At 37.7% G+C, this 57,671-nt stretch carries 54 protein-coding genes, 1 rRNA gene and 1 pseudogene (1 of these 56 running past the window's edge); 44 read left to right on the top strand and 12 right to left on the bottom strand.

Annotated features, from left to right (window positions below; all coding sequences use genetic code 11):
- The 11 genes from AC1FXZ_RS08945 to AC1FXZ_RS08895 all read left to right on the top strand — a co-directional run.
- On the top strand, positions 1-696 hold the final stretch of the coding sequence (locus tag AC1FXZ_RS08945) for an ABC transporter substrate-binding protein (protein ID WP_480052698.1). It extends 903 nt beyond the left edge of the window; 696 of the gene's 1,599 nt are visible here — the last part of the coding sequence; its start codon lies beyond the left edge, outside the window; it ends in the stop codon at positions 694-696.
- A 209-nt stretch (positions 697-905) separates the two neighbouring features.
- Entirely contained in the window at positions 906-1,850 is a 945-nt protein-coding gene (locus AC1FXZ_RS08940; protein ID WP_480052696.1) for an ABC transporter permease, read from the top strand.
- A gap of 12 nt (positions 1,851-1,862) precedes the next feature.
- The gene (locus AC1FXZ_RS08935; RefSeq protein ID WP_480052694.1) at positions 1,863-2,759 is read left to right on the top strand and encodes an ABC transporter permease; all 897 of its coding nucleotides are present in this window, start codon (positions 1,863-1,865) and stop codon (positions 2,757-2,759) included.
- Between the two features lie 11 nt (positions 2,760-2,770).
- Positions 2,771-4,867: an ABC transporter ATP-binding protein gene (locus tag AC1FXZ_RS08930; protein WP_480052692.1), complete on the top strand. Its 2,097-nt coding sequence runs from the start codon at positions 2,771-2,773 to the stop codon at positions 4,865-4,867.
- Positions 4,868-5,184: 317 nt separating this feature from the next.
- Positions 5,185-5,565 carry a GntR family transcriptional regulator gene (locus AC1FXZ_RS08925; protein ID WP_480052690.1) on the top strand — a complete coding sequence of 127 codons (381 nt, stop codon included), beginning with the start codon at positions 5,185-5,187 and terminating at the stop codon, positions 5,563-5,565.
- Positions 5,562-6,464 carry an ABC transporter ATP-binding protein gene (locus tag AC1FXZ_RS08920; protein ID WP_480052688.1) on the top strand — a complete coding sequence of 301 codons (903 nt, stop codon included), beginning with the start codon at positions 5,562-5,564 and terminating at the stop codon, positions 6,462-6,464. Before AC1FXZ_RS08925 ends, AC1FXZ_RS08920 begins: the two co-directional genes overlap by 4 nt.
- Positions 6,445-7,194 (top strand): hypothetical protein, encoded by a 750-nt coding sequence (locus tag AC1FXZ_RS08915; protein WP_480052686.1) that lies wholly within the window; start codon positions 6,445-6,447, stop codon positions 7,192-7,194. The genes AC1FXZ_RS08920 and AC1FXZ_RS08915 overlap by 20 nt, the downstream gene beginning before the upstream one ends.
- Positions 7,191-7,877: a hypothetical protein gene (locus AC1FXZ_RS08910; protein WP_480052684.1), complete on the top strand. Its 687-nt coding sequence runs from the start codon at positions 7,191-7,193 to the stop codon at positions 7,875-7,877. The genes AC1FXZ_RS08915 and AC1FXZ_RS08910 overlap by 4 nt, the downstream gene beginning before the upstream one ends.
- Before the next feature lie 201 nt (positions 7,878-8,078).
- Entirely contained in the window at positions 8,079-9,161 is a 1,083-nt protein-coding gene (locus AC1FXZ_RS08905; RefSeq protein ID WP_480052682.1) for an acyltransferase family protein, read from the top strand.
- Positions 9,162-9,297: 136 nt separating this feature from the next.
- A complete protein-coding gene (locus tag AC1FXZ_RS08900) occupies positions 9,298-9,585 on the top strand; it encodes a hypothetical protein (protein ID WP_480052680.1) in 288 nt (95 codons plus the stop codon).
- 152 nt (positions 9,586-9,737) lie between these two features.
- On the top strand, positions 9,738-10,523 hold the full coding sequence (locus tag AC1FXZ_RS08895) for an arylamine N-acetyltransferase family protein (RefSeq protein ID WP_480052678.1): 786 nt from the start codon (positions 9,738-9,740) through the stop codon (positions 10,521-10,523).
- 88 nt (positions 10,524-10,611) lie between these two features.
- Here AC1FXZ_RS08895 and AC1FXZ_RS08890 read toward each other — a convergent pair whose 3' ends face one another.
- A complete protein-coding gene (locus AC1FXZ_RS08890) occupies positions 10,612-10,968 on the bottom strand; it encodes a DUF779 domain-containing protein (RefSeq protein ID WP_480052676.1) in 357 nt (118 codons plus the stop codon).
- A gap of 5 nt (positions 10,969-10,973) precedes the next feature.
- Positions 10,974-12,491, bottom strand: a complete 1,518-nt coding sequence (gene exaC, locus AC1FXZ_RS08885) for an acetaldehyde dehydrogenase ExaC (RefSeq protein ID WP_480052674.1) — start codon at positions 12,489-12,491, stop codon at positions 10,974-10,976.
- A gap of 293 nt (positions 12,492-12,784) precedes the next feature.
- Here exaC and AC1FXZ_RS08880 point away from each other — a divergent pair, with 293 nt between their 5' ends.
- The 4 genes from AC1FXZ_RS08880 (at position 12,785) to AC1FXZ_RS08865 (ending at position 16,854) form a co-directional block, all read left to right on the top strand.
- Positions 12,785-13,348 (top strand): DNA-3-methyladenine glycosylase I, encoded by a 564-nt coding sequence (locus tag AC1FXZ_RS08880; protein WP_480053081.1) that lies wholly within the window; start codon positions 12,785-12,787, stop codon positions 13,346-13,348.
- A gap of 589 nt (positions 13,349-13,937) precedes the next feature.
- The gene (gene dctP / locus AC1FXZ_RS08875; RefSeq protein WP_480052672.1) at positions 13,938-14,996 is read left to right on the top strand and encodes a TRAP transporter substrate-binding protein DctP; all 1,059 of its coding nucleotides are present in this window, start codon (positions 13,938-13,940) and stop codon (positions 14,994-14,996) included.
- Positions 14,997-15,094: 98 nt separating this feature from the next.
- The gene (locus AC1FXZ_RS08870; protein WP_480052670.1) at positions 15,095-15,577 is read left to right on the top strand and encodes a TRAP transporter small permease; all 483 of its coding nucleotides are present in this window, start codon (positions 15,095-15,097) and stop codon (positions 15,575-15,577) included.
- Positions 15,577-16,854, top strand: coding sequence for a TRAP transporter large permease (locus tag AC1FXZ_RS08865; RefSeq protein ID WP_480052668.1), 1,278 nt, complete (start codon positions 15,577-15,579; stop codon positions 16,852-16,854). Before AC1FXZ_RS08870 ends, AC1FXZ_RS08865 begins: the two co-directional genes overlap by 1 nt.
- A 186-nt stretch (positions 16,855-17,040) precedes the next feature.
- On the opposite strand, the pseudogene AC1FXZ_RS08860 reads toward AC1FXZ_RS08865, so the two are convergent.
- Positions 17,041-17,619: pseudogene (locus AC1FXZ_RS08860) on the bottom strand (peptide-methionine (S)-S-oxide reductase MsrA); the annotation flags it as partial.
- A gap of 71 nt (positions 17,620-17,690) precedes the next feature.
- Positions 17,691-18,674 (bottom strand): peptide-methionine (R)-S-oxide reductase MsrB, encoded by a 984-nt coding sequence (gene msrB, locus AC1FXZ_RS08855; RefSeq protein ID WP_480052666.1) that lies wholly within the window; start codon positions 18,672-18,674, stop codon positions 17,691-17,693.
- Between the two features lie 174 nt (positions 18,675-18,848).
- Between msrB and AC1FXZ_RS08850 the strand changes: the two genes are divergently transcribed.
- Entirely contained in the window at positions 18,849-19,103 is a 255-nt protein-coding gene (locus AC1FXZ_RS08850; RefSeq protein WP_480052664.1) for an alpha/beta hydrolase family protein, read from the top strand.
- Between the two features lie 29 nt (positions 19,104-19,132).
- Positions 19,133-19,591: a DUF3887 domain-containing protein gene (locus AC1FXZ_RS08845; RefSeq protein WP_480052662.1), complete on the top strand. Its 459-nt coding sequence runs from the start codon at positions 19,133-19,135 to the stop codon at positions 19,589-19,591.
- Positions 19,592-19,741: 150 nt separating this feature from the next.
- Here AC1FXZ_RS08845 and AC1FXZ_RS08840 read toward each other — a convergent pair whose 3' ends face one another.
- Positions 19,742-20,143 carry an ABC transporter permease gene (locus AC1FXZ_RS08840; protein WP_480052660.1) on the bottom strand — a complete coding sequence of 134 codons (402 nt, stop codon included), beginning with the start codon at positions 20,141-20,143 and terminating at the stop codon, positions 19,742-19,744.
- 323 nt (positions 20,144-20,466) lie between these two features.
- Here AC1FXZ_RS08840 and AC1FXZ_RS08835 point away from each other — a divergent pair, with 323 nt between their 5' ends.
- The 3 genes from AC1FXZ_RS08835 (at position 20,467) to AC1FXZ_RS08825 (ending at position 22,279) form a co-directional block, all read left to right on the top strand.
- Positions 20,467-20,919, top strand: a complete 453-nt coding sequence (locus tag AC1FXZ_RS08835; RefSeq protein WP_480052658.1) for a LytTR family DNA-binding domain-containing protein — start codon at positions 20,467-20,469, stop codon at positions 20,917-20,919.
- Positions 20,916-21,320, top strand: coding sequence for a DUF3021 domain-containing protein (locus AC1FXZ_RS08830; RefSeq protein ID WP_480052656.1), 405 nt, complete (start codon positions 20,916-20,918; stop codon positions 21,318-21,320). Before AC1FXZ_RS08835 ends, AC1FXZ_RS08830 begins: the two co-directional genes overlap by 4 nt.
- Positions 21,321-21,553: 233 nt before the next feature.
- A complete protein-coding gene (locus AC1FXZ_RS08825; RefSeq protein ID WP_480052654.1) occupies positions 21,554-22,279 on the top strand; it encodes a polysaccharide deacetylase family protein in 726 nt (241 codons plus the stop codon).
- A 111-nt stretch (positions 22,280-22,390) separates the two neighbouring features.
- Here the strand turns inward: AC1FXZ_RS08825 and AC1FXZ_RS08820 are convergent, their stop codons facing one another.
- Positions 22,391-23,005: a cell wall hydrolase gene (locus tag AC1FXZ_RS08820; protein ID WP_480052652.1), complete on the bottom strand. Its 615-nt coding sequence runs from the start codon at positions 23,003-23,005 to the stop codon at positions 22,391-22,393.
- Positions 23,006-23,252: 247 nt separating this feature from the next.
- On the opposite strand from AC1FXZ_RS08820, the gene AC1FXZ_RS08815 reads away from it, so the two are divergent.
- The 20 genes from AC1FXZ_RS08815 (at position 23,253) to AC1FXZ_RS08720 (ending at position 44,908) form a co-directional block, all read left to right on the top strand.
- Complete coding sequence (locus tag AC1FXZ_RS08815) at positions 23,253-23,993, top strand: GntR family transcriptional regulator (RefSeq protein ID WP_480052650.1); 741 nt, start codon at positions 23,253-23,255, stop codon at positions 23,991-23,993.
- Between the two features lie 478 nt (positions 23,994-24,471).
- Positions 24,472-25,686: a NupC/NupG family nucleoside CNT transporter gene (locus tag AC1FXZ_RS08810; RefSeq protein WP_480052648.1), complete on the top strand. Its 1,215-nt coding sequence runs from the start codon at positions 24,472-24,474 to the stop codon at positions 25,684-25,686.
- Positions 25,687-25,933: 247 nt separating this feature from the next.
- Positions 25,934-26,101, top strand: coding sequence for a XapX domain-containing protein (locus AC1FXZ_RS08805; protein WP_480052646.1), 168 nt, complete (start codon positions 25,934-25,936; stop codon positions 26,099-26,101).
- Between the two features lie 552 nt (positions 26,102-26,653).
- Complete coding sequence (locus AC1FXZ_RS08800) at positions 26,654-27,832, top strand: acyl-CoA dehydrogenase family protein (RefSeq protein ID WP_480052644.1); 1,179 nt, start codon at positions 26,654-26,656, stop codon at positions 27,830-27,832.
- 42 nt (positions 27,833-27,874) lie between these two features.
- Positions 27,875-28,939 (top strand): AbrB family transcriptional regulator, encoded by a 1,065-nt coding sequence (locus tag AC1FXZ_RS08795; RefSeq protein WP_480052642.1) that lies wholly within the window; start codon positions 27,875-27,877, stop codon positions 28,937-28,939.
- 71 nt (positions 28,940-29,010) lie between these two features.
- Positions 29,011-29,400, top strand: coding sequence for a Zn-ribbon domain-containing OB-fold protein (locus AC1FXZ_RS08790; RefSeq protein WP_480052640.1), 390 nt, complete (start codon positions 29,011-29,013; stop codon positions 29,398-29,400).
- Positions 29,401-29,413: 13 nt separating this feature from the next.
- Positions 29,414-30,559, top strand: coding sequence for a thiolase family protein (locus tag AC1FXZ_RS08785; RefSeq protein WP_480052638.1), 1,146 nt, complete (start codon positions 29,414-29,416; stop codon positions 30,557-30,559).
- A 32-nt stretch (positions 30,560-30,591) separates the two neighbouring features.
- Positions 30,592-31,353, top strand: coding sequence for an SDR family NAD(P)-dependent oxidoreductase (locus AC1FXZ_RS08780; RefSeq protein ID WP_480052636.1), 762 nt, complete (start codon positions 30,592-30,594; stop codon positions 31,351-31,353).
- A 19-nt stretch (positions 31,354-31,372) separates the two neighbouring features.
- Positions 31,373-32,128: an SDR family NAD(P)-dependent oxidoreductase gene (locus tag AC1FXZ_RS08775; RefSeq protein WP_480052634.1), complete on the top strand. Its 756-nt coding sequence runs from the start codon at positions 31,373-31,375 to the stop codon at positions 32,126-32,128.
- Between the two features lie 62 nt (positions 32,129-32,190).
- Positions 32,191-33,576, top strand: coding sequence for a sigma 54-interacting transcriptional regulator (locus tag AC1FXZ_RS08770; protein WP_480052632.1), 1,386 nt, complete (start codon positions 32,191-32,193; stop codon positions 33,574-33,576).
- Positions 33,577-33,624: 48 nt separating this feature from the next.
- Positions 33,625-34,854 carry a CaiB/BaiF CoA transferase family protein gene (locus AC1FXZ_RS08765; RefSeq protein ID WP_480052630.1) on the top strand — a complete coding sequence of 410 codons (1,230 nt, stop codon included), beginning with the start codon at positions 33,625-33,627 and terminating at the stop codon, positions 34,852-34,854.
- Positions 34,851-36,071, top strand: a complete 1,221-nt coding sequence (locus AC1FXZ_RS08760) for a CaiB/BaiF CoA transferase family protein (RefSeq protein WP_480052628.1) — start codon at positions 34,851-34,853, stop codon at positions 36,069-36,071. The genes AC1FXZ_RS08765 and AC1FXZ_RS08760 overlap by 4 nt, the downstream gene beginning before the upstream one ends.
- A 22-nt stretch (positions 36,072-36,093) precedes the next feature.
- Positions 36,094-36,870: an enoyl-CoA hydratase/isomerase family protein gene (locus tag AC1FXZ_RS08755; RefSeq protein ID WP_480052626.1), complete on the top strand. Its 777-nt coding sequence runs from the start codon at positions 36,094-36,096 to the stop codon at positions 36,868-36,870.
- Between the two features lie 34 nt (positions 36,871-36,904).
- Positions 36,905-37,294, top strand: coding sequence for a PaaI family thioesterase (locus AC1FXZ_RS08750; RefSeq protein ID WP_480052624.1), 390 nt, complete (start codon positions 36,905-36,907; stop codon positions 37,292-37,294).
- Between the two features lie 96 nt (positions 37,295-37,390).
- The gene (locus AC1FXZ_RS08745; protein ID WP_480052622.1) at positions 37,391-38,392 is read left to right on the top strand and encodes a Bug family tripartite tricarboxylate transporter substrate binding protein; all 1,002 of its coding nucleotides are present in this window, start codon (positions 37,391-37,393) and stop codon (positions 38,390-38,392) included.
- An 85-nt stretch (positions 38,393-38,477) separates the two neighbouring features.
- Positions 38,478-39,845, top strand: coding sequence for an MmgE/PrpD family protein (locus AC1FXZ_RS08740; protein WP_480052620.1), 1,368 nt, complete (start codon positions 38,478-38,480; stop codon positions 39,843-39,845).
- Between the two features lie 61 nt (positions 39,846-39,906).
- Positions 39,907-40,353: a tripartite tricarboxylate transporter TctB family protein gene (locus AC1FXZ_RS08735; RefSeq protein ID WP_480052618.1), complete on the top strand. Its 447-nt coding sequence runs from the start codon at positions 39,907-39,909 to the stop codon at positions 40,351-40,353.
- A gap of 24 nt (positions 40,354-40,377) precedes the next feature.
- On the top strand, positions 40,378-41,862 hold the full coding sequence (locus AC1FXZ_RS08730; RefSeq protein ID WP_480052616.1) for a tripartite tricarboxylate transporter permease: 1,485 nt from the start codon (positions 40,378-40,380) through the stop codon (positions 41,860-41,862).
- Positions 41,863-41,940: 78 nt separating this feature from the next.
- Entirely contained in the window at positions 41,941-43,080 is a 1,140-nt protein-coding gene (locus tag AC1FXZ_RS08725; protein WP_480052614.1) for a PrpF domain-containing protein, read from the top strand.
- A gap of 466 nt (positions 43,081-43,546) precedes the next feature.
- Entirely contained in the window at positions 43,547-44,908 is a 1,362-nt protein-coding gene (locus tag AC1FXZ_RS08720) for a sodium-dependent transporter (protein WP_480052612.1), read from the top strand.
- A gap of 101 nt (positions 44,909-45,009) precedes the next feature.
- On the opposite strand, the gene AC1FXZ_RS08715 is transcribed toward AC1FXZ_RS08720, so the two are convergent.
- On the bottom strand, positions 45,010-45,579 hold the full coding sequence (locus tag AC1FXZ_RS08715; RefSeq protein ID WP_480052610.1) for a TetR/AcrR family transcriptional regulator: 570 nt from the start codon (positions 45,577-45,579) through the stop codon (positions 45,010-45,012).
- A gap of 156 nt (positions 45,580-45,735) precedes the next feature.
- Between AC1FXZ_RS08715 and AC1FXZ_RS08710 the strand changes: the two genes are divergently transcribed.
- Together AC1FXZ_RS08710 and AC1FXZ_RS08705 are read left to right on the top strand one after the other, a co-directional pair.
- Positions 45,736-47,796, top strand: coding sequence for an efflux RND transporter permease subunit (locus AC1FXZ_RS08710; RefSeq protein ID WP_480052608.1), 2,061 nt, complete (start codon positions 45,736-45,738; stop codon positions 47,794-47,796).
- On the top strand, positions 47,796-49,580 hold the full coding sequence (locus tag AC1FXZ_RS08705) for a YhgE/Pip domain-containing protein (protein ID WP_480052606.1): 1,785 nt from the start codon (positions 47,796-47,798) through the stop codon (positions 49,578-49,580). The genes AC1FXZ_RS08710 and AC1FXZ_RS08705 overlap by 1 nt, the downstream gene beginning before the upstream one ends.
- Positions 49,581-49,739: 159 nt before the next feature.
- Here the strand turns inward: AC1FXZ_RS08705 and kynA are convergent, their stop codons facing one another.
- The 3 genes from kynA to kynU are packed head-to-tail and all read right to left on the bottom strand — an operon-like array spanning position 49,740 to position 52,542.
- Entirely contained in the window at positions 49,740-50,594 is an 855-nt protein-coding gene (gene kynA / locus AC1FXZ_RS08700) for a tryptophan 2,3-dioxygenase (protein ID WP_480052604.1), read from the bottom strand.
- 17 nt (positions 50,595-50,611) lie between these two features.
- Entirely contained in the window at positions 50,612-51,241 is a 630-nt protein-coding gene (gene kynB, locus AC1FXZ_RS08695; RefSeq protein WP_480053079.1) for an arylformamidase, read from the bottom strand.
- 14 nt (positions 51,242-51,255) lie between these two features.
- Positions 51,256-52,542 (bottom strand): kynureninase, encoded by a 1,287-nt coding sequence (gene kynU, locus AC1FXZ_RS08690; RefSeq protein WP_480052602.1) that lies wholly within the window; start codon positions 52,540-52,542, stop codon positions 51,256-51,258.
- Between the two features lie 159 nt (positions 52,543-52,701).
- On the opposite strand from kynU, the gene AC1FXZ_RS08685 reads away from it, so the two are divergent.
- Positions 52,702-53,316 (top strand): TetR/AcrR family transcriptional regulator, encoded by a 615-nt coding sequence (locus tag AC1FXZ_RS08685; protein WP_480052600.1) that lies wholly within the window; start codon positions 52,702-52,704, stop codon positions 53,314-53,316.
- 158 nt (positions 53,317-53,474) lie between these two features.
- On the opposite strand, the gene AC1FXZ_RS08680 is transcribed toward AC1FXZ_RS08685, so the two are convergent.
- A complete protein-coding gene (locus tag AC1FXZ_RS08680; RefSeq protein WP_480052598.1) occupies positions 53,475-54,698 on the bottom strand; it encodes an amidohydrolase family protein in 1,224 nt (407 codons plus the stop codon).
- 3 nt (positions 54,699-54,701) lie between these two features.
- Positions 54,702-55,799, bottom strand: coding sequence for a hypothetical protein (locus AC1FXZ_RS08675; RefSeq protein WP_480052596.1), 1,098 nt, complete (start codon positions 55,797-55,799; stop codon positions 54,702-54,704).
- Between the two features lie 724 nt (positions 55,800-56,523).
- On the opposite strand from AC1FXZ_RS08675, the gene AC1FXZ_RS08670 reads away from it, so the two are divergent.
- A 16S ribosomal RNA gene (locus AC1FXZ_RS08670) occupies positions 56,524-57,671 on the top strand; the annotation flags it as partial.

Genomic DNA, 57,671 nt, shown 5'->3' with positions numbered 1-57,671 from the left:
TCTCCTTTAGCTAATAGTGATGTAAGAAAAGCAATTGGTTATGCCATAGATAAAGAAGCAATTGTAGATACTGTGTATTATGGTTATGCAGAAGCCGTCCAACAATGGTCTGTTCCAAAAGCGGCAAATTACAATCCAGATGTTAAAGGTACTCCATACAATCCAGAGAGAGCAAAAGAATTACTTGTGCATGCTGGTTATGATGATGGTTTTGATATGACGATTACATTTATTAATGATCAAGAACTTACTCAAATGTATACAGCAATTCAAGCTTATCTTAGTGAAGTAGGGATTAAAGTAGAGCTAAATGGTGTCCAACGACAAGAATGGCAAGAGATGACAGGAAGTGAAGGAGAGTGGGAAGGACTAATTAATAGTGTCTTCAGAATTAGTAATGACGTTACATTCGATTTCAATAGAAATTTGGCTAGCACAAGTTCTCATTATCGTTTAACCAACTTAAATGAAGAGGTAGAGGAAATATTAAGTCAATCAAAAAATATATCAACTTCAGAAGAAATGCTTGAGCTTTCTCAGGATTTACAAAAGCAGATATTTGATGAAGAACAAGCTAGTATTCCTTTAATAGTTGGTAATATGTTACTAGCACAGAATGGGAATGTTCAAGAACATGGATTTTTGAAAAGTCAATTGACTCATTGGACTCCAGAAACTGTTTGGTTGCAACAATAGAAAACTTTTAGTAGGAACAGCTCTAGTAGATTCAGCATTAGGATTGTTCAATTTTAGGCATTAGCTTTTATTGGTTTTAAAATTCTGACTATTGTTATTACTCTGTCTATAAATGTTTAATTGTGAAATTCATTTAGAAAACTTCTTACGTAACAAGGTGTATAAGATGATCTTGGATTCATGAGGAGTAGAAAAGGAGAATCAATGATATGGCTCAATATATTATACACAGGCTTATGCAAATGATTGTTGTTTTACTTGTCCTTAGTTTATTTTGTTTTTTCCTTTTACACTCTTTACCTGGAAATCCAGTTCTAACCATACTTGGAGATGAGGCTACACAGGAAGAAATAACTCAATTAACACAAGAATTAGGGTTAGATCGACCGTTGCCTGTGCAATACTTTTCCTGGCTTGGGGGAGTAGTGCAAGGGGATTTAGGAAGGTCGATCATATATCGGGAAGATGTGGCAGATATGATAATCAATCGGTTGCCCCCTACTCTTCATATTGGAATACTTGCATTCATCATTAGCGTTATCGTAGGTGTTCCGATGGGAATCATGGCGGCAGTGAAACGTGGAGGATGGATGGATGGTTTTATTACAACGACTGCAAACTTTGCGATGGCTATTCCAAACTTTTGGCTTGGTATATTAGGGATTTATTTTTTTAGTTTGCAACTAGGGTGGCTCCCAGTACAAGGATATGTCTCTCTCTCAGAAGATTTTTGGGCTAGTACCAAGTCTATAATCATGCCATCCTTAGTCCTTGGTTTATCATCTATGGCTATTTTAGCACGTCAAGCAAGGTCATCGATGTTAGAAATCGTTCGCCAAGACTATATTCGTACAGCACGTTCAAAAGGAATTAAACAAAAGGTAATCATTTTCAAGCATGCTCTTAGAAATGCCATTATTCCAGTTGTGACACTTGCAGGATTAATGCTTCCTAATATTGTTGGAGGTTCTGTCATAATTGAACAAGTATTTAACATTAATGGCCTTGGACGACTTTTGCTACAAGCAGTGTTTAATCAAGACATTGTTGTGGTGCAAGGATGTTTGATATTGATAACGGTTACAGTTGCGCTGGCTAACTTGTTGGTTGATATTTCCTACAACTATATCGATCCACGTATACGCTATAAATAAGGAGTGAGATAAATGTCAATGGAAACAGCTCGTACAAATTCAACCAATGAAGCCCCACCAAAAACAAATGAATTAAGACGATTTCTAAAAGTTTTTCTCGGACGGAAAATTGTGATCGTTTTCGGATCTGTTTTAATTGCTATGGTATTTGTCGCTATATTTGCTGATTTTGTAGCACCTTATGATCCATACAAGCAAGATCTTAGAAATGCATTGCAACAACCTTCTGCAGCACATTGGCTAGGAACAGATGAATTAGGCAGAGATGTATTAAGCCGAATTATTTTTGGTGCGAGAATATCACTGCTTGTTGGTATTGTATCAGTCACTCTTGCAGTAATTGCAGGTGTGATGCTTGGTATCATTTCGGGTTATTTTGGGGGGCTCATTGATACGGTTATCTCTAGAATAATTGATGCATTGCTCGCTTTTCCTGGGATCATTCTTGCTTTGTCTATTGGAGCAGTCCTTGGTGCGGGAATGTGGACTGTAATAGTAGCATTGGCCATTGCGTTGACACCTGCTTTTGCAAGGCTAATGCGAGGGCAAGTATTGTCAGTTAAAGAAGCAGATTATATTAAAGCTTCTGAAGTCATTGGAGCCAATAACTTGAGAATTATGATGAAACATGTACTGCCTAATTGTCTTTCACCAATCATTGTCCTTGTTACATTAAATTTAGGAGTAGCAATCTTAGCCGAAGCGTCTTTAAGCTTTTTAGGAATTGGAATTACACCCCCTCAGGCAGCGTGGGGGGCAATGGTGAGTGACGGTCAACGTTATTTAGTGAACAACCCGGTCCTTTCATTTGCTCCAGGTGGGTGTGTGCTTCTTATTGTGCTGGCATTCAATATTGTAGGTGATGCATTGAGGGATGCTTTAGATCCGCGTTTAAGAGGTTCGATCTAAGCAAAACAATTTTGCTAGATTTTACTCTATTTAAGAAACAAAGAACAGTTAAGGAGGTTATTTGGAAAATGAAGCATCTCTTAGAAGTCAATCAATTAAAAACAGAATTTAATGTTGACGGAAATCGAATACAAGCTGTAGACGGTGTTAGCTATTATATAGATGAAGGTGAAATTGTTTGTTTTGTTGGCGAAAGTGGTTGTGGAAAGTCAATCACGCAAATGTCCGGGCTGCAATTGATCCCTTCTCCTCCGGGGAGAGTTGTTGGAGGAGAAGTTCTCTATAAAGGGGCAGACTTGCTCAAACTTAAGCCGGAAAGTGAAGAAATACGAAAAATCCGTGGTGGTGAGATTGGTTTTATCTTTCAAGAGCCGATGACTTCACTCAATCCGGTGTTAACGATCGGAGAGCAAATTATGGAGTCAATTATGCTCCATCTTAAAGTAAGTCGAACGGAAGCGCGTAAAGAAGCGATTGAAGTTATTAGTAAAGTAGGGATTCCAGATGCCGAGTCTCGTGTAAATGACTACCCACACCAATTTAGCGGCGGTATGAGACAACGACTTATGATTGCTATGGTATTATCTGTAAATCCTAAAATATTAATTGCTGATGAAGCGACAACGGCACTAGATGTAACAACTCAAGCGCAAATCCTTGAAATGCTTCGTGACATTGTAAAAAGTATGAACATGTCCTTAATTCTCGTAACTCATAATTTAGGTGTAGTTGCAAGGTATGCTGAGAGAATATATGTAATGTATGCAGGATCTGTTGTTGAAACAGGAACAGCCAAAGAAGTGTTAAAGAATCCAAGCCATCCTTATACAGTTGGGCTGATTAATGCGGTACCTAGGCTTGATGATCCAAAAGAAAAGAGGTTGGTCCCGGTTGAGGGATTGCCGCCCAATTTAATTAATAAAAAAGATCAATGCCAGTTCTTGCCAAGGTGTATTTTTCGGACCCAAAATTGTTACAATTCACCAGCCCCTCCAATGAAGAAGGTGGAAAATGGACATAAGGCGGCTTGCTATGTTGATTTGGACTCGGTTAAGAATATTAACTCACAGCAAGTGGGAAAAGAAACGGCTTCTGCTACTCAAGTTAAAGAATGCAAAGAAGTCAAGTCTAATGATAAAGGTAGGTTATTAGAAGTTAACAATCTAAAAATGTATTTCCCTGTTCGCAAGGGGATGCTTAAACGAAAGGTTGCAGATATTAAGGCGGTTGATAACGTCAGTTTTTATCTAAAAAAAGGCGAAACATTAGGTTTAGTTGGGGAGAGTGGTTGTGGAAAATCAACCATTGCTAGATCTGTTTTACGCCTTTACGACCCTACTTCAGGAGAAATTAAATTTAATGGGAAAGATATAGCTACTCTTCCTAAGAAAAAATTACGTCCCACAAGAAGAGAGATTTCTATGATTTTCCAAGACCCTTTTAGTTCATTGGATCCGAGGCAAACAGCGGAATCAATCGTCGGAGAGCCATTAATTGTACACGATCTTGTAAGAAATAAATCAGATTATAGAGAAAGAGTGGAAGAACTATTCCGAATGGTTGGATTGGACCCTAGTCTAAAAACTCGTGTGCCACATGAGTTTAGTGGAGGGCAAAGGCAACGGGTTGGAATTGCTCGCGCACTAGCAAGTGAGCCCTCATTAATTGTTTGTGACGAAGCCATTTCAGCACTTGATGTTTCGATACAAGCACAAATTATTAATTTACTAGAGGATCTCAAAGCAAAGCTTGATCTAAGTTATCTGTTTATCGCCCATGACTTGTCGGTTGTTCGACATATTAGTGATCGGGTAGCTGTTATGTATTTAGGAAGGATCGTTGAAACAGCTGATTGGAAAACGCTTTATGATAATCCGAAACATCCCTACACTAAAGCTCTTTTAGAAGCTGTGCCGATTCCAGACCCAGAAGTGGAGGAAGAGAGGAAACTGATGACGATTAAAGGTGAAATTCCTAGTCCGCAAAATAGACCTGCAGGCTGCAGTTTCCATAATCGATGTCCTATTGCAACGAAAGAATGTGAAGAAATAGATCCTGAATTGTATGAAGTTGAAGCGGGACACGGTGTCGCCTGTATAAAAGTGTAGATAGGCAAAATATATAGGAACTCGGTGCAGTTGTTGTACAAACGCTTGAACTGTTGCTAGTAAACTAGTTAAATTTACTTAAATATCCCGAGATATGCATATACCTCATTTTCATGTGACATTTACTTGCCTGAAACGGCCGATGTAGAAGTTATGATAAAAAAATATGGACGAAACCAAATAGCGCCATGCTCCGAAAAAGGAGTGTGGCGCCTATTTGTTTGCATGATCAGTAAGAAAATACCTTGTATATTTTTCCATAATATTATATACTGCATTACATCACTAATGCACTACTCCTGAGAGGAGGGGGACATTTGATTTTGAATTCAGACAGCTCAAAACCGATTTATGTGCAAGTTTCTGAATGGATTGAGGCTGAAATTTTACGGGAGAACCTTGTGAGCGATCAAAAGGTGTATTCACAATACCAGCTTGCCGATATGTTTAATATCAATCCAGCGACAGCCGGAAAAGGGCTGAATCTACTGGCTGAAGAGAACATTCTTTACAAAAAGCGAGGGCTTGGAATGTTTGTGGAAAAAGATGCGAAAGAGAAGATCAAACTAAGGAGAAAAAATCAAACATTGAAGAAGTTAGTCTCGGAATTGGTCCGAGAAGCTGATTACCTTGAGGTCAGTGAAGAGGAATTACTCAATATGGTCAAAGCGATGAAACGTAAGGGGGAGGAACAATGAGTGTCATCAAGTGTAAAGACATTACAAAAGTGTACCGAGATATTACGGCTTTAGACGGGTTGTCGTTTGAGATAGAAGAGAACAAAATAATCGGTGTAATAGGACGCAACGGTGCTGGGAAATCGACGATGTTAAAAATACTAGCCGGATTTCTTCAAGAAACATCAGGAGAGGTTTCCGTATTTGCTGAGCGTCCATTTAATAATCTTAAAGTATCAGCCAATCTTATTTTCATCGATGATCAAATGAGTTTGCCGGATGCATTAACGCTTAGAGAGATTTTGGAGTCGGCCTCTCTTTTTTATGAAAATTGGGATATGAAACTAGCCAATCGTTTATTTGATTATTTTTCTTTTCATCCAAAGCAGCGTCACAATCAACTATCAAAAGGGATGCGAAGCACCTTTAACATGATTTTAGGCCTGTCAGCGCGTTGTGCTGTGACGATACTCGATGAGCCGACAACGGGAATGGATGAAGCTGTACGCAAAGATTTCTATCGTGCCTTGTTGAAAGATTATATTGCTTATCCACGCACAATTTTGTTATCGAGTCACCATTTAAATGAAATTGAAGATTTACTAGAAGAGGTTATGATAATTAAAGATGGGAAAAATCTCTTGCATCTTCCGTTAACAGACTTAAAGGAACGTGCAGTTGGTTTACGTGGAGAAACGGGTAAATTAAAGGAGCTTATAGCAGAAAAAGAGGTGTATCACTTGGTGGATGACGGAATTAATCGGTCATATGCCGTTGTAAAGAATGATTTCAAAGAAGCCGAGTTCGATGAATTAAGAGGCAGAGGAATGGAAGTGTCTCCAGTTACCTCCAGTGACTTATATGTGTACGTAACAAATAAGGGGAAAGGAGGAATTGATGATGTCTTTAACCGAGATTAGTTTTGTGACTCTTGTAAAAAGACAGTTTCGTTTTAAGCTTAGAGCTTATTTAGGTGTATTCAGTTCATTGGTATTATTACAGATTATTGCGACTGTATTTTCGCTTAATGGTGTTAGTTCGTCAGGGAGTGGGTCTGAAAGTTTCTACATTTCAATAAGCCGCTACTCGGCTAATGTTGTCATTGCATTTACCTTTCTTTGGGCGTTTATTACGGGAATATTATTGACAACAAAGGCGTATCGAAACGATGATTTCACTTTTGTGACAAACCGTCTCAGTAGCAGTTTGTCTACAGTGATTTTTCTAGTAGCTGCAAGTATCGCAGCCGGCCTTTCGGCGATGTTTTCTAGTTTTCTATTAAAAAGCATTGTCTATTTCTTCATAACCGAACAAACAGTAGCAGGTGGTACGGTTCAAATCCTGCCAAGTGAGTTTATCGTTGGGACGATTGCAACGATTTTGTATGTATTGCTATTTAGTGCGCTTGGATACTTCATTGGGACACTTGTTCAGTTGCATAGGTTGTTTGCAATCCTCATGCCGGCATTTATTTTCGGGCTGCTTTTTTTCGGAGATCAATTTGGAGTCGGGGCTTTGATAACATGGAGCAATGACTTTCTCTTTCAAGAATCTTCTTTCCTCGTATTCATAGGAAAAATCATTGTACTTTCCGGAGGGCTTTTTGGAAGTTCGGCTCTATTGTTCAACAGATTGGAGGTTAGACAATGAGTTTAGTTTTATTAATCATGATCATCATCGTAGTTCTTGCGATTGCTAAAGGCGAGTGGGCGCGTAATATAAATCACTTCATTGGCAATAGTAAGTGGTTGATCTTTGGGTATGTGATTATATTGGCCGTATCGTTTTTGGTTTACCAACTTATTCCAAAAACTGGTGAAGTAAGGGTGGATGATTTTTCTCACGAAGAATGGGATCTGTTTTATAGTGATTTTCATGAAGCAATTTTAAAGGGAGAGTTAGACGAATTGAAGGGAAGTATCAAAGCGCAAGAATGGGAGTTCGAGTACAGTGAACCTACGTTGACTTTGAAAACGAGATACAACAACCCTATTGGTGCAAGGATTGTCGTAGAACAAAAATCAACGGACGATGGAACGATTGAAGCATATTACTACACAGGTAGATCGATGTCAGGAAACATTGATATTACAGATTCGGTAGCAAGAATCGATGTGGACGTAGAAGGAAGTTCGATGATGCTTGGCAGGCCAGCATATATTGAACGGCACTATGCACAATTTACCCCGGAATTTACAATTAACCAATTTAGAGATGATCGCGACCGTCTTTCAGGACACTATACACAGGTGGCACCAGAAGCTTTGTATTTGAAAGTTCCAGAGGGTTTGGAGATTCGTGATACTATAGGGATAGAGTGGGTTCGTGAGTAGGTCAATAATGCAATAAAGGTATATAGCCTACATTTGATTTTAAAGGCGTCCACTTGGTTAAGTGGTCGCCTTAAGTAATTGATCACTAAAAGGGATAAGCACCCAAAAAAGGGTGTTTTTTTGAATTGAGAAATTGAGGGAGATAGAAGAAAATAGATAGAAGTGTGTTCTTCATATGTGAATGAAAGGGGCGTGGATCCTGTGAACACAAAAGAGATGACAGAAGTGTATTTGCTTCGCATTATTGCTTGTTTTAGTGTTGTCCTGATTCACGCGATCAGTCGGGTGGTAACAGATTTTTCTGTGACTGGCGATGAGCGTACGGTGTACCGGACATTGCAGGTGGTTTTGTTGTACGGGACGCCGATGTTTGTGTTGATCTCGACTATGGTGATGACACATGCCTATAAAGAAAGCATCCCGAGTGGTTTCTTACTCAAACGGTTTAAATATATTTTAGTCCCTTATTTTGTGATTGCTGCGTTCTATGCAAGTGATAAGTATTACCGTTATGACTGGACATTTGCTGATTTTACGAGAGAGCTTGGTTATAATTTCATAGGACAGTGGCATGGCTATTTTGTATTAATTATTTTTCAGTTTTATTTGTTGCATTTCGTTTTTGTTACCTATATTAAAAGGTTCAGAGCGATGCATGTTTTAACGGTTAGTTTTATTGTGAGCGCAGGTTATTGGGTAAGTTTCTACTTTTATTTTATTGATTTTGTTAATCATTCAAGTTATTTAACTCTTTTCTTTTCAAGAATTTTGTTTGTCGGATGGTTCTTTTATTATGTGGTTGCTTATTATTGTGGGAGAAATTATGAGGCTTTTGTGGATAGGCTCAATAAATATTGGAGGCTTATACTTCTCGGTGTGATCGTTTCGCTTGCGTTTGTTCAATATATTTATCAGACAGGGATCCTCACGCGTGTTGTATCGGCTCGTTTTGATCTAATTCTGTATACTGTGTTGATATTTTTCCTTTTTTTCCTTCTTGCTTCAAAAGTAAAACGAATCCCGAGATGGGCCATCTTCGTTAGTGGATATTCGTTTGGTATCTATTTGCTTCATCCATTTGTTCAAACAATGACCAGCAGGCTAGTCCAAGTGACAGAAACAACAGAATTTCAATATTTGCTTCTGCAATTTAGTGCTGGCATTATTGTGCCGATTGGTCTAATTTACCTCATATCATTATTACCGTTTGGGGCTTTTATTATTGGGAGGACAACGGTTAGAAAGAAAGGTTTCCAGGAAGCGAAAGAGAGACCAGCTGCATAAGTGTTTACTATCATGATGCTTGTCATTAGCTAAACGTTGCTAACGACAGGCATTTTAGCAATTATTTTCCCCATTTTTACATAGAGAAATGCAAGGTTTGAGCAGACTAAACAAAAATGGAATAGGAGCTGAGAGTATGGAAACGTATAATCAAACTGTCTTTATAAGAGGACTTCTAAGTGATGACGATCCGAAGCTATTAAAAAATGAACATGATTCATATGACCTGTTTGTAAATGACCAATATATAGGGAAAAAGCTGCTCATGACACAAGAAGCTGATATTGATGATGTAGCCGACTTTCTGCAAGCACAAGGAGTCGAAAATGTATCAACCAATTTAGATGGAGATCATTATGTCATAAAGACTGATGAAGCCGAACGTGTGACTAAAATAATAAAGGCTTACTTACAAAATCGTTAATGAATAAAGGAAATACCGAACTTCTTCTGCCCATTGTTTATGGTGTTTGAAGAAGTTTCTTTATGAAAAAGCAGGGTAGCCATAGAACGATGGAGAACTATAATGAATCTGGCAAATTTTGTTCTTTTATGGAATGGCAAGGAGGAATGATTATGAGTGACTTAAACGCATTGTTTCGCAAAAGAATCGGCATATCAGAAAATGAGGTTTTGACTTTTGAAAATTTAGAGCGAGTCCTCGATAAAACAGCGAAGGCGATCCCTTTTGAGAATTTGTGTATTATGAAAAAGAAGACAAATAATATAACAAAAGAGAATTTAATACATAAAATTATTGAAAGAAATGAAGGTGGCGTTTGTTATGAAGTAAATGTGCTCCTCCATTTATTTTTAATTGATAACGGTTTCGACGTCGAATTAATCCGTGGTGTAGTTTACGACCATAAAGGGCAAAAATGGAATACACTTGGCAAAACCCATGTCACGAATGTCCTTTATTATAATGGACAACGTTATATCGTTGATACTGCCTTTGGAGGGAATTTGCCGTTAAAACCTGTTCCATTTAATGGAGAGGCAGTAACATCTCATAACGGTGAATTCAGAATTGAAAAAGAGAAGAGTGAGCATGGAGATTATATTCTTTACATCAAATTGAAGCATAAAGACAAAGACTGGAAAATAGGTTATGCCTTTGATTCTACAGACGTTGTAAAAGATATAGGAGAAGTTAATGAGATTCAAACACTAATTGTAGAGCGCTCGGAATCTCCTTTTAACAAGTCACCGTTAGTGACGCGCATAACGGAAAGAGGGAATATCATTTTAGCGGAGACGTCATTTACGCAATGGATTGATGGGAAAATGGTGAAAGAAGAAGTGGATCAAATAAGGTTTAACGAAATTGTGAGGGAGCGTTTTGGGATTGAATCTTATTAGAACCTGTGTGAATAGTGCTTGATTCGGGGGGATTCCAACCACATTGAATTCTACTTCAATGTGGTTGGTTGTTTCTAAAGGTTCTTCTCTAATAGAGGCTCGCTCTTTCCTCCGAGCTAAAAACTCTTGACCTTGTCAGAAATCGCTTCCCTTCAGGTCCTTCCAGAGAAAACATTCCACCCCGGCCTTCCACTACATCAATGATGAGCTGGGTGTGCTTCCAATATTCGTATTGGGCTTTGCTGATATAGAAAGGACAGCCGGCGATGCTTCCTAAAAGGACATCACTTTCGCCGGTCCGAAGTTCTTTGTCAGGGTAACACATCGGCGAACTTCCGTCGCAGCAGCCTCCAGATTGATGAAACATCAGGGGGCCGTATTTTGATTTGAGCAGAACAATTAACTCTTCAGCTTCTTGTGTCGCGACAACTTTCTGAACGATCATGGTTGTTAAAAGAATCCTTGCGCGTCTTGGCTGTAGCTGACAAGGAGGTTCTTCGTTTGTTGATAGTGGGAGAGCATCATCTTGTGATTTTCACGGCCGACACCGGATAATTTATATCCTCCAAATGCAGCATGTGCAGGGTATGCATGGTAGCAGTTCGTCCAGACGCGACCAGCTTCGATTTCACGTCCAAAACGGTAGGCGTCATTTATATTTCTTGTCCAGACGCCGGCCCCTAAACCATAAAGCGTATCGTTGGCAATTGCTAACGCTTGCTCTTTGTCCTTAAACGTCGTCACCGAAACGACTGGTCCAAAGATTTCTTCCTGGAAAATACGCATGTTGTTTGTGCCTTCAAAAACAGTCGGTTTTACATAATAGCCATTTTCAAATCCGGCAATCGTATTTCTGCCTCCACCTGTTAAGCAGTTTGCTCCTTCTTGTTTCCCGATATCAATATAGGAAAGAATTTTCTCTAATTGTTCGGTTGACGCTTGAGCCCCCATCATTGTATCTGTATCAAGTGGATTACCAGTCTTGATTTCCTTAATGCGCTTAAGGGCGCGATCCATAAAGTCATCATAGATCGATTCATGAATGATGGCACGGGACGGGCACGTACAAACTTCACCTTGGTTCAAGGCGAACATTACGAATCCTTCGATCGCCTTATTCAAAAATGCATCATCTTGATCCATCACATCAGGGAAGAAGATGTTTGGAGATTTCCCTCCAAGTTCAAGGGTAACCGGAATAATATTCTCTGTTGCGTATTGCATAATCAGACGGCCGGTCGTTGTTTCCCCGGTGAAGGCAATTTTTGAAATACGGGGACTGACAGCAAGAGGCTTTCCAGCTTCTAAGCCAAATCCGTTTACCACATTTAGTACTCCCTTTGGAAGGAGATCTGAAATTAACTCCAGCAAGACCATAATAGATGCCGGTGTTTGTTCTGCTGGCTTGAGCACGATGCAATTGCCAGCAGCAAGAGCAGGAGCGATCTTCCATGTTGCCATTAGTAGTGGGAAGTTCCAAGGAATGATTTGGCCGACGACCCCTAACGGCTCATGGAAATGGTACGCAACCGTATCGTTATCAATTTGGCTGATTGTCCCCTCTTGTGATCTAATCGCTCCGGCAAAATACCTGAAATGATCAATCGCCAGTGGTAAATCTGCGTTTATTGTTTCGCGTACTGCTTTCCCGTTATCCCAAGTTTCAGCGACAGCTAGCTTTTCTAAATTCTCTTCGATACGATCAGCAATTTTATTTAAAATATTTGCTCGCTCACCAGGTGAAGTCTTAGCCCAAGAAGCCTTTGCTGCATGCGCAGCGTCTAACGCAAGGTCGATATCTTCTTTCGTTGAACGAGCCACTTGGCAAAAGGCTTCTCCTGTCACGGGAGTATAGCTATCGAAATAATTTCCATTTGTAGGGGCAACCCATTCACCATTAATAAAATTATCATACTTGTCCTTAAACGTTACGATTGAATTTTTTGTACCTGGTTGTTCATAGATCAATTTACATTTCCCCCTTCGTAGAGACAAATCCTAAAAATATGTAATTACTTTCATAGAGAGTATATGATTGAGGGTAAAGAACATTACAGGTTTTTATTGATAGAATTAGACACTACAATGGATCAATGCTCCCTTATCTGTTAAAGGTGGTAGGGGAGACAGGCTGAGACATTATATTATCTCACCAGGAAGTAAATAAAGTAAACTTGTAAAAGATACAATATTTCAACTCTCAAAACATGCATATTCGTATTGAGAATAACTAGAAAGCTAAAAGTAAGGAGCTAAAAATGATGAAACGTTGCACGTGGGTAATGCCAAAAGAGCCTTTATATATTGAGTATCACGATCAAGAATGGGGAGTACCTGTCTATGATGATCGGACATTATTCGAAATGCTTTGTCTTGAAGGTGCTCAAGCGGGGCTCAGTTGGTGGACTATTTTACAGAAGAGGGAAAATTACCGAAAAGCTTTTGATGAGTTTGTTGCAGAAAAAATTGTACAATATACGGATGAAAAATTATTATCATTAAGAGAAAATAAGGGAATTGTCCGAAATAAATTGAAAATCCAAAGCGTTGTAACGAATGCCAAAGCTTTTTTGAAAATCCAACAAGACCACGGTTCCTTTTCGAATTATATTTGGAGTTTTGTAGATAACAAACCGATCATAAATCACTGGAAGACAGGAAAGGAAGTCCCTGCGACTAGCGAAATAAGTGACCGTATGAGTAAAAGATTAAAAAAAGATGGATTTAAATTTGTCGGTAGTACCATTTGTTATTCCTATATGCAAGCAGTCGGAATGGTGAATGATCATACTTTGGACTGTTTCTGTCATCCTTCTCATAAATAAACATTTAATAGACTACAAAGAAAGTGAAATGTAAAAGGTTTTGGCTTAGCGAAATTGGAAGTGCGTCAATTTAACGTTGGTCTTAAGTTTGGAGCAATTTGCATTATAGGAATGAAAAAATATGTTAAAAGAGGTGGCCCGTGTCTCAACAAGAGTAGATGGCCACTTTTTATTTTGTAAGGAGCTATTTAACAATTAACCCCTTCTAAGGAATCCTTTGTAGCTAGTTAACAAAAATAAAAAAATCAAATGAGTTTTTTTGTCGCTTTCAGACCTATTCAAATATAAGCGCAAACATCATAATGGTAATATATTTTGAAGAATTAAAAAATTCAGTTTTTAGCTTTGTGGGAGGAGGGAATTCTTTTTTGAAAAAAATGTTTCATACGCGCAATTTAAAGCGCTTACAAAGAGGGGTTACGAAAGCAAATTTATTAAAAGGATGAACCTGAAAATCAGTTGTATGCAAAATTATTGTTGCGAGCCAATATAGAATTGATAGCTCACGAAACGTTAGGAAAGATTCGGTTTCATCTAAAACTTAGTCTTTTCAAGTATTATTAGAAAAAATAAATAGGGGGAATTCGTAATGAAACAGTTTAAACTTTTATATTTGATCTTAACAATAAGTTTAATCTCAATCTTGGCTGCATGTGGAGGGTCTTCAGAAAGTACGGGTTCTGAAAGTGGTGATTCTAGTAGTAATAACGGGGAGGAGGCGAATAGCTCCGATGAAGAAGTGATTAAAATCTCACTTGCTCATATCGCTCCTGATGCTCATTCATACACCTACGGAATATTAGAGTACGTTGAGGCTGTCGAGGAGGCTACAAACGGAAGAGTAGAGTTTGAAATCTTCGGAAATGGCTCAATGGGTGGTGAGCGTGAAGTTGTTGAACAAGTATCATTAGGAACTGTTGATATGACGATGGCAACATCGAGTCCGGCTGCTGGCTTTAATGAAAATTTAGCTGTATTTGAACTTCCATTTCTATTTAGAGACATCGATCATGTGTACGAGACATTAGATGGTGAAATAGGGAGAGAAGTACTAGATGAATTTAGTCATGTAGGCATTAGAGGAATTGCGTTTTGGGAGAGGGGATTTAATCAGTTTGCAAACAATGAATTGCCAGTTCGTAGCGCCGATGACTTAAAGGGGATGAAGGTACGCTCTGCAGAAAATGATGTTTCTGTTGAAACATATCGTTCCTTAGGTGCTGATCCGACTCCTATCGCTTGGCCTGAAGTGTACACCTCTATTGAGCAAGGTCTCGTCAACGGTCTGGATAACGGAATTGGTGTTCTAGAAACAACAGGAGTCTATGAAACAATTGATTACTTAAGCATGACAAACTTCTTTTATACCGGAGCAGTATTGTTGATTAATGAAAATAAACTGAACTCTCTACCTGAGGATATTCAGGAAGTGATCATCGAGTTAGGAAAAGAGTACGCACACAGACAACGTGAGATAAATAGCGAAATGGAAGAAGAGTGGTTAAATTCGATGCAAGAAAATGGGGTTGAAGTAATCGAAAACTCTGAAGTTGATATGGATTCATTCAGAGAAGGTGTAACGGGTGTATATGATAGATTCGAAGACCGTTATGGCGATCTAGTTGAGAGAATTCAAAATGTAGAATAAAACGATTGGAACAAATTGAGAAGAGGTGGGTGGAATCTCACTTCTTCTTTATTATTATAAAAACTAGTTATGCGAGGTGCAAAATGTGGGAGAAGGCTATGAGGCATCTGAACCGAAGTATTGAAAATATAACCGCTATTATGCTCGTCATAATGGTGTTGCTTGTATTTACGCAAATTGTATCGCGGCTAATATTTAAGGCTTCTTTTCCTTGGACGGAAGAGGCAGCAAGGTATTTAATGATTTGGGTTATATTTTTAGGTGCCAGTGTTGCTTTTCAACGGGGGAGTCATTTAAGCATTGAATTTTTTGTCACAAAGTTAAAGAGTAACATAACTAGATGGGTTCAGCTAATCGCATCATTAGTAGTTATAACTTTTTTATTAATTCTCTTAGTGAGTGGATATGAGATTATTGAACGATCAATGGTACAACGTTCTGCAGCGTTAAGAATTCCCTTGGGATATGTCTATTTGATTATGCCTATCAGTGCCATTCTTATGCTTATAAATATTATTGACGTTACGATCAAGTCATTTCGTATTAAAGCATCAGAAAATGAAGAAGGGAGGGAGTATTAATGATAGCTTTATTGTTTGTAGTATTGCTCATCTTATTTCTTATCAATGTTCCGATTGCTTTTGCATTAGGTCTATCAACGGTTTTCATCTTTTGGCTCGGTGGAGATGTACCGTTAATGACGCTTCCTCAAAGAATGTTTGCAGCTTTAGATTCCTTCCCACTTATGGCCGCTCCATTTTTTATTTTAGCTGGGAAACTTATGGAGCATGGTGGCATTTCAGAACGACTTGTCGACTTTGCTAAAAGTATTGTAGGTTCAGTTAAAGGTGGTTTGGCCCACGTCTCTATTATTACGTGTATGCTCTTTGCTGCATTGTCAGGTTCGGGGGCGGCGACTACAGCAGCTGTAGGTGCAATCCTCATTACGGCAATGGTTAAAGAAGGATATGATCGCAACTTTTCTTCAGCGATTCAAGCAGCAGGTGGTACCACAGGAATTATCATCCCGCCAAGTGTTCCCTTAGTATTATATGGTGTAGCAGCAGGGGCATCTATAAGCGATTTATTTATTGCAGGACTTCTTCCGGGGCTTTTAATCGGAGTCTCTTTGATCATTGTGGCATTTATAATTTCTCATGTGAAAGGGTATGGGTCTAATCTTGAAAAGACTAGTATTAAAAAGTTTTTTACGGCCCTTAAAAGCTCATTTTTAGCCTTGCTAATGCCTATTATTATATTAGGAGGTATATATGGTGGGATATTTACACCTACAGAAGCCTCTGTTGTAGCCGTTGTTTATGGATTCTTCGTTGGGACTTTTATTTATCGCCAACTTTCAATTAAGGTGATGAGAAAAATTCTTGTCGAGTCTTCGATTACTACAGCGGTCATTGGTATAGTAATAGCGACCGCCTCACTTTTTGGTTTGCTTTTAACCAAAGAACAAGTGCCACAATCATTTGCGAACCTTTTTCTAGAACTCAATATGCCACCAATCATGGTCATTTTGCTTCTGATTTTGTTTCTGCTTATTGTTGGAACATTTATGGAAACGATTGCCGCAATCATAATCTTAACACCGATCTTATTACCAGTTGCTACAGCTCTTGGAATCGACCCAGTTCATTTTGGGATTATTATGATTGTGAATCTTTCAATTGGATTAATTACTCCTCCAGTTGGTGTGAATTTATTTGTTGCTTCGCAAGTTGGAGGGGCAAAATATGAGGGAGTTGTCAAAGCTGTTATCCCATTTTTAATTGTCATGATTATTGATGTTATCATAATTACGTTCATTCCTGGGTTGACTACAGGTATGGTTAATCTATTTAAATAGAGTTATGATGCAGTAATCAACGATCAGTAGCCCGATTAGGACCGGCGAAGTTAAGGGAGTCGTAAAATCTATAAAGGATGTACTGTCAAAACACAGTACATCCTTTATTTAATAGAGTCATGAATACCAATGGAGAAATCGGAATTAAGTAACACAAACTGAGTGGGAATGTAGTTTCTTTGGCAGTTACCACCGAATCTGATCTAATATATCAGTTAATGCTTTCATATTTTCCTTATTTAGACCCCAAGTATTGATCTCTTTTCTTATTGCAGCAGGGCTTCCATACCCTTTTGCTAACCCGTTCAAACGAGCAATAAGAGTCGAGTTAACAAAATCGGTATGATTAGGGAAAAAAGTATTGAGAACCTCATGCGCTTTCTTAAAGCGTTTTAGATAATACTTTTGATGATAATCTTCTGCCAAATAAAAAAGGGTAAAGGGAGCAATTTCAGTTTGTATTTCACCATTAAGAAAGTGTTCCCATTCTGTTTTTGTTCTTTTTGCGATTTTTTCTTGATATTGATTATGATAAAGGAGAAGCGACATGTATTGCCTTCCTTTATAATTGTGATTCCTTAGAGGGTTGTGGTTTTTCCAAAAAACAGTTAAGAGTTCTTCATAAGAAATAATGGTTGGATCAAAATCAATTTCTAACATTTCTGTATGATCGCCCATATTCCGGTAGGTCGGAGAGGGAGTGGTTCCTCCTGAAAATCCGACTCGAGTTCTAATTACTCCTGGGAGATGTCCGAACCGGGCATCAGGTCCCCAGAATCAGCCCATCCCCAGTGTTGCTGTTTGTACATTCGCTGTGTGCATATCAACATTTTTGTTCATATATGATCACCTTCCTTAAAGATTGATATATATTCTCCAAATCCTTCTGAATCCAATTTGTTTTTGGGAATGAAGCGTAACGCTGCAGAATTTATACAATATCTGAGTCCGCCTTTTTCTCTAGGTCCATCATAAAAGACATGGCCTAGATGGGAGTCACCATATTTGCTTCTTATCTCTGTACGGATCATTCCATGGCTATTATCTAGTTTATCCGTGATATGGTAGTGGCTTATTGGCCTTGTGAAACTTGGCCATCCACATCCAGCATCGTATTGATCTTTTGAACTGAAGAGGGGCTCGCCTGATACAATGTCAACATAAATTCCTTCTACGCTGTTATGATAGTACTCATTATCAAATGGTCGTTCTGTCGCATTATTTTGCGTCACTTCGTATTGAAGAGGAGTCAGTTTCTCTTTTAATTGTTTTGGGTCTTTGTCTACCTTCCAGTTGTTCTCGCCAAATTCTTTTCGACCTGAACCTTCATAATAGTGTTTATAATGATATGGATTTTTCTTATAAAAATTTTGATGCTTTTCTTTGGCTGGATAAAAGGCTTTGGCCGGCAGAATATCCGTTACAATAGGGTTAGTAAATTTCTTACTTTCTTCTAGTAGGCGCTTTGATTTCTCTGCCAGCTTCTTTTGCTCTTCATTATAATAGTAGATAGCTGTTTTATATTGTTCTCCACGATCGTGAAATTGCCCACCTTCATCGGTTGGATCGATGTTTCTCCAATAAATATCAAGAAGCTTCTCGTATGGAAATACACTTGGATCAAACGTGATTTGTACGGCTACACGGTGGTTTTCAGAGACAGAGACAACTTCTTCTTCGTACAATGGATTTTCTATGTAGCCTCCTAAATAACCGGAGACCACACTATAAATACCGGGAAACTCAGCAAAGGGTTTTACCAAAAACCAGAAACAGCCACCCGCAAAGGTGGCTTTATGAAGTCCTTCTTTTTTATTCATTAAAAATCACCTTTTCACTTAAGTTTATCGTGTTCGAATGATAATATTCAAGCTTAATTTCGACAAATGAAAATTTGTGTTGAGCTTACAATTCAAAATAAATTAGAAATAAATATGGTTAGCTGGTTGTTTAGCTAATTTGTCTGAACCTAGTAATGAAGATGAAGGTCATGAATGGAAAAACCGGTACTCGTTCTGCAAGGGGAAGATGATTTTCAAGTTGATCTAGAAAAAGATTTTCTTTTTTATAGGGAATTGTTAAAAGATCATGAAAATGCTGAACTAATCAGTTACCCAGGTTTGAATCATTTTTTTGTTGAATACGAAGGGGACGGCAAAGAATCGATTGCTGAATATGACAGCCCAGGTATTGTTCACGCTGATGTAATAACTGATGTTGCATTATGGATTATAAGGCAGATAGATTAAATCCAACTTTAAATTTAGGAGGAGTATTGATGAAAAAATATAGTTTTTTGACAGTTCTTATCGTGAGTTTGCTTATCCTGGTAGGGTGTAATGGGGGAGAAGAGCAAAATGTAAATTATATAGACGAAAATCAAGAATCCATTGTTGAAGAGACGGGTGGAGGGTCTGAAGGGCCCGATATAGATGGTGAGCAGGCCGCGTCATTTGCTGAAGAATTTATTCAACAATTATCACAAGGAAAATATAAAGAAGCTACTGATCGATTTGATGAAACGATGGCTGCCCAACTTGGAGCGTCAGAATTAGAGGAACTATGGGAAACACTTGAGGGACAAATCAGAGCATTTATTGACCAAGATTTTGATTCTATTCAAGAAGTCGAGGACCATCTGGTTGTTATAATAAGTGGTTTATTTGAAGGAGCCGATGTGAAATTTACGGTCACCTTTGATGAGAGCTATCAAATTGCTGGGTTTTATGTGCAATAGTGATGTTTTAAGCAACAGCCGTGCCTCATTTATTGTGGTACGGTTTTTGTGTGTTGAGGCGAATGTTAGCTATAACATTCGCCATACATAATAAAGATAAAGGGTGCCCCGTAGTAGTAGGCATCACTTTACTTCTAGTTCTTTCAATAATTATCTTGTTGCCACGATCGATTTTCGATTATAGAGCCATGAACCAATTATAGAGGTAATAATGCCCCATAAGGCTAACACACCAATACCGAACCAAAGCGTACTAGAGATATTGGCCACTCCCATATAAGCTTCAGTTGTCTTACTGAAGGAAGAAAAAAAGTACCCTAATGCATTAAAAGAAAGAGCTCCTAGTAAAAAGACGAAGAAAAGACTAAGAAAATTAATATATAAATTTGCCCCCAAAATAAATACACCAATAAGGGATAGCAAAATAATTTGAATAACGCTAAATAACAAACGCATGACCATGTCACTTAAACCAAAAAGATTCATATTTGCAGGGGTCATACGCAGTCTTTTAATCAAGCCTTTTCTACGCATTCCTACTAAATCCACCATGCCAAACATCCCACCCCGGGCAATGCTAAGGCAATCATACCAGTGAGAAGGAAATCAGTATAACTTAATTCAGTATGGCCAGATGATATGGATTCAAACTGCAATTCATAGAAAGGTACGGCACCAGCAGCATAGAGGTTTGCTTGTTGGACAAAATGATTAAGCATACCTGAGAGGGCTTGTGTTGTTACTCCTTTCTCAATAATTAACAAACTATTTCATGTATCAAATCCGACGAGTCATTTATATTTACGTGCATGTTATACAACTTAATCCAATTATTGAAGATTCCGGTGATATAGTAAGGAAGGGGAGGGAGATAAATGAAGTTAAATATTGATATTAATGAAAAGTATGATGAGCTTCATATAACGATTCAAGCTAAAGAGTGGACAAAAGAAATTGAGGAACTTGTTTCCAAATTTCAACAATCAACTTCTAAGCGAATTATCGGAGTGGAAGAAGAGAAATCGATTTTGCTTTCACCTGCAGAAGTTGAATATATTTATGCAGATAATCGTAAGGTGTTTGCTGTTATCAAGAATCAGTCAATTGAAACCAATATGAAATTATATGAATTCGAGGAATTATTGCAAGATCATGGTTTTACCAGATTCTCAAAATCAGTGATTGGAAACATACACCAAATTGAACGTTTTGAGTTGTCGTTCAATGGAAATCTTTGTGTTTATTTTCGTTCAGGTAATAAGGAGTATGTGTCAAGGAAATATGTGCAGGAGATCAAAAAGAAACTAATTTTAGGAGTTGATCAATGATGATAATGGAAATGTTGAGACGGACCTTTATTGGGTTAGGTTTTAGTAGTATTTTAATTTTTGCAACGCTAACAACTTTAATGATGGCAAATAATGAAGTTCCTATACAACTTTTATGGAAGAATATACTTGGGAGCATGATCATGGGTGCCTATTTTGGAGTAGCTTCATTATTATTTGAAATTGAGACTTGGAGTCCTTTAAAACAAACAACCATTCACTTTTTAACATCGATTTCGCTTTGGTTATTGCTAGCTAGTATGATTGGATGGTTGCCTCTTACAACAGTAGCCTTATTAGTTAGCATTTGTAGTTTTATTCTCGTTTACATTATTTTCTGGTCTGGTTTTTATTTTTACTTTAAAAAGTTGGAGCAAGAAATGAACCGTTCAATGAAATGAGAAGTGAAATTTCTCTTGGTTGTTCAAGGTCAGGGGTCGCCTACAATCTAAATAAACATAAGGGAAAAAAGATAATTGTAACGAGTGTTTTGTTTGGCGAAGATAAGAAACAACCCCTTTATTATCTTAATAGTTCTATGAAGTTAAGGTGTGACTACTAGGTTGCACCTTTTTTGTCCAAACAAAACAATAGTATTATATACTAGAGTGAAATTAAGTAAAATGGAGGAATTATGAAAAAAATAACCATTATCCTTTGTATAGCTATCATATTATTTATAGAGGTAGGCTATTTACTGAATGAACTTTCGAAAGCAAGAACGTTCCAATTTTTTGGAGGGCTTACAACAAGTATAGAAACAGACGAAAAAGTGGTAGCTTTAACTTTTGATGACGGGCCTGGAATTAACACAGGTGAAATACTACATATTATGAGAGAGCATGATGTAAAAGGTACTTTCTACTTAACGGGATCTGAAATAGAAGAATCTTTTCAGGATGCGGAAATGATCGTTAGAGACGGCCATGAAATTGGGAATCACACTTATTCTCATCAACGCATGATTTTCCAATCGCCATCCTTCATTAAAGAAGAAATAGAGAAAACAGATCAGTTGATCCGTCAAATAGGATATGAAGGTGAAATCACTTTTCGCCCTCCTTTTGGAAGAAAGTTAATTTTGTTACCGTATTATTTGTCTAACAAAGACAGAAAGACGATTTTATGGAACATAGAGCCTGAAACAAATCCAGAAATAGCTTCTGACGCTAATAATATTGTGGACCATATTGTCGAAAATATAGACCCTGGTTCCATCATTTTGTTACATGTCATGTATGAAAGTCGAATAGAATCACTTCATTCAGTAGAAGGGATTATTACTTCGTTAAAAGATCAAGGTTATAAATTTATGACGGTTTCGGAGCTCTTGGAAACAGAAATCGAAAATGAAGACTGATGCAGCTGTGGTAACGGATGAAAAAAAATCACCCAAACGGGAAGTATAATACCCGATTTAGGTGATCTTTTTTAGGCATCGAACCCTAACTTATTGCTCTTTACATATAGTTTAATATTTAAATACATGTTGTCCAATCACAACGGCTGTTTCTCTTGTATCTAACCAACGATTTGTGGCTATGTCCGGGTTATAGAAGAATAATGAGTCTTCAGATATGTTTCTCATGTCTGATAGTGCTGCATCAACTGCTTCAATCGACTCTTCATCAGCCGGCTTATTGATTTGACCATTAGCAACAGGTTCAAATTGTCCAGGCTCATAAATGACTTCTTTTACATCATCAGGGAATTGTGGGCTTTCTACTCTATTTAGGACAACATCAGCTACTGCAACTTTTCCCTCGAAAGGCTCTGTTTGAGCTTCGGCTCTTACGACTCTAGCAAGTAGGTCTAGTTCTTTTTCTGAGAGAGCGTCAACGTTATCGGTATTTGTTTCGCTGCTTTTGGAAGAATGCTCCTTTTTATGTAAATGAATTTGCTGATCTATATAGATCATATCGATATCTGTAATTTGAGGATTAGCTTTTGATAATTCTTCTAATGTTAATCCATTTTCTTTTGCGATTTTCGTCATGGTGTCGCCTTTTTGAACGGTATAAGCCCAAGTTGTTTCAGCAATACCTAGTGCTGCTAGCAAAGTTAGTACAAAAATTAGTTTCTTCATAAATGTTTTGTCCTCCTAGTAATGTTGTTATAGCTTGTCTATCACTAATCCCTATGAAAGGAAGATAAAAAATATTATTACAATATGTTTACATAGAGATTACAAGAGAAAGTGAGAGTGAGTTACTAGTTTGGTGAGGGGAAAAGTACATGCGTTTTTCAGCTTCACTTTCAGCAACTTAGGCATATTTAAAGATTGAAAGGGCTTTATTTAGAATGTAAAATGATTTTATATAGGAGGACAAATCATGAATTTCAACTATCAAACGCCACGTTATTTAATCGTTATTGACCAAATAAAAAACAAAATTAAAAGTGGGGAGCTTGAGTGTGGAAGTCGCTTACCTTCAGAAACCGACTTTGCCAAGGAGTTAAAGGTTTCAAGGAATACGTTAAGAGAAGCACTTAGAACCTTGGAAGAAGAAAATATAATTATTCGCAAGCACGGTGTCGGTACCTTTGTTAATAGTAAGCCTATTTTTTCAGGAGGGATTGAAGAACTTTTTAGTATAACTGAAATGATAGAGCAAAAAGGGAAAAAACCAGGGACACAGCTGCTATTTTCTGAGTTCGTAGAGCCTCATAGTGATGACATTGAGGAATTGGACTTAACAAGTGATGAGCAAATATTACTTGTGAAAAGGGTACGTACTGCAGATGAAACCCCTTTAGTTTATTGTATGGATAAAATTCCCGGTAACCTTCTAAATAAAGAGTATAAATTTAATGAAGAGTCAATGCTGCACTCGTTGCAACAAAAAGCAGGAGTCACCATAAGTTATGCAAAAGCAGATATTAGAACAATTGGCTATCATGAAGAAATTTCAGAAATATTAAAATGCGATCAAAATACACCACTATTAATCCTTAGACAGGTTCATTATGATTTAACTGATAGAGCCGTGCTATATTCTCTTAATTTTTTTAAATCTGATCAAATCAGTTTTAATGTATTTAGAAAACGATCCTTTAAAGAGTTTTCACCGTAAGGGAGAATATGTTTTTGTGTCGTAAGGAATATAGTCTAAATGGGGGTCAACAATAAAATAAGATAGAAGATAGCAAACTTGTATTTTCTGTGACTAGCATATTCAAAATCCCTTTAAGCCTAGGGGTTTTATTTTTTTTGAGAAAAACTAAGTTGTTTTTATTCTAGTAAAATAGTTGACTTGTTAGACGTCCAACTTTATATTAATAGTGTAGATGATCTGCAAGGGCTTACACAGAAGTTAGAGGTTGGACCTCCTACGATCTAGACGTTAGAGGTAGTTACTAAGTCCATTATAAGTCAAATGACGATTATGTTGTAGGACCTCCTACCAAAACACTTTGACTATAATACAGACTTTTAGTATTAGGTTATTAGGTTTAGTTGTAAAAGGTAAATTTTATCGTTATGTAGAGGTTTTGAAATATTTTTGCATGATCAACAAGAGCTTTCAACACAGAGAAGGGCGAGTGAATAAGATGAATTTGTTGTGGGGGATTATCGGGGTACTTGTTGTTTTATCGATTGCTTTTTTATTTTCTAGTAAAAAGAAAGCGATTAAACCGAGAACTATTCTCGGTGGGTTAGCCATTCAGCTATTTTTCGCATTTATCGTATTAAAATGGGAAACGGGGAGATCTGTACTACAGTGGTTTACATTACAAGTGCAAAACATTATTGATTATGCTAATGAAGGAATTGGATTTTTGTTCGGCTCATTAGCTAATGGTGATGAGTTTGGAACAATTTTTGCGTTTCATATCTTACCTGTTATTATTTTCTTTTCAGCATTGATTTCCGTACTTTATTATTTAGGAATTATGCAGTGGTTTATTAAAATTATCGGTGGAGGACTTTCGAAGCTATTAGGGACAAGTAAGTCTGAATCCATGTCTGCAGCCGCCAATATATTTGTTGGACAAACTGAAGCACCTCTTGTAGTACGACCATTTTTAGGGAAAATGACGAATTCTGAATTGTTTGCTGTAATGACTGGTGGTTTAGCTTCTGTAGCAGGTTCTGTTCTAATTGGTTATTCAATGCTAGGTGTACCACTTGAGTATTTACTAGCAGCTAGTTTTATGGCAGCCCCAGGGGGGTTAATCATGGCAAAAATGATGATGCCAGAAACAGAACAATCAGAGACTTCCGATGAAATTGTTTTAGAAAAAGATAAAGATACGGCGAATGTAATTGACGCTGCTGCAAAAGGTGCCTCTGATGGTTTGAAATTAGCTCTAAACGTTGGAGCTATGCTACTAGCATTTATTGCACTGATAGCATTAATAAATGGTATTTTAGGATCGGTAGGAAGTGTTTTAGGATTTGAAAGCATTACATTACAAGGTATCTTAGGCTATGTTTTCGCTCCTATCGCATTTGCAATTGGAGTTCCGTGGTCAGAAGCAGTGGTAGCTGGGAGTTTCATTGGTCAAAAGCTTGTTTTAAATGAGTTTGTTGCATATGCTGCTTTTGCTCCTCAAATCGTAGAGCTTTCTGAGAAAACGGTATTAATTGTCAGTTTTGCCTTATGTGGGTTCGCAAATTTAAGCTCTATGGCTATTCTCCTTGGAGGATTAGGTGGAATTGCACCTAATCGTCGAGCTGATATTGCAAAACTTGGTCTTCGTGCGGTAGCTGCAGGTATGCTAGCATCACTACTTAGTGCGTCTATTGCTGGGATGTTCTTTTAAAGAGATAGAACTCTAGAGGGTATAAAAGGAAATACTCTAGATATTAAAATTCTCGTATATGCATTGAATATTATGAAGTTGAAGTAAAAATAAGTAACCTTCGTTAGTAACCCTCTCAGTATAGAATATTACTTTTATACTGAGAGAGTCGCGAATAGAAATAGGGTCCAATATCAGGACCCTTGTTTTTAAAACATAAAGGTAGGACGTCTAACTACAAATTGTATACAAAGAAGGAGAACACATCATGAAAGAAGTACTTTTAAGTTTAATAGCAGGAATCATCATCGGGATTACCTTTAAATTTTTGAAATTACCTTTACCGGCACCGCCTGTACTTGCAGGGGTGATTGGAATAGTGGGAGTTTACACAGGTGGATTGATTGCAGATTGGTTGTTCAAAGCTTTTTTTTAAACCGTTCATGCGCACAAGAAGAACGACTAGAACTAGCTAAAAAATGAGGAGCTATAGAAGTTATAAATATTGATAAAGTGAAAAAACATGAAGAAAGAGTAAAAAAAGTACTTGAATTAAATGAGGGAAGAGGGCTAGAAGGGCAGAAGTTGTGGTTGAATGTTCCGGTTATCCTCCATCTTTTAACGAAGGGTTTGACATGAATAAATATCTGTGTTGATTAACCTCCTATTTAAGGAGGTTTTTTGTAGTTTGTTTTTGTCACTATGGAAATGCTAAGTTTCTCTACAGCCAAGCTTTTAAATACATTAGAAGATTTGTTTAAGCGAAGTGTTCTCTCAAAAGGTAAAAACATTTACAAATAGAACTCGATTATAATTTTTAGAATATTTTTAATTTTTTGAAAACTATTTACTTTAAATAACCTAAAAAGTTAAAATAATTATAACAAATCAAAACATTTTCTATCACATAGAAGAGGTAATTATGATTTGGTGAAACAAGTACTTAGTGATGAAATGTAAATATAAAAATATAAAGTGAGGGGACAAAATGAGTATATTAAATTTACCAGATGAATTAAAAATGCTCCAAAAACTAGTTCGTGATTTTACAAGAAATGAATTATTACCACTTGAAGATATGGTTATTGAGAGAGAGGCAAATCGGGGATTAAGTGACGAACCTATTATACCACCTGACGTAAATCAACGATTGCTAAATAAAGCAAAAGAAATTGGTTTATGGGGGATTGATGTTCCTGAAGAATATGGTGGAGCGGGGTTAGGACATTTAGCTAAAATGGTTGTAATAGAAGAGTTAAGTCATACGATAGTGCCTTTTATCTTACCACCAGAAACACCGAATCTACATTTTCTTATTAAATGCTGTAACGAAGAACAAAGGGATAGGTACTTAATTCCATATTCGCAAGGTGAATTGAAATCCAATTTAGCATTAACAGAACCAAATGCAGGATCAGATGCAGGTGCAATAAAAATGAAGGCTGAACGGAAAGGGAATAAGTGGGTATTAAACGGACAGAAGACATTTATTTCAGGTGCAAAATCAGCAGATTTCTTAATAACATTGGCACTTACCGATTCTGAAAAAGGAAGGAATGGTGGAATTACAGCATTCTTGGTAGATAAAGGAACTCCTGGTTTAGAAGTTACTAGAGGTATCCCTACTATTGGAGAGTTTCACCCATATGAGGTTTACTATAACAATGTTGAACTTGATGATAGTCAAATATTAGGGGAAGTCGGGCAAGGATTTGCTCCATTGAAAGAAAGGTTAGGTGTACGAAGAATTGAGTTAGGAATGCGAAGTGTAGGGATGGCAACGAGAGCTCTGAATATGATGATGGAGTACGCTAAAGTTAGAAAAACATTTGGAGAATTACTAGCTAATAGACAATCGGTTCAATGGTGGGTAGCTGATGCGTTAACGGATATTCATGCAAGTAAGCTGATGATTTATGATGCAGCAACCAAAATGGATAACGGTGTGAAGGATGTTCGTATGGAAACATCAATGATCAAAGTTTTTGCAACCGAAATGGGAACAAGAGTGCTAGATAATTCGATACAAGCACATGGTGGGATTGGTGTGACCAAAGACTTACCATTAGAATACATGTATCGCTTGCTTCGAATTTATAGAATTGTAGAGGGTCCTTCAGAAGTACATCGTTGGACGATAGCAAAAGATGCTATCAGAAAAAAGTAGAAGAAAAATATTATAATTGGAACAAATTTAATGTGATAGGCTGTGAGCGACTTGCGTAGTTTCCGTGATGATTTAGTCTATCTCATAATTGCAGCCACCTCTGGAGTTCTCTGTGTTTTTCTTGGTGTGCCAGGAGGATATATTATTGGATCGGTATTCACAACAATTATTCTGAACTTATCATTGAATCGTACATTTAGTATCAAGCCACTTTACCTCTTTTTTGCTGAAATGCTATTAGGAATTAGTCTAGGTCTGAATTTAACGATGTCTCTATTTTTAGATCTTAAATCATTATTTCCGGTGATTTTCCTATTTATTATCTTTTCAATATTAAATTGTATGTTGATTGCTTACTACCTTTATAAGAAAAATTATATGGATTTACCGACAGCAATATATTCTATGGTTCCGGGAGCATCTTTTCAAATGATAACGCTGTCAAAGAAGCAAGGAGGAACTCATGAGATCGTGGCATCTGTACACGTAATCCGGATGGTATTAGTGGTTATTGTACCAATCATTATTGGAGCATACGCAGCAGCAGAACCTGTAAAACAATCAGCGTTCCAAGTTTTAGATATAAGTTTTTCGAGAGATTTAATAGTTGTGATAGTTGTAGGGGCAATTGGAGCTTTTTTAGCATCTCGGTTGAAAATACCAGTAAGTACAGTATTAGGAGCAATGTTTGCTGTGGCAATCATTCAAGCATTCTATGGAACAGTGGAACCTTTAAGTGGTTTTTATTTGATGTTTATGCAAGTTGTAATAGGTGTAGCAATTGGGGCGAGTGTTTCTCGTCATACATTACTTGCAATAAAAAATATATTTCTACCAATAATAGTGGCGATTGTATTAGTTGTCGCTAGTGGAATAGGTATTGCTTATTTGTTTACGATCATTACTGATACTTCTCTGGTAACTTCGATTTTTACATTTGCACCAGGGGGTTTGTCTGAAATGACGATCTCAGCAGAAACTTTAGGTGGGGATGGAGTTTTGGTTGCTTCTATACATGTAGTTAGAATTCTATTAATTCTCTTGGTTCTCCCTACTTTAATAAATTTGTTTTTAGGAAAGAAAAATAAAGAATTAGAAGAGATATAATAGGGAAATAAATTGTGAGTATTTTTTCTGAAAATTCAAAATATCGTACGGTGAAAAAGGAGTGATGAATTGTGGAAACAGAAAAACAAATATTTGGTGAAGAGTGGATGACTTACAAAGAGAATAAAGTCACGTTAACAGTTAGTGAATGCTTGGAATGTGGTTCAAATTGGTTTCCCCAAAAAAACATATGCCCAAATTGTTTTAGTGAACAGTCAAGGGAGAAAGACCTTCCTTCAGTCGGTCAAATTTATTCATGCACCACACTTTATGTAACTTCGAAAAAGTTTAAAGCACCTCTAACTATTGCTTATGCAGATTTTCCAGGAGATGTAAGGGTTTGTGGTCAAGTAGAGGGAGATGGAGCTGCTATTGGAAAAAATGTCGAATTAGTCTTCGGTAAAATCTCAGATGGTGCGGGTGCAAAAGACGTATACAGTTATAAATTCAAAGTAGTGTGATAGGAGGAATGGTATGAGAAATGTGTCTGTAGTTGGAGCAAATATGGTTAAGTTTGGAAAGCATGAAGGTAAGGTTTTAGAGGATCTAGGTAGAGAAGCCGTTGTTGGTTTATTAAAAGATTTAAACGTTGATCGTGAAAAGATAAATGCAGTCTACGGTTCAAATTGTTTTGGAGGTTCGTTGCCTGCTCAAAGGGTAATTAAAGAACTTGGAATGACAGGAATTCCAGTATTTAATATTGAAAACGCTTGCGCGAGTGGTGCATCTGCTTTCCATCAAGCATGGTTGTCGGTGGCTGTAGGAATAAATGATGTTGCGTTAGTCATAGGCGTTGAACAACTTTCAAAACTTGGTGGAGGGGCTTTACCGATTCCTGAGAATGATATTGAAGGTGCCCATGGTATTGTTATGCCTGGTGTATATGCAATGCGAGCAATCCGATATATGGAGGAATATGGAGCAAAACCTGAGGATTTAGCAAGAGTCTCAGTAAAAAACCGTAAAAATGGCTCTCTGAATCCATATGCACAGTTTCAGTCAGAAGTTTCATTACAAGAAGTACTTGAATCCAGAATGATTGCTGAACCTTTTAATCTATTACAGTGCTCGGCAAGTAGTGGTGATGGAGCGGCTGCGGTATTAGTATGTGCTAGTGAAATTGCTAACGAATTTAATGATGTTCAGATTAAAACAGAAGCTTCAGTTATTACATCAGGCTACTTTAAAGGTGGGTACAGAGATTTGACATGGCCAGAAATTACGCATAGAGCAACCAATATGGCTTATGAACAAGCAAGCATTACAGCACAAGAAATAGACGTAGTGGAATTACATGATGCATTTACAATCGCTGAGATATTATATTACGAAACAATGGGATTTTGTGAAAAAGGAGAAGGGTATAAATATTTGAAAGAAGGTAAAACAGAACTAGACGGTGAAGTGGCAGTAAACCCAAGTGGTGGATTGTTATCCCGAGGTCACCCATTAGGAGCCACTGGTGTAGCTCAAATTGCAGAGATGTTTTGGCAGTTAACAGGGAAGGCAGGTAAAAGACAGGTTAGCAATGCTAGATTTGGTATGACACATGTAACGGGTGGGGGAATTTCAGGAGTAGATAATGGGGCTTGTGGAGTTCATATATTCTCAGCTGTGTAATACTTTTAAATGATAATAAATGAGGTGGAAAAATGGGAGTTCAGAATAGAGTGGCCATTATCACAGGTTCGGGACAAGGAATTGGAGAAGGAATCGCAAATACTTTAGCACAAGAAGGAGCGAAAGTGGTAATTAATGATATTAATCAGGAGAGGATTGATCAAGTTGTAAACTCGTTAAATGAGGCATACGGAAATGGCACTGCCATTGGAAAAAGGGCTGATGTTACAGACCCAGAAGAAGTCAAAGAAATGGTAGATAGTACAGTGAATGAATTAGGCAAGTTAGATATTTTGGTTAATAACGCTGGTATTGGTAGAGATAAGACAATCCGTGGGATTAAATTAGAAGATTGGGAGCAAGTAATAGACACAAATTTAAAGTCTGTGTTTTTAACATGTCAGGCAGCATCCCATCATATGATTAGTCAGGAATATGGTAGAATTATCAATATTTCTTCGAGAGCGTGGTTAGGTTTTAAAGGTCAATCTAGTTATTCCGCCTCTAAAGGTGGTGTCGTAAGTCTTACTAGAACGTTAGCATTAGAACTAGCTAAATATAACATTACATCAAATGCAATTTGCCCAGGAATTATTAACTCACCTTTATTTGAAAGCAATCCAACTGAAGTGAAAGAGAATTTAATGAAGTTACAACCGACTCGCTCAATCGGCGAACCTAAAGATATAGGCTATGGAGTGGCATTCTTAGCTTCAGATGAATCGTCATATGTAACAGGTCAAACACTTTATATTTGTGGAGGGAAAAGTTTATTTTCATCATTATCAGTATAATTTGAGGGGAGGGCTTAACTTGAATATAAAAGATCGCGTAGCATTAGTCACTGGTTCTGCAGGTGGAATTGGTAAAGGTATGATTGAAAGATTCTCAAAAGGTGGTGCAAAAGTTGTTGTAAATGATTTGGATGTTAAACAAGTAAATGCAGTAGTAGAAGGGATAAATGAAAATGGAGGGCGAGCAATCGGGATCGTAGCTGATATCACAAATCAGGAACAAGTAGAAAATATGTTTAGTCAAGTGGTTGATGAATTTGGATCTATTGACATTTTAGTTAATAACGCTGGTGTTGAGCGAGATAAAAGTATCCGGAAAATGAGTGAGAAGGACTGGGATCTAGTAATGGATGTGAACTTAAAAGGGGCATTCCTTTGCTCGAAAGCAGCTCAATATTATATGAGAGAGCAAAAGCATGGAAGAATTATTAATATCGCCTCACGTGCATGGTTAGGCTGGTTTGCTCAAGCTAATTATGCTGCTTCTAAAGGTGGTCTAGTAAGTCTTACGAGATCTCTAGCAATTGAGTTAGGGAAATATGGTATAACTGTTAATTGTATTGCACCTGGGTTAATTAAAACACCATTATTTGAGAAATTATCTAGCGAAGTGAAAGATCGACTGTTAGAAGCTCAGCCTTCTAAATCGATAGGAGGAGTTGAAGATATAGCAAATTTGGCTCACTTTTTTAGTGCTGATGAGGCGCATTATATTACAGGTCAACTAATGTACGCTTGTGGAGGAAAAAGTTTATTTGCAGCTCCAGCTAATTAATAAAGGGTTTGAAGATTTAGCTAAGGTCAATCAAGTTAATGGGAAGAGGAGGGGGGGATTAGGTGAAAGAGAGTATGAATGATATGTATATGGTAGAAACATTGGTTGGTAGTCTTAATAAGAAAATGCAAATGATTGAGCCTGTTCTTGAGGCATTAGAAGAAGGGATAGAAGTGTGCGATGAAGATGGCTATATATATTATTTTAATAAAAACTTCTTGAAGCTCTCAGGATTGCAATCGGAGCAGCGTCTCGGCCAAAATATTTTTGAGGTAAATCCAGAAGGAGTACTAGCTTCTGTCGTAAGAACTAAGCAACCAAGGGTAAATATTTTAACGACAACACCAAAAAGAGAAGGAGAAGCATTTGCAAATGGGATCCCTCTATATCAAAATGGTAAGTTTATTGGGGCGGTCATCATTATTAAAGATGTTTCCCAAACGATTGAGCTTTCAAAAAAAGTTAATCAACAGCAATCCTATTTAGCGGAGATTTACAGACAATCTACAGATTATTTAATCTCCGATATTATTACACAAGATGAAAAAATGAAAAAAATAGTTCAAACAGCGCAAACGATGGCGAATTCAGATGAGTCGATTATGTTACAAGGAGAAGTTGGTGTTGGGAAGGATATGATTGCACAAGCAATTCATTCCTATAGTCCAAGAAATAAGAAGCCATTTTTCCGGTTTGATTGTTCTAAATATTCTGAAAGTGAATTAAAATATAAACTGTTTGGCTTTGAGAAGAATGCTATTCCAGACGCTATGTTTGATAAGGTAGGGTTATTAGAGTTAGTTCATGGAGGCACTCTTTATTTAGATAATATAGATCGATTATCCTTGCCTGTTCAAAAGGAATTAGTAAGAAGCTTACAAGCTGGAAAGGGATTGAAAATTGGTGGTAATGTTCCATATAAGATAGAATTGAGAATTTTAGCGTCTTCTAGTCATTCACTTCAACAAAGGTATGCTAATGGGTTCATAGATGATGTGCTGTATGACTATTTACAAAACAATTGCATTGAAATTATTCCACTTAGGGAAAGAAAAGTAGATATCCCTGATCTTGTGAACATTTTTGTTAAAGAGGTTGGAGATGAACTAGGTAGAAATTTAAAAGGGATTGAAAAAGATGCACTTGATGTTTTAATGAATTATAAGTGGCCAGGGAATGTAACGGAATTAAGAAGCATTATTAGAAGAACGGTCATAAATGCCGAAACTGATCTCTTAACGAAAGATTTAATCATGGCAAACCTTCCTTTTGACTATGTAGACGATTATAAAAATGGCATTATGTCGTTAAGTGAGATGGAAAAGAAAACAATTTCCAAAGTTCTTAATTATTATGGAAGGTCGCTGAAAGGAAAAAAACAGGCAGCAGAAGTGTTGGAAATCTCTTTAGCTACACTTTATAACAAGATGAGAGAGTATGAATTGTAAATATCAATGTAAAAAGGGTAAAAGATTTGTTGGGAGGGAGAATTTCTTTTGGATAACTTATTTCCGTTTAGTGATTTGAAGATACTAGATTTTACTAATGAATTTGGTGGATATTGCACAAAGCTCTTTGCTGATTTAGGAGCGGAAGTGGTGAAAATTGAGCATCAACATGGTGACACTTCCCGTAATATGGAGCCTTTTTATGAAAATAAACAGCAAAAAGATAGTTTGTATTATTATTACTTAAATACAAATAAGAAGTCTATTTCTCTGGATTTAGAATCACAGAAAGGTCAAGACGTAATCAAAAAGCTTACGACTGACTTTGATATTATAGTTGAAAATTTTTCGCCTGGCTATTTATCTTCATTAGGGCTGGGTTATGATCAGCTAAAAAAGGTGAATCCAACATTGATCTATACATCGATAACTCCCTTTGGTCAAGATGGACCTTACAAAAATTACAAAGCAACAGACATTGTTGGAGTGGCAATGGGTGGGTTGATGAATTTAGGTGGTTACCCTGACACCCCTCCTGTCAGACCGTATGGAAACCAAGGGTATTATGCAGCTTCTTTGTTTAGTGCGATTGGTCTACTATTAAGTGTATTAAACCGTGACAAAAGTGGCTTTGGGCAACACGTTGATGTTTCCATGCAAGAGTCTGTAGCGATGGCAATGGAAAATGCAGCCCAACTCTATGATCTAGAAGGAGTAGTAAGAAAAAGACGTGGGGCTTCAGGTACCCAAGCAGGATGGGGATTGTATCCATGCGTAGATGGTGAAGTCTATTTAATGACTGCTGGATTGACAAACTCCAGTGGGTGGAAAAATTTAACAAAGTGGTTGTTAGACGACAACATAGAAGGTTCAGAAGCATTAGAAGACCCGAAATGGAATACAGAAAACTGGAGATCAACAAAACAAGCGAAATCTGAATTTTTAGAATTGTTTAAAAAACTATCGATGAAACATACAAAACTAGAACTATACGAAGAAGGACAAAAGAGAAATATCCCTATCTGTCCGGTAAATAATTTGGAAGATGTTTTAAAAAACCCACAATTAAATGCAAGAGGGTATTTTAAAGAATTATATCATGACGATCTAGATACAGAGATCATTTATCCTGGTTCACCTTATCTTTTTTCAGAAATGGAATGGTCTTTAAGAACTCCTGCACCGAAAAAAGGTCAGCATACAAAAGAAATTTTAACAGCAGCTGGTTTTGATGAAACGGAAATTGATGAATTTGTAAAAGGAGGCATTTTATTATGACGAGGCTTCCGTTAGAAGGGATTAGAATTGCTGATTTCACTTGGGTAGGAGCTGGTCCGTACAGTACGAAGATTCTTGCAGATGCTGGTGCGGAAGTAATAAAAATTGAGTCCGGTGTGAGACCAGATGTCTTGAGGTTAACACCTCCATTTTCAAACGGTGAAAAAGGGTTGAACCGTAGTGGATACTTTGCAAATCGTAATACTAGCAAAAAGAGTTTCCAACTCGATATGAGTAAGGAAAAATCTCGTGTAATAATAAAAGAACTAGTGAAAAGTGTTGATATTATTACGAACAGTTTCACACCGAAAACGATGAAAAACTGGGGATTAAGTTATGAGGAACTAAAGAATGTAAATGAACAGATTATTTATCTCAGTATGCCAATGCAAGGAACTACTGGGCCTCATAGAAATTTTAGTGGTTTTGGTGCAACAATGAACGCATTGATTGGATTGAATTATTTAACAGGATACCCTGAAAAAGAACCAATTGGTACTGGTACAAATTATCCAGATCATGTGCCTAATCCTACACATGCAGCTTTCGCGATTCTATCAGCTCTTAGATATCGAAATAAGTCAGGAAAAGGGCAGTATATTGAACTAGCTCAAACAGAATCAGCACTTGCAGTCTTAGCAACAGCCGTCATGGATATGGCCAACAACGGAAACTCGCAAATAAGAAATGGGAATTTCGTTTCATATGCTGCTCCAAATGGTGCTTATCCTTGTAATGGTGATGATCGTTGGTGCGTTATTTCTTGTACGAATGAGGAAGAATGGTTAAATTTTCTTTCAGTAAGTGGACTTGAGCATTTAAAGAATGATCTGAGGTTTTCTACTATAGATGAACGAAAAAAAAATACTCAGGAACTTGACGCAATTATAAGCGAATGGACCGTTCTTCTTTCACCTAAAGAAATCATGCAAAAACTACAGAAGCAAGGGGTGCCAGCTGGAATTGTTCAAACTGCAGAGGACCTTATAGAGTGGGATGAACATATGAAAGAACGCAATCACTTTATTAAGTTGGAACATCCAGAAATGGGCAATTCACTCTATAACAATGTACCTTTTAAGTTGTCCAGAACACCTGCAATCGTTAGAAAATCAGCGCCATTACTAGGTGAGGACACTGAATATGTTTGTAAGAACATTCTGGGTATGACTGAAAAAGAGTTTAAATCTTATAAGGAACAAGGTATTTTTCAATAATAATTAAAGGAGTGTTTTACTAATGAGTTTAATCTATGAAAAAAAAGGTAGAATCGCATATATTATCTTAAATCGTCCTGAAGCAATGAATTCCATTGATCCTGAGACAGAACAAGAATTAATAGAAGCTTGGAAGGATTTTGAGTCAGATCCAAATGTATGGGTAGGTATCTTTACAGGAGCTGGTGAGAGAGCATTTTGTACCGGTTCTGACTTAAAAAAGACGATGCCACCGAAAGAAAGCTTTGCACAACTGACATTAGCTGGGGCGAGTAATAAAGGGTTTGTTCCACCATTTAATCAATATAAGCCTATTATTTGTGCGGTAAATGGTTATGCGATTGGTGGTGGGCTAGAGATGGCAATGATGTGTGATATTATCATAGGTTCAGAAACTTCGCAATATGGTTTATCAGAAGTGAAAATTGGCAGTATGCCGGGATTAGGTGGAACCCAGCGTTTGCCTAGGAAAATACCATATACTCAAGCGATGAAAATGTTATTAACTGGTGAACGAATTGATGCACAAGAAGCCTATCGACTAGGTTTAATTACAGAAGTAGTACCGAATGACCAATTACTTGAAAGAGCTGAGGAATTGGCACAGAAAATTTGTGATAATGCCCCATTAGCAGTTCGTGCTGTGAAAATGGCTGTTAATAAAGGATTGGAAATGTCTTTAGAACAGGGGATGGCAATTGAAAATTTAACTTGGGGTATGCTGCGAGATACAAAAGATAGAATTGAAGGAAGAAAAGCTTTCGCTGAGAAAAGAAAGCCGGACTACAAAGCGGAGTAAAATTACGTCTTTTAGGGATAGAAGGGTGAATTATATGAAACGAACAGAAAAAGGTGTGAGTCCTTTTTGGGACTATATCGGTATGAAAGAACAGTGGGCGGAAAATGGAAAATCGGAGATCAATCTCGAAATTACTCATAATCTATTAAATCGTGCTGGGGTTGTACAGGGTGGGGTATTAGCTACGTTAATTGATGGAGCGATTGGCTCTGCTGTAGCCTCATTATTATTAAAGGATCGAACGACCGCGACCACAGAGATGAAAATTAATTATCTATTACCTGCAAAGGGAGACTATTTAATTGCAAAAGGGAAAATGGTTCACAAGGGTAAAACGTTAGCGATCGGGCAGGCAGAAATAACGAACTCGAAAGGAGAATTAGTAGCTGTAGGAATGGCTACGTTCATCATCTTACCATTATAGAATGATTGAAAGCGCTTCGATTGGAAAGTAGGATATAACTGATGAAAATCGTGGAGTTAGTAATTATAAAAATTTAATATTCTAGGGAGGATTCATATGATCAAAAAGGCTTACTTATTCACTATTCTAGCTACATTATCAATTATTGTTATAGCAGGGTGTTCATCAACTGAAGATTCGGGAGCGACAATAGTTGATGAGGAAGTTGGCAATGCATTCCCTGAAGGAGATATTGAATTTGTTGTTCCGTTTGATGTTGGTGGGGGACTAGATTCAATTGCTAGAATTATGGCAGATAAAGTGGCAGAGAATTTGCCAAACAATGTATCAGTCGCCGTGATAAATCAACCTGGTGGAACTGGATCTGTAGGGTTAAATAACCTGAGTAATGCTAAGCCTGATGGATATTCCATCGCAATTACACCAAAGGCACCTTTCATTATTGAGCCACATTTTGGTGAAGTAAGTTATAGTTATGATAATTTTGAACCTATAATCCAATTAGTAACGAGCCCACAATATTTAACGGTTATGAATGATTCTCCTTTTGAAACATTTGAAGAATTCTTTGACTATGCTCAAGAAAATCATGGTGAATTAACAATCGGAGTAATCGGTACAACATCTGAAGGAACATTAGCTATGGAAAAATTAATTATGGATACAAATATAGACATTAATTTAGTTCCGTACACAGGTGCAGGTCCGGCAGGGACTGCTTTGCGTTCAGGAGTAGTAGACGGCGTTGTGGTAACAGGTCCTACCTTTGGTGATTCGGATGAGATTAGAAGATTAGCAAATGTTAACTCTGAAAGAAGTAGTTCTTATCCAGATGTACCGACAATAATTGACAGCGGGGTTGATGTAGGAATCGACGGCTATAACGGTATCATTGCTCCAAAGGATACACCAAAAGAAGTTGTTGAAATCTTACATGATGCCTTCAAGGAGACTCTTGACGATCCAGAAATTGCTGAGAAGCTAATCAGAGCTGGACTTGATATTAGTTATAGGTCTACAGAAGACTATCGTAGTGCAATTGAGGCAGACTTTGTAGTAGAAGGAGAAATTTTAAAAGCTATTGGGTTAATAGATTAAGAAAATTAGTCGGCAGATACTAAAGGGAAATGAAATATTATAGTCTCATTTCCCTTCTTTTAATTAAATAATTGGAGGTTATAAAGTGAGTATCACAAAAGATGTTTCAAAATTTGTTTCCTCTTTTACATTCGAGCAAATTCCTGTGAGTACGATAGAGATCATAAAGAATGCCTTTATTGATACAGTTGGTGTTGCGATTGCAGGTTATGAAGAACCTGCAAGTCAAATTGTAAGAGAGTTTATCGTTGAGGAAAAAGGGGCTACCATATCGACAATATGGGGATCTAATATTAAAACTACTGCTAGCAATGCGGCATTAGTAAATGGTACAATGGCGCACATCTTAGATTATGATGATTTGAATTCCAAGGCTACGCATGGTCATCCGAGTGCAGCAATTGTCCCAACCGTGTTATCAGTGGCAGAAGAAGTTCAGGCATCTGGAAAAGAGGCAATTCTCGCTTATTTCCTTGGGTTTGAAGTCATGGCATATATTGGGAAGGTGATTGGTTATGATCATTACTTAAAGGGATGGCATGGAACGGCAACACTAGGAGTGCTAGCTTGTACGGTAGCAGCTGGAAAATTATATAACTTAAATGAAGAACAACTCAGGAATGCACTGGGAATCGCAGTATCCCACATTAGTGGAACTAGACAGAACTTTGGAACAATGACTAAATCGTATCATCCAGGAAATGCAGCAAGGTCAGGAATTATTGCTAGTAAACTAGCAAAGAAAGGGTTCACAGGTAATCAAACTATATTTGAAGCGCCTTTTGGTTTTCTAGCACTTTATAGTAAAACAGGAGAGAAAATGATTTCGGAGTCTATTGGAGAAACGTTTGAATTGTTACATTCAAAAATAACATTAAAAAAATATCCTTGTTGCTATGGTTCTCATCGTTCGATTGATGCTTTGCAAGTCTTATTGAAGAAAAATAATATTAAACCAGAAAATATTGAACAAATTCTTGTGAGGGCTCCTGACAATGGTTTTGCCCCATTAATCCACAAAAGTCCGAATAGTGGGTTAGAAGGGAAATTTAGTTTAGAATACCCTCTAGCAGCGATCGTTATTGACGAGAAACTCACGATCAGTTCTTTTCAAGATGAACTAGTGAGAAGACCGGAAATCAAGAAATTAATGGCTAAGATTAAAAGAGTAGAGGATTCAGCTATAAAGGCACCATTAAGTCCAATAGAGGATGGGTATGTTGAGGTGGAAATTTCTTTGACTAACGCCACTACTATTAGTGAAAAGATTAGTGTATCAAAAGGGTCACCTAGCTGGCCCTTAACCGAAGATGAGTTATACGCAAAATTTATTGATTGTACAAAAGAAAGAATAAATAACGAAACTAGTAATCAACTTTTTCAGGTTCTAAGTAACTTGGAAGATACGAATTCAGTTCAATTAGTATCAATCTTAACGGAAGTAATTTCTTGAGAGAAATTCATAAGAGCTATCGGGGGCCTAAGGTGACAAATTTATTTAACAGGGGGTCGTAATGAGCTATAAAAGAACAACTTATGTTGCATTGCTGTGTATCGTTATATTGGCAGTAGTCTTTTTAAACGAAGCTTGGTCATGGCAATTTAGAGAAAATAAAGGAACAATAGGGCCTGATTATTTTCCAATAGGCTTAACGGTCATCCTAATAGTTTTATGTATTGTTAGTTTTGTGAAAACAAAGATGAAGAAAAAGGATATACAAGTAGCAATACCTAATAAAAAGTTATTGTTGACGGTGCTTATTATTTCAGGGTTCTTAATTAGCTGGTACTTTAGTGGTATCTTTTATGTAAATCTTATGTTGTTTATGATGACTTTATTATTTGTGTATGTACCAAAACATTCTGTGAAAAATACATTGATTATTTATCTTCCTTTGACAATCGGAGTAACCATGTTTGTTTATATACTTTTCGATTATGTACTCGGTATGAACCTGTAGTGAAATCTTTATAGGAGGATTTAAATGGATATTTTTGCTTTTGATTTTTCAATTCTTTTCACACTTCCAGTTATTCTCACGATTGTGATTGGTACATCAGTAGGTTTGATTATTGGGACTTTACCAGGATTAGGGTCACAGGTTGCCTTAATTTTATTGATTCCTTTCACCTACCAATTGGATCCGTTAATTGCCATTCTGTTATTACTTGCTGCTTACCAAGGTGCAGAATACGGTGGGTCAATCTCTTCTATTATAATAGGTATACCGGGAACTCCGTCTGCTATTGTTACGGTATTTGATGGCCATACGTACTCGAAGAAGCATGGACCTGGAGGAGCACTTGGTTATTCTTTAGTAGGAAGCTTTATTGGTGGGATAATTGGTGGATTGGCATTACTATTTTTAACTCAACCTCTTGCAAAATTTGCATTAAACTTTTCTGACCCTGAGTTTTTTTTAATTGGAATAATTGGCTTAATAGCGGTGGCTGCCTTAAGTTCTAAAGATTTTACGAAAAGTATGATTTCAACAGTCTTAGGGCTGTTAGCTGGTACAGTAGGGATGGATTTGTTTACAGGGACAGCGAGGTTTACGTTTGGTCGATCAGAATTAATGGACGGAATCAATTTAGTAGCTCTTTTAGTAGGGATGTTTGCTTTTACAGAATTATTTAAAATGATTAATGATGATATTAATAAAAAATATGTTACAAATATTAAATCGATTAAAATAAAATTACCAATCAAAGAGAAGAAATCTGTGGCAAAGTTTGCCGGGATTGGTTCAGTAATGGGGACGGTTATCGGAATGTTTCCTGGACTTGGGTCTGGAACATCTTCATTTTTCACATATGCGACTGCAAAAAAATTATCCAAAAAACCACAAGAATATGGTGAGGGCAATCCAGAAGGAATTATCGCCCCTGAAGCTTCCAATAATGCAACGGTTGGAGGTGCATTGATTCCACTTTTGACACTGGGGATACCGGGTTCATCGACGATTGCAATCCTGATGGGAGCTTTTATTATACACGGCATTCAACCAGGACCTGGAATATTTTCATCAAATACTGATTTAGTTTTCGGGATATCGTATGGGTTCATGCTTACGTCATTAGCGTTGTTTGTTTTGGGTATTCTCATAACAGGTTGGTTTGCCAGAGTTTTAACTGTACCGATGCATTATTTAATACCAGTTTTAATTTGTTTATCATTACTAGGAGTTTTTTCGTCTAAAGGTATGTTTTTTGAAATGTGGTTTGCATTTATCTTTGGTTTCATCTGTTATCTAGTAAGGGGTCTTGACTTTTCATTTCCAGCTTTTGTTCTTGCGTTTATTTTAAGCCCAATTATTGAGGAGAGCTTACGAAGATCTTTAATGTTATCTAAAGGTAGTTATGCAATATTTGTAGAACGTCCGTATTCTTTACTACTTGTCATATTACTTGTTGTGTTTTTAGGATTATTTTCTTTCAGTAAATTAAGAAAGAAAAAAGAAATTACATGATCCCAAAAATGAAAGCGCTATCTTATGTTTGTGAATTGAGAGATTATTTATGATAATTGATGGTGAGAGGGTGTTAATATGGATGTTGGTCAGGAACAAATCATGATACCTTGTACAATTATGAGAGGAGGGACGAGTAAGGCTGTATTCTTAAAGGAAAACCATCTACCTGTAAATATTGAGGACAAAAAGAAATTAATCTTATCCATATTTGGTAGTCCAGATAAGAAACAGATTGATGGATTAGGAGGAGCAGATATACTCACTAGTAAATGTGCAATTATTGGAACCTCTTCTCATTCAAATGCTGATATTGACTATTTGTTCGCTCAAGTAGGAATTGAAGATCCAATTGTAAGTTTTGACATGAACTGTGGGAATATTTCTAGTGCTGTCGGAGTTTATGCAATCGAAGAAGGACTTGTGCGTCCCCAATCACCCATTACAAAAGTACGTATCTTTAATAAAAATACTAATAGTATCATCATAGCCGATATACCTGTCAACATGAATAAGCCATTGATTGAAGGGGACTTCTCAATAGATGGTGTCAACGGAACTGGGGCAGAAATACAACTCGATTTTTCAAAGACAGCAGGTTCCTTTAATGGTAATATTCTCCCTACCGGTAATGAAAGAGAAGATCTATATATTTGCTCACTAAAGAAGAAGATTGAAATATCTATAGTGGATCTCGCGAATGTTTGTGTCTATTTTAAAGCTGAAGATATTGAAATGAGTGGAAGTGAGCAACCTGAAGAATTTACATGTAAACAAAAGAATCTCTTTAAAGAAATTAGAGAGGCAGTCGCAGAGAGGATTGGGATAAACCGAGGAAATGTTCTTTTGCCTTATCCAGTGATGATTGGAAAATCTAGAGATAATCAAATTTTACTAAATGGGAGGAAAATTATAAAAGAAGAAATAGATATTACGGCGAGATTAGTCGGTTTGAATTCTGTTCATAAGGCCTTTCCTGGAACGGGGGCTTGCTGTATAGCAGTAGCTTCATCTATAGAAGGCACAATTGTTTACGATATGTGTGAAGGTAGAAAGGATTTTACAACTTTAAAAATTGGTCACCCGAGTGGAATGATACAAATCGCCTCAAAGGTGTATAAAGAGGAAGGAGAATGGAAAGTTCAAGAAGCGACACTCTCCAGAACCGCACGTACGATTATGAAAGGCTATGTATATGTTCGTAAAAGTCAGTTGTGAAGTTAGTTTTAGTAAGTGAATTATTACCAAAGCGTCGTTCTTTGTATTGGCTGCAAAATTGGAGATACATGGCCCTCTTATAAAATCAACCCTCCCTTTTATTATAATACTCATAGTAGACGTATTAATAATACATTTTTCCTTATAGCGAGTATGGGCTAGTTGTATCTTTTAAATAAAATTATATTGTAAGTGGTAAATGGTCCTATGACTCATAGGGCCATTTACCACTTACGAAATGGGTCAATTCTTTATTTATGGAAGCGTCGTGCCGATCACCCTGTAGAAGAGAAAGAGTGAGTTTGGGCGTACCTGGAATAGCTTCTAACCTATATCCACAACGTTTACTATTTTAATATATTATGTTAAAGTGTTTTCTTACATAACTTTATTATATTAACGCGTTAGGACGTTTAGGTGCAAAAATAGTAAGAATTAATGTAACTAGTTTGAGAGGAGTTTAATAATGTCAAATCGTAATACATTAGACCCTAACTCGCGTGAACAATGGGGAACACGATTAGGGTTTATGTTAGCTGCTGCCGGTTCAGCAGTCGGATTAGGGAATATTTGGAGATTCCCTTTTGTAGTTGGTGAAGGTGGTGGAGCCGCTTTTGTTCTGCTTTATTTAATTTTCGTCTTAGTGATTGGATTGCCACTGCTTATCGGTGAAACAAGTATTGGCCGTAGAGGACGAGCGAATGCCATGGATAGTTACAAGGTCATTTCTCCTAAATCACAATGGAAATTAAATGGTTTCATTGGTGTTATCATCAACTTTATGATTTTGTCGTTTTATTCAGTCATTTGTGGTTGGGCATTTTACTATTTTCTTTTAGCTATAACTGGGCAATTGATCGCGCCTGAGAAAAACTATGCATCTTCGTTTGGGGAGTTTATTACCCATCCATTTATGCCAGTCATTTCACAAGTTCTTTTAATGGCAATTGTCACTATTGTTGTTATAGGTGGCGTAAAGAAGGGAATTGAAAAGTGGAATAATATTTTAATGCCGACACTATTCTTTCTACTAATCGTATTAGTGCTTAGAAGTGTTAATTTAGAAAATGCGCGAGAAGGGTTACAATTTTTCTTGCAACCTGATTTTTCGGCTATAAATTCTACGATTATTCTAGCTGCATTAGGTCAAGCATTCTTCAGTCTGAGTTTGGCTACTGGGGTGTATGTAACTTACGGGAGCTATATGCAAAGTCAAAGTAGTATTCCAAAAAATGCAGTGGGGGTTGTTTTCTTAGACGTACTCGTGGCAATTATGGCAGGTTTAATTATTTTTCCAGCCGTATTCACATATGGAATCGATCCAGGAAGAGGTCCTGACTTAGCTTTCGTTACGTTTCCAGCAATTTTTGCTGATATGGCATTTGGTTCATTATTTGCAGTGTTTTTCTTTTTCTTCGTATTTGTTGCAGCATTCACTTCTGCGATTTCACTTCTAGAAGTACCTGTTGCGTTCGCAAAAGAAAAATTCAATTGGTCCCGAAAATTTGCAACGATTGTTACTAGTTTGATCATCACTAGTTTCGGTGTATTATGTGCACTATCTTTCGGTCCATTATCACACATCATTATATTCGATCGAACAATCTTTGATTTGTTTGACTTTATTACCGCAGAAATATTACTTCCATTTGCTGGACTACTGCTTAGCATTTTCTTAGGCTGGGTCTGGAAGCCGGCAGGAGCAAAACAAGAAGTAGAAAGGGAAAATAACGCCTTTCCTTTCTTTAAAGTTTGGGGCTTCTTAATTAAATACGTAATTCCTATTGTGATTTTCGTAATTTTTGTGGACAAATTAGGAATTATTTAAGGTGAAGCCCGGTTAAAATTGAATAAAATCAAAAAGCAAAGGTGTAGTTCTTACTTTCGTGCCCATGAAAGGAGAACATCCTTTGCTTTTCTTCGTTTATGCTACTGTTTTTGAAACGAGGAAAGTCCTTCATTGGCCAGAATAATGACTAATTCAGCTATTTCTTTTGGTGATTCTTTTAACCCGTTTTTGAGCCAATGTTGGATAACATGAATACTGCCATTCACGATATATAGGGTTAAATATTCAGCATTAAAGGGCAAGTTATCTTTGTCTGCAATCACATTTAAAATATGTCTATGGGCTAGCATCATAACCTTTTGTTGGAACTCTGGATTGCCGTTTTCGCTAAAAAGGGTTTGGGAGCTTTCACGATTTTTCACAAGATATTCCAATAATGTTTCTGTCATTTGTATGGCTTCTTCATTTTTTGTGTAGTTAAAGGAGGACAAGGTTTGGTTTAGATCTTCAATAATGCCATCTTCAATTTGGTTAAGAAGATCATATAAATCATTGTAATGAGAATAGAACGTAGAGCGATTAATATCAGCTAGTTCGCATACTTCTTTAATGGTAATCTTTGTTAATGGCTTTTCTTGTAATAGTTTAATAAAACTTTCTTGTAAAGCCAGCCGGGTATATTTGATACGTCTATCTATTTTTGAAGTCATGTTTTCTCATCCTTTTTTTAAAACGATTTGTTGAAAAACCATCATATTGTATGTCGGTGTTGGATATGTAACAAAAGATAATAAACTGTGTGTTGATTATCCTACACGGTGTTATTATACTTAGACATTAGTTACGTTTCAAGGAGTTGTTCAGTCATGCTAGATATTACTTCTAAAATAATGAAATACAAAAAGTCGATAGTCATAGTGTTTATGCTATTAACTGTCTTTAGTGTAATCGCACAGTTTTTTGTTTCAGTCAACTACAATATGAGTGAATACATGCCAGAGAACACGCCATCGACAAAAGCTATTGAGGTGATGGAAGAGGAATTTGATACACCTCTATCAAACGCTCAAGTAATGATTCAGAATGTTTCTGTTCAAGAAGCTCTTTTGTATAAAGACATGCTAGATGAGATTGATGGTGTCTCCAATGTTGTCTGGCTTGATCAAGTAATCGATTTAAAAACTCCTTTAGAAATGGTAGAAACGGAGTTAGTGGAGACTTACTATAAGGAGAATCATGCCCTCTTTTCGTTAACGGTACGAGAAGGGGACGAAGTGGTGATTACAGAAGCTATTTATGAACTGATCGGTGAGGAAAATGCACTAATTGGAGAAGCGGCTGATACAGCAGTTGCTCAGAGTATGGCATCCGATGAAGCGATGTATGCAGCTCTGTTGTTAGTTCCTCTCATTATCATTATTCTCATCATCTCAACAACTTCATGGATTGAACCATTGTTTTTCCTTACTGCTATCGGGGTATCTATACTGATTAATTTAGGGACAAATATCTTTATAGGCGAGATTTCTTTTGTTACGCAATCTGTCAGTCCTATTTTACAATTAGCAGTTTCGTTAGATTATGCTGTTTTCTTACTTCATAGCTTTTCAGATTATCGGAAGAAAACAACGAACCCAGAAGAAGCAATGCAACTTGCCATCAAAAAATCGTTTCCGGCGATTGCAGCCAGTGCGGCTACGACTTTCTTTGGTTTCCTGGCATTAACGTTTATGCAGTTTGAAATTGGAGCTGATTTAGGAGTCAATCTTGTAAAAGGGATAGTGTTAAGTTTCATTAGTGTAATGGTGTTTTTGCCAGCATTAACGGTCATGTTTTATAAATGGATCGATAAAACACAACATAAGCCTTTCATACCAAATACTTTTTCGATTGGCAAGGGAGTGATGAAGGTACGAATGATCAGCTTGATTGCTGTTTTTCTGATCCTTGTACCTAGTTTCTTAGCACAACAAGAAACTTCCTTCATTTATGGGAACGGCGAACAGCCTGAGTCAACCCGTCTTGGCCAGGATATCTTTGCAGTTGATGAGGTATTTGGTAAGACGACACCGATCGTTCTACTTGTTCCAAAAGAGGATATTGCTAGAGAAGTAAGGATGGAACAAGATCTAGAAAGAGTCCAGCATATTTCAAACGTTATTTCCTATAATCAGGAAATTAGTCCAGCGATCCCACCGGAGTATATAGACTCTTCGATTACGGAACAATTTCATTCGGAGAATTACAGTCAAATTATTCTTTACACGGAAACAGATAATGAAGGAGATGTTGCCTTCGGTGTTGTGGAAACAGTCCGTGAAATTGCAGCCTCTTATTACGGGGATGAAGCGTTAGCTCTAGGAGAGAGTGTTGCTTTATACGATATGAAGGCGACGATTACAAGAGATAATACGATTGTCAACATTTTAACGATCGTTGCCGTTGGGACCGTCTTACTCTTTACATTTAAATCGATTACTCTTCCCATTGTCTTATTGCTAACGATACAAGCAGCGGTGTGGATCAACCTTTCTGTCCCGTATTTTTCAGATACACCTTTAGTCTTTGTCGGTTATTTAGTCGTCAGTACCGTTCAGCTTGCAGCGACGGTTGATTACGCGATCCTCTTTACGGAAAATTATCTTGAGAATCGCAAAAAAATGTCTGCGAAGCAATCAATTATTAAAACGTTGAATGAAAAGACGTTCTCTATTTCGATATCGGCAATGATTTTATCGTGTGTAGGTTTTATCTTATGGATTACGTCTAGCAATCCGATCGTAGCATCAATTGGTTTACTTCTTGGCAGAGGAGCACTATTAGCCTTTATCCTTGTTCTCTTTTTCTTGCCAGCTTTACTTATTTTATTCGATAAAGTAATAGGAAAAACAACTGTAAAAGCAAACTTTTTAAAGGAGGAAAAATGATGAAGAAGAGAATAACGCTTGTTTTTTTAGCGATGCTGCTCGTTTTCCCTTTTCAAATCGCGAATGCTAATGTGAATGGGGCTGTAGCTTCTAAGGATGAGGTCGTATACGGAAGTTTAAGTGCGACAGGTACACTGAACGAACTATATGTTGTGAACATGTTAGATGTAACAGAGCCCGGTCCCATCATCGATTATGGAGAATACACAACGATTCGTAATTTAACGGACCTATCAGCCATTGAGGAATACGAGGATGAAGTACAACTAGAAGCGTCACCTGGTTGGTTCTATTATCAAGGAAATATGGTTGAACGGGAATTGCCATGGAATATCGACATTTCTTATATGCTCGATGGTGAGGAGATTTCTCCAGATGAGTTAGCAGGAAAAGAGGGCCATCTACTGTTAACGATTAAAACAACAGAGAATGAACAGGTAGATCCTACGTTTTTTGAAAACTATACGATGCAAATTTCTCTCACTCTAGATACGGAAATCATTAGTAATATCCAAGCACCAGATGCAACGATTTCAAATGTCGGGAAGAAGAGACAATTAACGTATACGGTCATGCCTGATAGCGAAGGGGACATTCGTTTTCTTGCTGATGTTGTCAACTTTGAAATGGAAGGAATCGACATTGCAGGAATCCCTCTATCAATGGCGCTTGATCATTTAGAAACAGACGAAATGACGAGTGAAATGAAGACGTTAAGCGACGCCATCCAAGAAATAAATAATGGTGTCTCTGAACTAAACACCGGTGTGTCAGAATTGAATGATGGTGTTCAAAGCTTGAATTCTGGCTCCAATCAATATGGTGCAGGGATGACTGAAATAAAGGATGCTTCCTCTGAGATCATTAGTGCTTCTAGGACAATTGATGAATCACTAGGACTGTTAACTGAGGGGCTTAGTGGCTCATCAGATGAGATGGATTTGAGTAATTTAGCGCAATTGCCGAAAGGGTTATTGCTGATGGCCGATGGTTTAAATGAGGTAGCTGGTGGATTAACCCAATTACAAGAAAACTACTCTATTGCATTTTCTGCTTTAGATGAAGCGATGAATGAAATTCCAAGTTCTGCTGTGTCCGAAGAAGACATTCAGCAATTGTATGAAAGTGGAGCGAACCCAGAAACCATTGAGCACTTAATTGAAGTCCTTGCTGCCGCGAAAACAGCAAAAGGAACGTATGACAATGTCAAAGAAGCGTTTTCTGCAGTAGGTTTCACATTGGAAGGAACAAGCGAAGCGATTACTGAAATAAGCAACCAATTAAGTACGATAGCAAGTGAACTTTCCGTTGCTTTTGAGAGTATGGAAGGAATGGATGCACTAGGTGAATTAGAAGAAGGTCTCGGCTTACTAGCAAAAAATTATGGTGAGTTTCACGCTGGTCTTGTTTCGTATACTGATGGTGTTACCGAGCTTGCAAACTCCTACAGTGAGATTGATTCGGGTTTTGAAGAAATTGCAAAAGGAACATCTGAGTTGAGTATTGGTGTCGGAGAGCTTCATGATGGCACAGCAGAATTAGCTGATGCTACGAATGACTTACCAGAGGCCATGCAGGAAGAGATCGATGCCATGGTGGAGGAATTTGATAAATCTGATTTCGAGCTTGTATCGTTTGTATCTCCGAAAAATACAGACATTGCGTCTGTTCAATTTATCCTGAAGACAGAACCAATTGAAATAGATGAAGAAGAGGATCTAACTGCCGTTGACGAAGAAGGGGAAGTAAGTTTTTGGGAGCGACTTAAAAATTTATTTCTATAAAAATCGCATGAAGCACCTGATGAGCGTATCAGGTGCTGTTTTTTTATGTTATGAAAGGTATATCTTTCAGGGTTAGACGAGGAAGGCAATGGCTTAGTAAATTTAGTAAGTCGCCTCACATCTTTTTCCTCTGCGAGGAGAGAGGGAGAAGCAATGATCTTAAATTTCTGTTCGCAAATCCCATAGCTCAGGGAAGAAGCGCTGATCTAGAACTTTTTTCAAATAGTTCACACCAGAGGATCCACCTGTTCCCACCTTAAAGCCAATGATTCTCTCAACTGTCTTCATATGACGGAAGCGCCATTGTTGTAGCCAGTCTTCAATATCAACGAGCTTTTCACCGAGCTGATATAAATCCCAATATTGATCGACATTACGGTAAACAGTCAGCCAAGCTTCGCGAACAGAATCATTAGCTTCATAAGGTTTTGAAACATCACGGTTCAGCATATCGGGGTTAATCGGCAATCCAGCTTTTGCAAGAGCTTGAATTGATACATCATACAAGCTTGGTGCATGATAAGCTTGTTTTAAAATTTTATGAAGCTCTTGATCTTTTTCGTAGATTTTTAGAATGTGTCCTGTTTTATAACCAAGAGCAAATTCAATAAGACGGTATTGGTAGGACTGAAACCCAGAAGCCTGCCCGAGTGAATCACGGAATTCCATGTATTCAGATGGCGTCATCGTTGAGAGAACGTCCCATGCTTGAATGATTTGCGATTGAATTTTCGAGACACGGGCCAACCGTTTAAACGAAGTCGGAAGATCATCTGCTTGAATAGACTCAATCGCTGCATTTGTCTCATGTAAAATTAATTTCATCCAAAGCTCACTTACTTGGTGAATCACAATAAAAAGCATTTCGTCATGATGATTCGATAATCGATCTTGACTTGAAAGAAGGGTGTCTAACTGCAAATACTCACCGTACGTCATATTGTTTTTAAAATCAGTATGAATCCCTTTTTCCGTTTCTGTTGCTTTGTTTTGGTGTGTTTCGTTCTTCGTCATAAGTAAGCCTCCTTCATTTATAGTGGGCGTATAACCGCTCGGACTGGACTTCCGTCGGCATCTTTTAAAGGCAAAGGCAGGGCAATTAATTCGTAATCTCCTTCTTTAACATGGTCTAGCATAAGATTTTCTAGTATGTGGATCTGATGTTGAAACAGAGCGTGATGGCCTTCCAAATCTTTGCTATCGAGTGCGTCGACAGATGGAACGTCAACTCCAATTAAGCGAATTCCTTTTTCATGTAAATAAGCAGCGCCATCGGCTGTGACATACGGAATGCTTTCTGGAAACCGGTCTGGTCTATTTGGAATTGCTGTTTTAACCAAAAGTCTAGTAACTCCGTCTAAGTCAAACTTACTAAGGGCAGCGCGATTGATTTTGTCATAAGAAGAAAAGTTAACCACGCGAGCCTCACCGATAAAAACATTAAGATCTAAATCCAAAATTTTGGCGCCATCATTGTGAAAGTGAAAAGGTGCATCGACGTGAGTTCCGGAATGAACACTCATCGTCATTTGACCGATATTCACCGAACCTGTTTGTTCCTTGGAGTAAGTTACTTCATAAGAAAAAGGAGTATCTTCTGGCCAGTGGGCAAGTTTATCATGTAAAGGCTGCGAAACATCGATCCATGTTTTGTTATTCATTTGCTTACTCATCGTTATGCCACCACCTCACGTTCATTCTTAAATTTTTTATAACGCTCTTCTTTCATAATTACCTTAAGGATTTGAACACATTGCCATACTTCTTCAAACGTATTATAAAGGGCGACAGGTGCAAGGCGAATCCCATTTGGTGTACGAAAGTCTGGGATGATGTTTTCTTCTTTTAACGCCTTACAAATTCTAGCAGCTTCTGGGTGCTCAAGGATAATATGCCCACCTCGTCTATGATCATCTTTGGGATTTTGGATCGTCAAACCATATTCTGTAAGTTCGTGCTCAATTAAGTCCATCAAATAGCGAGTAAGCTTAAGAGATTTGGCCCTGATTTTTTCTATTCCGATTTCTTCAAAAATGGAAAGCGAGCCAATCAGAGGGGCAAGGCTTAGGACATGTGGGGTTCCTATTTGAAAAGCGCTCGCATCCTCAGCTGGTGTTAAAGTATGGTCCATGTCGAATTGCTTATCTTTACGCGAACTAAACCAACCTGAAAGCCCAGGGTGTTTAGCGAAATGTTTCTTATTAACAAATAACCCCCCAACACTACCAGGCCCACCATTTAAATGCTTATAGTTGCACCAGAAGGCGAAATCAACGTCCCAGTCACTCAAGGAATGAGGAATAGAGCCAACAGAATGACATAAATCAAAGCCTATTAAAATATTGCGCTTATGAGCCTCTGTTGTTAAGCGTTTCATATCAAGTATTTGACCACTACGATAAAGAACACTCGGTAAGACTATAAGGGCAATGTCTTCGTTCATTTCATTGATAATGTCCTCTTCCCTTAAGGTATGACCATCCGAACTACTAACTTCAACTAAGTGCTCGCTAGGTTCATAACCTTTTAAAGTAAGCTGGCTTTTTAATGCATATATATCACTTGGGAAGTTGAGCTCATCGGCTAAAATTTTCGTTCTCTTGCCGTCTGGGTTATAAAAAGTACTTACTAATTGATGGAGATTCACGGTTGTTGATCCCGTTACGATGACTTCTTCAGGAGAGCCTCCAACAAGTGGAGCTATGCTTTTCCCCAACGATTCCGATAAGTAAAACCAAGGATGCTCACCTTGAGTCCAACCATCAATGCCAAGGTGCTTCCATGAATCTAGTAAGCGAAGTAACGTACCTTCAGCTCGTTTCGATAGGAGTCCGAGCGAATTTCCATCAAAATAGATGCTTCCTTCTTTTATATAAAACTCATTGCGATAAGGGGCAAGCTCATCTTTCTTATCTAAGCTAATAGCGAATTCTTTCGTGAGAGCGTTATCGGCATTGGACATAAAAACTCCTCCTTTATTAGAGTAATGATCTTATAATCAATTATATTTTGATAGTTGACATGATGTCAATGACGCTATGTCAACTTAATTTTTGGATCGTTGTATTCCTATATATAAACTTGTAGAATAAAGTCGATAGAGATAAATGAGGTGTAGAATGTGGCAAATGACAAGGAGAAATTAACGTCAAGGGAACGTCAAGCAATTCAAACGAGAAACAATCTTTTGGATGCAGGAAAGGCTATTTTTCTCGAAAATGGCTTTCAAAAAACAACGATTTCTCAAATTATAAAACGAGCTAACACGGGATATGGAACAGCCTATGTTTATTTTAAAAATAAAGATGATTTGTTTATTGTTTTAATGGAAGAAGTGATGGACAAATTCTATCAAGTAGCGAAGCAATCATTTGAACCAAAATCAAAAAAGGAAGCACAAGAGCAAATCTCAAACCAAGTTCGATTATTTCTCATGTTAGCAGTTGAGGAGAAAGCAATGATGACAGTCGTAAAAGAAGCAATTGGTTTTTCTTCTGAAGTAGAAGAAAGGTGGAATGTGATTCGTGAACGATTTATTGAACGTATATCTGTTGATGTTCGCTATTCACAAGAACACGGGTTAGCAAAATCTGCTTTTGATCCTGAACTAGTAGCTCGTGGCTGGTTTTATGCGAATGAAATGTTCATGTGGGATTGCGTAAAAGGAGATAATGACTTTCCGATTGATGATGTAATTGTCAATTTGACGAGAATGTATGTAGATGGGTTGTATTAAAACGTTTATTGGAGAAGTGCTTTTTGGGTATATGATGTGGGGCAGGGACATGTATACTGCTGGTTTTCCGATTATAACCTACCGATAGAAAGCAATGGATGTTGAAATGAGTGTAGATTTTTAATGGATCTACACTCATTTTGATAGAATAGTAGTTGTTACCTTTGCCGATCAATAACTTTTGTTCCTCTAAAATACACTTGTTTAACTTTTTCTACGTCGGTTATTTCCAAACCGGGTATCCCATCAGCAAGTAAGAAATTAGCATCCAATCCAACTTCTATCCTTCCGAATCTGTCTCCCTTATTTAGAATGTCGGCAGGATTTGCTGTGAGTAAGGCGAGTATGTTATTTTCGTCAAATCCATGATCAAGTAACAATTTCATCGGAGCTTTGGCAATTGTCATTAGCATGTCAGGCCCTTTTAATTGACGATCTTGAAAAGGGAGCCAAGGTGCGTTTGGATAAGGAGGAAGGTAGGCATCTGTAGCGATGGAAACTGAAATTCCTTTTTTAAATAGCTTGAAAATGTTGTTTGGTGAATTCGGCTGAAGGTGCGTCCCACCCATTGGAGTTGCCACTACTTTAGCTTTCTTTTTTGCAATGCTGTCAATTAACTCATCGGAAATACCATGCGCATGATGTAATACATCGACACCGGCTTTTAATGCCATTGAGATTCCTTTTTCACCGGCAACATGAGTGCCGATGTGCTTTCCTAATTGATGATACGTTTTAACGATTTTATTGAGCTGTTTTTGAGAATAGATTACCTCGCCAGCCCTTGGTACTTCTTCAACAGAAAAATTAGCAGGTGTAGCATTGATAAAAATATTCTCCCCTGGGTAGTCGCTTTCGGCTGCAATTTCTCTAACGATTTCTGGATCATTCAACTTTTCTTGTGTGACAGGTGATGATTTGGTTACAGCTGTAAAATGTGCCAGTTGATTAAAACCAATCGAAATGCTTGTCGTCGCATAGGAAATATCGATTGGAACCTGTTTGGCAATTTCTCTGTAATCTGCTACTGAGAAGTCACAAAGAGGGTGACCACAAATCTGTTCTCCTAGAGCTGTGATTCCAGCTGACAAGGCTCGTAACAAAATGGCTTTTCCGGCAATAAAATGGGTTTCCGTTGTAACTGGATAAAGGGAAGAGGGTGCGAATTCTAATAAATGAGTATGACAGTCAACTAAGGATGGAGTAAGGACCTTATCGGAACAATCGATCTTGTAAACATTTTGATATTTTTCCTTGAGGGTATTCCATGTACCAACGTCAAATATTTTCCCATCCTTCACAACGATCGCGCCATCTTGAATCGTGCCTTTCTGGCTAACAGTGACAATCTTTTTAGCTTTAACGATGTACAACTGCTTCATTTCCTACACCACCAAAAATGGAGTTAAAAAATAACCCAGTAAAACTGCCGTAAGCAAGCGTAGAAGTAATCCAATCACTGCCGCCTCCAACACTTCTCTCTCATTTAAGTTTGATGTTTCTGCCCATGTGACTGGCACTTGCCCAAAAATAACCGATAATGGGAGACCTGAATTGGCAATTACAAATGATCCTACAATTAAACGAGGGTCAATCGTACTGGCTAATTCGGCTAATTGAGCGACAGCTAAAGTCGGAGCTGCAAGTAGAGAAACAATTCCTGTGCTCGGTTCGATGCTTAAAAAGGTTAACGTCGTTGATAAAGCTGCTTCGATAAATGTCCAAACTCCTAAGAAGTTCAGAACACCAATAAAGAAAAACACAACGGCAACAGCGGGTATAATAATTAAGAAAAGCAAATGCGCCCCCTCTTTGGCTGAAGAAAAAATCGTATCTAAAAACCTTGTATTTGGTGTGAAACGTGGCAATTCATTTAAATCTACTTTTTTTGTATCGCGATAGATCGTTCTAGATAAGATATACGGTACAACAATTATTGGCACAAATATCGATAAGATTACTAGAGGAAAGGCATTAATGCCAAATGCAGCTAGAGCTATTAGACCTAAAACGAACGTGGCAAAAGATTGTGGGGATTGAATCATAGTTGCAACAGATATCTTTTGTTCTGCTTTGGTTGCTTTTGCTTTTACTAAGATTGGGCCGGCAATTTTCCCAGCAGCATTAATATCACCTAAGATGTTATACACACTAGGAATAATGACAGCAGGGTTGATTCTAAATACTTTCATGATAGGAACAAAAAGTCTAATCAAACCATCTGTGAATCCTAGACGTTCTAGCAATCGTCCAAAAATAATACTCACAATAATCGCTACCCCAACTTCACCAGTTAAAAAGATATCAACTACAACAGGTTTTACTTCTTTTATTATCATGTCAAATAGCTGGGAAAGAGAAGAGGGAGCAAATAATAATAATGCTAATGCAGAAATGACCAAAAAAAGCCCGATGATCTCATAGCGATTCCATTTTGATCGGTGAGATTTGTTAAAAGATTTGGGTTTGTTTTGGTTGTCCATGCTAATACCTCCCATCATTTTTTACTATTTTATGATTGGAGGAATAAATGTGTGTGTGACCATCTGATTTTTTTCAGAAGATGAAATTTATCATATTATAGATATGAAGATTGAAATTAAGATAGGATACGAGGTAGATAATTCATAGACATGAACAAAACAACAAGAGAAAAAGTGAATATAGGTCTTTTTTTGTTTTGATCCGTTTTATAAAAGCTAAAGTTTTGTCGCAAAAAGATGATTGATGATTAGAATAAAGTACTTAATTGAAGTATGGTTCTTTTCTGTATGATGGACTGCTGTGGTTTTAAATACGTTCTCTCTTCTTATGTATAGAAGTTATGTAAGTATAGTTGAATGTTATAAAAAAGGGATTGATTCCATGGTTGAACTGTGTTAAATTATTAAATCTAGTCGCGAAAAAAACATTACAAATAATGTTTGCGCAGAATTTTTACCTGTGATATATTATTCCTTGTCGTTACGAAAGAATGACTAATTCAGTGATTGTCGCAAAAAACTTTTTGAAAAATTGTTGCGTAGAACATGTTGATTTGTTATAATAATAAATGTCGCTGATAACGAGTGGTGAAACGAGTTCTTTGAAAACTGAACAAAAGCCAAGCGAAATAGAGATACAAGATATCTCATCAATGAAGTGATTTACAATGAAAATCACATTTCCGTATGAATACATACGGATTGAGCTAATCAGCTTACCATTTTCATGGAGAGTTTGATCCTGGCTCAGGACGAACGCTGGCGGCGTGCCTAATACATGCAAGTCGAGCGAACCAATTAAGAGCTTGCTCTTATGAGGTTAGCGGCGGACGGGTGAGTAACACGTGGGCAACCTGCCCTGTAGACTGGGATAACATCGAGAAATCGGTGCTAATACCGGGTAATAGAATGAACGCGCATGCGTTTATTCTCAGAGATGGCTCCGGCTATCACTACAGGATGGGCCCGCGGCGCATTAGCTAGTTGGTAAGGTAACGGCTTACCAAGGCGACGATGCGTAGCCGACCTGAGAGGGTGATCGGCCACACTGGGACTGAGACACGGCCCAGACTCCTACGGGAGGCAGCAGTAGGGAATCTTCCGCAATGGACGAAAGTCTGACGGAGCAACGCCGCGTGAGTGATGAAGGGTTTCGGCTCGTAAAGCTCTGTTGTTAGGGAAGAACAAGTGCTATTCAAATAGGGTGGCACCTTGACGGTACCTAACCAGAAAGCCACGGCTAACTACGTGCCAGCAGCCGCGGTAATACGTAGGTGGCAAGCGTTGTCCGGAATTATTGGGCGTAAAGCGCGCGCAGGCGGTCTTTTAAGTCTGATGTGAAAGCCCCCGGCTCAACCGGGGAGGGTCATTGGAAACTGGGAGACTTGAGTACAGAAGAGGAGAGTGGAATTCCACGTGTAGCGGTGAAATGCGTAGATATGTGGAGGAACACCAGTGGCGAAGGCGACTCTCTGGTCTGTAACTGACGCTGAGGCGCGAAAGCGTGGGGAGCAAACAGGATTAGATACCCTGGTAGTCCACGCCGTAAACGATGAGTGCTAGGTGTTAGGGGTTTCGATGCCCTTAGTGCCGAAGTTAACACATTAAGCACTCCGCCTGGGGAGTACGACCGCAAGGTTGAAACTCAAAGGAATTGACGGGGGCCCGCACAAGCAGTGGAGCATGTGGTTTAATTCGAAGCAACGCGAAGAACCTTACCAGGTCTTGACATCCTTTGACAACCCTAGAGATAGGGCTTTCCCCTTCGGGGGACAAAGTGACAGGTGGTGCATGGTTGTCGTCAGCTCGTGTCGTGAGATGTTGGGTTAAGTCCCGCAACGAGCGCAACCCTTGATCTTAGTTGCCAGCATT

The organism is Halalkalibacter sp. HAAS-P014 (genome assembly GCF_056619965.1).
The sequence above is the reverse complement of the archived record's forward strand: the minus strand, read 5'-3'. Positions and strand labels throughout refer to the sequence as shown.

Coding starts and splice junctions, on each gene's coding strand:
- AC1FXZ_RS08750 (WP_480052624.1), top strand. CDS start 36,905: ATGAAACGAACAGAAAAAGGTGTGAGTCCTTTTTGGGACTATATCGGT.
- AC1FXZ_RS08760 (WP_480052628.1), top strand. CDS start 34,851: ATGACGAGGCTTCCGTTAGAAGGGATTAGAATTGCTGATTTCACTTGG.
- dctP (WP_480052672.1), top strand. CDS start 13,938: ATGAAACAGTTTAAACTTTTATATTTGATCTTAACAATAAGTTTAATC.
- AC1FXZ_RS08810 (WP_480052648.1), top strand. CDS start 24,472: ATGAATTTGTTGTGGGGGATTATCGGGGTACTTGTTGTTTTATCGATT.
- AC1FXZ_RS08735 (WP_480052618.1), top strand. CDS start 39,907: ATGAGCTATAAAAGAACAACTTATGTTGCATTGCTGTGTATCGTTATA.
- AC1FXZ_RS08715 (WP_480052610.1), bottom strand. CDS start 45,579: ATGACTTCAAAAATAGATAGACGTATCAAATATACCCGGCTGGCTTTA.
- AC1FXZ_RS08895 (WP_480052678.1), top strand. CDS start 9,738: ATGAGTGACTTAAACGCATTGTTTCGCAAAAGAATCGGCATATCAGAA.
- AC1FXZ_RS08845 (WP_480052662.1), top strand. CDS start 19,133: ATGAAAAAATATAGTTTTTTGACAGTTCTTATCGTGAGTTTGCTTATC.
- AC1FXZ_RS08720 (WP_480052612.1), top strand. CDS start 43,547: ATGTCAAATCGTAATACATTAGACCCTAACTCGCGTGAACAATGGGGA.
- AC1FXZ_RS08755 (WP_480052626.1), top strand. CDS start 36,094: ATGAGTTTAATCTATGAAAAAAAAGGTAGAATCGCATATATTATCTTA.
- AC1FXZ_RS08680 (WP_480052598.1), bottom strand. CDS start 54,698: ATGAAGCAGTTGTACATCGTTAAAGCTAAAAAGATTGTCACTGTTAGC.
- AC1FXZ_RS08870 (WP_480052670.1), top strand. CDS start 15,095: ATGAGGCATCTGAACCGAAGTATTGAAAATATAACCGCTATTATGCTC.
- AC1FXZ_RS08675 (WP_480052596.1), bottom strand. CDS start 55,799: ATGGACAACCAAAACAAACCCAAATCTTTTAACAAATCTCACCGATCA.
- AC1FXZ_RS08880 (WP_480053081.1), top strand. CDS start 12,785: ATGAAACGTTGCACGTGGGTAATGCCAAAAGAGCCTTTATATATTGAG.
- AC1FXZ_RS08850 (WP_480052664.1), top strand. CDS start 18,849: ATGGAAAAACCGGTACTCGTTCTGCAAGGGGAAGATGATTTTCAAGTT.
- kynA (WP_480052604.1), bottom strand. CDS start 50,594: ATGACGAAGAACGAAACACACCAAAACAAAGCAACAGAAACGGAAAAA.
- AC1FXZ_RS08910 (WP_480052684.1), top strand. CDS start 7,191: ATGAGTTTAGTTTTATTAATCATGATCATCATCGTAGTTCTTGCGATT.
- AC1FXZ_RS08705 (WP_480052606.1), top strand. CDS start 47,796: ATGAAGAAGAGAATAACGCTTGTTTTTTTAGCGATGCTGCTCGTTTTC.
- kynB (WP_480053079.1), bottom strand. CDS start 51,241: ATGAATAACAAAACATGGATCGATGTTTCGCAGCCTTTACATGATAAA.
- AC1FXZ_RS08900 (WP_480052680.1), top strand. CDS start 9,298: ATGGAAACGTATAATCAAACTGTCTTTATAAGAGGACTTCTAAGTGAT.
- AC1FXZ_RS08710 (WP_480052608.1), top strand. CDS start 45,736: ATGCTAGATATTACTTCTAAAATAATGAAATACAAAAAGTCGATAGTC.
- kynU (WP_480052602.1), bottom strand. CDS start 52,542: ATGTCCAATGCCGATAACGCTCTCACGAAAGAATTCGCTATTAGCTTA.
- AC1FXZ_RS08865 (WP_480052668.1), top strand. CDS start 15,577: ATGATAGCTTTATTGTTTGTAGTATTGCTCATCTTATTTCTTATCAAT.
- AC1FXZ_RS08840 (WP_480052660.1), bottom strand. CDS start 20,143: ATGGTGGATTTAGTAGGAATGCGTAGAAAAGGCTTGATTAAAAGACTG.
- AC1FXZ_RS08820 (WP_480052652.1), bottom strand. CDS start 23,005: ATGAAGAAACTAATTTTTGTACTAACTTTGCTAGCAGCACTAGGTATT.
- AC1FXZ_RS08800 (WP_480052644.1), top strand. CDS start 26,654: ATGAGTATATTAAATTTACCAGATGAATTAAAAATGCTCCAAAAACTA.
- AC1FXZ_RS08915 (WP_480052686.1), top strand. CDS start 6,445: ATGTCTTTAACCGAGATTAGTTTTGTGACTCTTGTAAAAAGACAGTTT.
- AC1FXZ_RS08815 (WP_480052650.1), top strand. CDS start 23,253: ATGAATTTCAACTATCAAACGCCACGTTATTTAATCGTTATTGACCAA.
- AC1FXZ_RS08785 (WP_480052638.1), top strand. CDS start 29,414: ATGAGAAATGTGTCTGTAGTTGGAGCAAATATGGTTAAGTTTGGAAAG.
- AC1FXZ_RS08830 (WP_480052656.1), top strand. CDS start 20,916: ATGATGATAATGGAAATGTTGAGACGGACCTTTATTGGGTTAGGTTTT.
- AC1FXZ_RS08890 (WP_480052676.1), bottom strand. CDS start 10,968: ATGATCGTTCAGAAAGTTGTCGCGACACAAGAAGCTGAAGAGTTAATT.
- AC1FXZ_RS08825 (WP_480052654.1), top strand. CDS start 21,554: ATGAAAAAAATAACCATTATCCTTTGTATAGCTATCATATTATTTATA.
- msrB (WP_480052666.1), bottom strand. CDS start 18,674: ATGAATAAAAAAGAAGGACTTCATAAAGCCACCTTTGCGGGTGGCTGT.
- AC1FXZ_RS08725 (WP_480052614.1), top strand. CDS start 41,941: ATGGATGTTGGTCAGGAACAAATCATGATACCTTGTACAATTATGAGA.
- AC1FXZ_RS08780 (WP_480052636.1), top strand. CDS start 30,592: ATGGGAGTTCAGAATAGAGTGGCCATTATCACAGGTTCGGGACAAGGA.
- AC1FXZ_RS08940 (WP_480052696.1), top strand. CDS start 906: ATGGCTCAATATATTATACACAGGCTTATGCAAATGATTGTTGTTTTA.
- AC1FXZ_RS08745 (WP_480052622.1), top strand. CDS start 37,391: ATGATCAAAAAGGCTTACTTATTCACTATTCTAGCTACATTATCAATT.
- AC1FXZ_RS08935 (WP_480052694.1), top strand. CDS start 1,863: ATGTCAATGGAAACAGCTCGTACAAATTCAACCAATGAAGCCCCACCA.
- AC1FXZ_RS08835 (WP_480052658.1), top strand. CDS start 20,467: ATGAAGTTAAATATTGATATTAATGAAAAGTATGATGAGCTTCATATA.
- AC1FXZ_RS08805 (WP_480052646.1), top strand. CDS start 25,934: ATGAAAGAAGTACTTTTAAGTTTAATAGCAGGAATCATCATCGGGATT.
- AC1FXZ_RS08730 (WP_480052616.1), top strand. CDS start 40,378: ATGGATATTTTTGCTTTTGATTTTTCAATTCTTTTCACACTTCCAGTT.
- AC1FXZ_RS08920 (WP_480052688.1), top strand. CDS start 5,562: ATGAGTGTCATCAAGTGTAAAGACATTACAAAAGTGTACCGAGATATT.